This is a genomic window from Sphingobacterium spiritivorum ATCC 33861 (assembly GCF_000143765.1).
In the GTDB taxonomy this organism is placed as follows: Bacteria; Bacteroidota; Bacteroidia; order Sphingobacteriales; family Sphingobacteriaceae; genus Sphingobacterium; species Sphingobacterium spiritivorum.
This window is the reverse complement of sequence record NZ_GL379777.1, coordinates 8,709-66,379: the sequence shown is the minus strand read 5'-3', so window position 1 is coordinate 66,379 and position 57,671 is coordinate 8,709. Positions and strand designations below refer to the sequence as shown.

At 39.1% G+C, this 57,671-nt stretch carries 44 protein-coding genes and 1 tRNA gene (1 of these 45 only partly in view); 32 read left to right on the top strand and 13 right to left on the bottom strand.

Going from position 1 to position 57,671, the window contains the following annotated elements:
* The 3 genes in view from HMPREF0766_RS20580 to HMPREF0766_RS20570 are tightly spaced (at most 56 nt apart) and all read left to right on the top strand, a layout consistent with a single transcriptional unit that may run on beyond the window.
* Nucleotides 1-3,525, top strand: the 3' portion of a protein-coding gene (locus HMPREF0766_RS20580) for a BamA/TamA family outer membrane protein (protein WP_003001756.1). The gene continues 96 nt to the left of window position 1, outside the view; only the last 3,525 of its 3,621 coding nucleotides appear in the window; its start codon lies off the left edge, out of view; it ends in the stop codon at nucleotides 3,523-3,525.
* A 16-nt stretch (nucleotides 3,526-3,541) separates the two neighbouring features.
* A complete protein-coding gene (locus HMPREF0766_RS20575; protein WP_003001753.1) occupies nucleotides 3,542-5,899 on the top strand; it encodes a GAF domain-containing protein in 2,358 nt (785 codons plus the stop codon).
* A 56-nt stretch (nucleotides 5,900-5,955) separates the two neighbouring features.
* Nucleotides 5,956-6,579: a trimeric intracellular cation channel family protein gene (locus HMPREF0766_RS20570; RefSeq protein WP_003001750.1), complete on the top strand. Its 624-nt coding sequence runs from the start codon at nucleotides 5,956-5,958 to the stop codon at nucleotides 6,577-6,579.
* Between the two features lie 11 nt (nucleotides 6,580-6,590).
* On the opposite strand, the gene def is transcribed toward HMPREF0766_RS20570, so the two are convergent.
* A complete protein-coding gene (gene def / locus HMPREF0766_RS20565) occupies nucleotides 6,591-7,169 on the bottom strand; it encodes a peptide deformylase (protein WP_003001746.1) in 579 nt (192 codons plus the stop codon).
* A gap of 114 nt (nucleotides 7,170-7,283) precedes the next feature.
* Between def and HMPREF0766_RS20560 the strand changes: the two genes are divergently transcribed.
* From HMPREF0766_RS20560 to miaA, 3 genes are all read left to right on the top strand, one after another.
* The gene (locus tag HMPREF0766_RS20560) at nucleotides 7,284-8,063 is read left to right on the top strand and encodes a hypothetical protein (protein ID WP_003001743.1); all 780 of its coding nucleotides are present in this window, start codon (nucleotides 7,284-7,286) and stop codon (nucleotides 8,061-8,063) included.
* A gap of 61 nt (nucleotides 8,064-8,124) precedes the next feature.
* Nucleotides 8,125-9,297, top strand: a complete 1,173-nt coding sequence (locus HMPREF0766_RS20555) for a Gfo/Idh/MocA family protein (protein ID WP_003001739.1) — start codon at nucleotides 8,125-8,127, stop codon at nucleotides 9,295-9,297.
* Between the two features lie 50 nt (nucleotides 9,298-9,347).
* Complete coding sequence (miaA, locus tag HMPREF0766_RS20550) at nucleotides 9,348-10,250, top strand: tRNA (adenosine(37)-N6)-dimethylallyltransferase MiaA (protein ID WP_236590612.1); 903 nt, start codon at nucleotides 9,348-9,350, stop codon at nucleotides 10,248-10,250.
* 26 nt (nucleotides 10,251-10,276) lie between these two features.
* On the opposite strand, the gene HMPREF0766_RS20545 is transcribed toward miaA, so the two are convergent.
* From HMPREF0766_RS20545 to HMPREF0766_RS20535, 3 genes are all read right to left on the bottom strand, one after another.
* On the bottom strand, nucleotides 10,277-11,830 hold the full coding sequence (locus HMPREF0766_RS20545; RefSeq protein ID WP_003001733.1) for an Rne/Rng family ribonuclease: 1,554 nt from the start codon (nucleotides 11,828-11,830) through the stop codon (nucleotides 10,277-10,279).
* Nucleotides 11,831-12,132: 302 nt separating this feature from the next.
* Nucleotides 12,133-12,969: a tetratricopeptide repeat protein gene (locus tag HMPREF0766_RS20540; RefSeq protein ID WP_003001730.1), complete on the bottom strand. Its 837-nt coding sequence runs from the start codon at nucleotides 12,967-12,969 to the stop codon at nucleotides 12,133-12,135.
* Nucleotides 12,970-12,989: 20 nt separating this feature from the next.
* The gene (locus HMPREF0766_RS20535) at nucleotides 12,990-13,274 is read right to left on the bottom strand and encodes an HU family DNA-binding protein (protein WP_037461054.1); all 285 of its coding nucleotides are present in this window, start codon (nucleotides 13,272-13,274) and stop codon (nucleotides 12,990-12,992) included.
* 366 nt (nucleotides 13,275-13,640) lie between these two features.
* On the opposite strand from HMPREF0766_RS20535, the gene HMPREF0766_RS20530 reads away from it, so the two are divergent.
* The gene (locus tag HMPREF0766_RS20530; RefSeq protein ID WP_003001720.1) at nucleotides 13,641-16,097 is read left to right on the top strand and encodes a glycoside hydrolase family 2 TIM barrel-domain containing protein; all 2,457 of its coding nucleotides are present in this window, start codon (nucleotides 13,641-13,643) and stop codon (nucleotides 16,095-16,097) included.
* Between the two features lie 51 nt (nucleotides 16,098-16,148).
* On the opposite strand, the gene HMPREF0766_RS20525 is transcribed toward HMPREF0766_RS20530, so the two are convergent.
* A complete protein-coding gene (locus HMPREF0766_RS20525) occupies nucleotides 16,149-17,207 on the bottom strand; it encodes an aminotransferase class I/II-fold pyridoxal phosphate-dependent enzyme (RefSeq protein WP_003001717.1) in 1,059 nt (352 codons plus the stop codon).
* A 187-nt stretch (nucleotides 17,208-17,394) separates the two neighbouring features.
* Between HMPREF0766_RS20525 and HMPREF0766_RS20520 the strand changes: the two genes are divergently transcribed.
* The 3 genes from HMPREF0766_RS20520 (at nucleotide 17,395) to HMPREF0766_RS20510 (ending at nucleotide 19,573) form a co-directional block, all read left to right on the top strand.
* On the top strand, nucleotides 17,395-18,090 hold the full coding sequence (locus HMPREF0766_RS20520; RefSeq protein ID WP_003001714.1) for an outer membrane beta-barrel protein: 696 nt from the start codon (nucleotides 17,395-17,397) through the stop codon (nucleotides 18,088-18,090).
* A 345-nt stretch (nucleotides 18,091-18,435) separates the two neighbouring features.
* Nucleotides 18,436-18,885 (top strand): hypothetical protein, encoded by a 450-nt coding sequence (locus HMPREF0766_RS20515; RefSeq protein ID WP_003001709.1) that lies wholly within the window; start codon nucleotides 18,436-18,438, stop codon nucleotides 18,883-18,885.
* Between the two features lie 106 nt (nucleotides 18,886-18,991).
* A complete protein-coding gene (locus HMPREF0766_RS20510; RefSeq protein ID WP_003001706.1) occupies nucleotides 18,992-19,573 on the top strand; it encodes a hypothetical protein in 582 nt (193 codons plus the stop codon).
* A 122-nt stretch (nucleotides 19,574-19,695) separates the two neighbouring features.
* On the opposite strand, the gene HMPREF0766_RS20505 is transcribed toward HMPREF0766_RS20510, so the two are convergent.
* Nucleotides 19,696-19,768: transfer RNA gene (locus HMPREF0766_RS20505), tRNA-Lys, on the bottom strand.
* A 677-nt stretch (nucleotides 19,769-20,445) separates the two neighbouring features.
* On the opposite strand from HMPREF0766_RS20505, the gene HMPREF0766_RS20500 reads away from it, so the two are divergent.
* The 6 genes from HMPREF0766_RS20500 (at nucleotide 20,446) to HMPREF0766_RS20475 (ending at nucleotide 26,119) form a co-directional block, all read left to right on the top strand.
* Nucleotides 20,446-20,766: a hypothetical protein gene (locus tag HMPREF0766_RS20500; RefSeq protein ID WP_003001703.1), complete on the top strand. Its 321-nt coding sequence runs from the start codon at nucleotides 20,446-20,448 to the stop codon at nucleotides 20,764-20,766.
* Nucleotides 20,763-21,953 (top strand): PfkB family carbohydrate kinase, encoded by a 1,191-nt coding sequence (locus HMPREF0766_RS20495; RefSeq protein ID WP_003001701.1) that lies wholly within the window; start codon nucleotides 20,763-20,765, stop codon nucleotides 21,951-21,953. Before HMPREF0766_RS20500 ends, HMPREF0766_RS20495 begins: the two co-directional genes overlap by 4 nt.
* Nucleotides 21,941-22,537: a 7-cyano-7-deazaguanine synthase gene (locus HMPREF0766_RS20490; RefSeq protein WP_003001698.1), complete on the top strand. Its 597-nt coding sequence runs from the start codon at nucleotides 21,941-21,943 to the stop codon at nucleotides 22,535-22,537. Before HMPREF0766_RS20495 ends, HMPREF0766_RS20490 begins: the two co-directional genes overlap by 13 nt.
* 32 nt (nucleotides 22,538-22,569) lie before the next feature.
* Nucleotides 22,570-23,949, top strand: coding sequence for a dGTP triphosphohydrolase (gene dgt / locus HMPREF0766_RS20485; RefSeq protein ID WP_003001696.1), 1,380 nt, complete (start codon nucleotides 22,570-22,572; stop codon nucleotides 23,947-23,949).
* Nucleotides 23,950-23,958: 9 nt separating this feature from the next.
* Nucleotides 23,959-25,350, top strand: coding sequence for a reverse transcriptase domain-containing protein (locus HMPREF0766_RS20480; RefSeq protein ID WP_003001694.1), 1,392 nt, complete (start codon nucleotides 23,959-23,961; stop codon nucleotides 25,348-25,350).
* A 310-nt stretch (nucleotides 25,351-25,660) separates the two neighbouring features.
* Nucleotides 25,661-26,119 carry a hypothetical protein gene (locus tag HMPREF0766_RS20475; RefSeq protein ID WP_003001691.1) on the top strand — a complete coding sequence of 153 codons (459 nt, stop codon included), beginning with the start codon at nucleotides 25,661-25,663 and terminating at the stop codon, nucleotides 26,117-26,119.
* Between the two features lie 55 nt (nucleotides 26,120-26,174).
* Here the strand turns inward: HMPREF0766_RS20475 and HMPREF0766_RS20470 are convergent, their stop codons facing one another.
* Nucleotides 26,175-28,586: a TonB-dependent receptor gene (locus HMPREF0766_RS20470; RefSeq protein WP_236590613.1), complete on the bottom strand. Its 2,412-nt coding sequence runs from the start codon at nucleotides 28,584-28,586 to the stop codon at nucleotides 26,175-26,177.
* Nucleotides 28,587-29,064: 478 nt separating this feature from the next.
* On the opposite strand from HMPREF0766_RS20470, the gene HMPREF0766_RS20465 reads away from it, so the two are divergent.
* The 4 genes from HMPREF0766_RS20465 to HMPREF0766_RS20450 all read left to right on the top strand — a co-directional run bounded on the left by HMPREF0766_RS20465 (nucleotide 29,065) and on the right by HMPREF0766_RS20450 (nucleotide 33,738).
* On the top strand, nucleotides 29,065-31,209 hold the full coding sequence (locus tag HMPREF0766_RS20465; RefSeq protein WP_003001685.1) for a TonB-dependent receptor: 2,145 nt from the start codon (nucleotides 29,065-29,067) through the stop codon (nucleotides 31,207-31,209).
* A gap of 105 nt (nucleotides 31,210-31,314) precedes the next feature.
* Entirely contained in the window at nucleotides 31,315-31,938 is a 624-nt protein-coding gene (locus tag HMPREF0766_RS20460) for a hypothetical protein (protein ID WP_003001681.1), read from the top strand.
* A 7-nt stretch (nucleotides 31,939-31,945) separates the two neighbouring features.
* Nucleotides 31,946-32,989, top strand: a complete 1,044-nt coding sequence (locus HMPREF0766_RS20455) for a sensor histidine kinase (protein WP_037461033.1) — start codon at nucleotides 31,946-31,948, stop codon at nucleotides 32,987-32,989.
* Nucleotides 32,986-33,738 (top strand): LytR/AlgR family response regulator transcription factor, encoded by a 753-nt coding sequence (locus tag HMPREF0766_RS20450; RefSeq protein WP_003001675.1) that lies wholly within the window; start codon nucleotides 32,986-32,988, stop codon nucleotides 33,736-33,738. Before HMPREF0766_RS20455 ends, HMPREF0766_RS20450 begins: the two co-directional genes overlap by 4 nt.
* 1 nt (nucleotide 33,739) lies before the next feature.
* Here HMPREF0766_RS20450 and HMPREF0766_RS20445 read toward each other — a convergent pair whose 3' ends face one another.
* Nucleotides 33,740-34,204 (bottom strand): hypothetical protein, encoded by a 465-nt coding sequence (locus HMPREF0766_RS20445; protein ID WP_003001673.1) that lies wholly within the window; start codon nucleotides 34,202-34,204, stop codon nucleotides 33,740-33,742.
* A gap of 209 nt (nucleotides 34,205-34,413) precedes the next feature.
* Nucleotides 34,414-34,893 carry a hypothetical protein gene (locus HMPREF0766_RS20440; RefSeq protein ID WP_003001670.1) on the bottom strand — a complete coding sequence of 160 codons (480 nt, stop codon included), beginning with the start codon at nucleotides 34,891-34,893 and terminating at the stop codon, nucleotides 34,414-34,416.
* A 205-nt stretch (nucleotides 34,894-35,098) separates the two neighbouring features.
* On the opposite strand from HMPREF0766_RS20440, the gene HMPREF0766_RS20435 reads away from it, so the two are divergent.
* The gene (locus HMPREF0766_RS20435; RefSeq protein ID WP_236590614.1) at nucleotides 35,099-36,073 is read left to right on the top strand and encodes a hypothetical protein; all 975 of its coding nucleotides are present in this window, start codon (nucleotides 35,099-35,101) and stop codon (nucleotides 36,071-36,073) included.
* A 128-nt stretch (nucleotides 36,074-36,201) separates the two neighbouring features.
* On the opposite strand, the gene HMPREF0766_RS20430 is transcribed toward HMPREF0766_RS20435, so the two are convergent.
* Nucleotides 36,202-39,372, bottom strand: coding sequence for a S41 family peptidase (locus HMPREF0766_RS20430; RefSeq protein ID WP_003001663.1), 3,171 nt, complete (start codon nucleotides 39,370-39,372; stop codon nucleotides 36,202-36,204).
* 277 nt (nucleotides 39,373-39,649) lie between these two features.
* Here HMPREF0766_RS20430 and HMPREF0766_RS20425 point away from each other — a divergent pair, with 277 nt between their 5' ends.
* The 6 genes from HMPREF0766_RS20425 to HMPREF0766_RS20400 all read left to right on the top strand — a co-directional run bounded on the left by HMPREF0766_RS20425 (nucleotide 39,650) and on the right by HMPREF0766_RS20400 (nucleotide 49,815).
* Entirely contained in the window at nucleotides 39,650-40,039 is a 390-nt protein-coding gene (locus HMPREF0766_RS20425) for a hypothetical protein (protein WP_003001660.1), read from the top strand.
* A 177-nt stretch (nucleotides 40,040-40,216) separates the two neighbouring features.
* Nucleotides 40,217-41,299, top strand: a complete 1,083-nt coding sequence (locus HMPREF0766_RS20420; RefSeq protein WP_003001657.1) for an efflux RND transporter periplasmic adaptor subunit — start codon at nucleotides 40,217-40,219, stop codon at nucleotides 41,297-41,299.
* 22 nt (nucleotides 41,300-41,321) lie between these two features.
* Entirely contained in the window at nucleotides 41,322-44,513 is a 3,192-nt protein-coding gene (locus HMPREF0766_RS20415) for an efflux RND transporter permease subunit (protein ID WP_003001654.1), read from the top strand.
* Nucleotides 44,485-45,942, top strand: coding sequence for a TolC family protein (locus tag HMPREF0766_RS20410; RefSeq protein WP_003001649.1), 1,458 nt, complete (start codon nucleotides 44,485-44,487; stop codon nucleotides 45,940-45,942). Before HMPREF0766_RS20415 ends, HMPREF0766_RS20410 begins: the two co-directional genes overlap by 29 nt.
* Before the next feature lie 852 nt (nucleotides 45,943-46,794).
* Nucleotides 46,795-48,027, top strand: coding sequence for a transglutaminase-like domain-containing protein (locus HMPREF0766_RS20405; RefSeq protein WP_003001646.1), 1,233 nt, complete (start codon nucleotides 46,795-46,797; stop codon nucleotides 48,025-48,027).
* A 273-nt stretch (nucleotides 48,028-48,300) separates the two neighbouring features.
* Nucleotides 48,301-49,815 carry an alpha-L-fucosidase gene (locus HMPREF0766_RS20400; RefSeq protein ID WP_003001643.1) on the top strand — a complete coding sequence of 505 codons (1,515 nt, stop codon included), beginning with the start codon at nucleotides 48,301-48,303 and terminating at the stop codon, nucleotides 49,813-49,815.
* 65 nt (nucleotides 49,816-49,880) lie between these two features.
* Here the strand turns inward: HMPREF0766_RS20400 and HMPREF0766_RS20395 are convergent, their stop codons facing one another.
* Nucleotides 49,881-50,129, bottom strand: coding sequence for a hypothetical protein (locus tag HMPREF0766_RS20395; protein WP_003001641.1), 249 nt, complete (start codon nucleotides 50,127-50,129; stop codon nucleotides 49,881-49,883).
* A gap of 196 nt (nucleotides 50,130-50,325) precedes the next feature.
* Between HMPREF0766_RS20395 and HMPREF0766_RS20390 the strand changes: the two genes are divergently transcribed.
* From HMPREF0766_RS20390 to arsB, 5 genes are all read left to right on the top strand, one after another.
* Nucleotides 50,326-52,449, top strand: a complete 2,124-nt coding sequence (locus HMPREF0766_RS20390) for a catalase (protein WP_037461043.1) — start codon at nucleotides 50,326-50,328, stop codon at nucleotides 52,447-52,449.
* A 522-nt stretch (nucleotides 52,450-52,971) separates the two neighbouring features.
* Nucleotides 52,972-53,301, top strand: a complete 330-nt coding sequence (locus tag HMPREF0766_RS20385) for an ArsR/SmtB family transcription factor (RefSeq protein WP_003001635.1) — start codon at nucleotides 52,972-52,974, stop codon at nucleotides 53,299-53,301.
* Nucleotides 53,302-53,389: 88 nt separating this feature from the next.
* The gene (locus HMPREF0766_RS20380) at nucleotides 53,390-53,863 is read left to right on the top strand and encodes a DUF6428 family protein (RefSeq protein ID WP_003001633.1); all 474 of its coding nucleotides are present in this window, start codon (nucleotides 53,390-53,392) and stop codon (nucleotides 53,861-53,863) included.
* A 14-nt stretch (nucleotides 53,864-53,877) separates the two neighbouring features.
* Complete coding sequence (locus HMPREF0766_RS20375; RefSeq protein WP_003001630.1) at nucleotides 53,878-54,492, top strand: arsenate-mycothiol transferase ArsC; 615 nt, start codon at nucleotides 53,878-53,880, stop codon at nucleotides 54,490-54,492.
* Nucleotides 54,493-54,494: 2 nt separating this feature from the next.
* A complete protein-coding gene (gene arsB, locus HMPREF0766_RS20370; protein WP_003001628.1) occupies nucleotides 54,495-55,526 on the top strand; it encodes an ACR3 family arsenite efflux transporter in 1,032 nt (343 codons plus the stop codon).
* Between the two features lie 497 nt (nucleotides 55,527-56,023).
* Here arsB and HMPREF0766_RS20360 read toward each other — a convergent pair whose 3' ends face one another.
* A complete protein-coding gene (locus HMPREF0766_RS20360; RefSeq protein WP_003001623.1) occupies nucleotides 56,024-56,215 on the bottom strand; it encodes a hypothetical protein in 192 nt (63 codons plus the stop codon).
* A 738-nt stretch (nucleotides 56,216-56,953) separates the two neighbouring features.
* Nucleotides 56,954-57,562, bottom strand: a complete 609-nt coding sequence (locus HMPREF0766_RS20355; protein ID WP_003001621.1) for a master DNA invertase Mpi family serine-type recombinase — start codon at nucleotides 57,560-57,562, stop codon at nucleotides 56,954-56,956.
* Nucleotides 57,563-57,671: the final 109 nt, after the last annotated feature.

Genomic DNA, 57,671 nt, shown 5'->3' with positions numbered 1-57,671 from the left:
GCCGGAGAAATCAATCCGCAGCAGACGACATTGATTACTAAAGCGACGGAGCTCATTATTCCGGGCAAAACCACAACGCTCTATCTCGGAGATAATATTTATCCTACCGGTATGGCTTTACCCGGACATCCAAAAGAAAAGGTGACCCGGGAAATTTTATCCGCCCAATTTTCTCCCTTAAGGCGGGCGGGAAGTCCGGTTTATTTTATTCCCGGAAATCACGATTGGGATAATATGGGTAAAGACGGACTTGCAAAAATAAGGGCACAATGGAGCTTTATAGCGGATCAGCAAGATTCATTATTAAAGGTGCTGCCTGCCAATGGATGTCCCGGTCCGGTAGAGATTCCGGTCTCTGAAAATCTGGTTATTATCGCGTATGACAGTGAATACTGGTTATTTCCGCACAAGAAGTCATCTGCAGACATCGATTGTGAGTGTGATTCCAAAACTGTTTTTCTGCAACAGCTTGACGAACTGTTATATGAAAACCGTTATAAAACCATCATAGTTGCCTCTCATCACCCCATGCGGACCTACGGACCACATGGCGGATACTTTTCGGTAAAACAACACCTCTTCCCGCTTACGGAAGGCTGGAAAAATCTCTACATTCCGCTGCCTGTTGTCGGCTCACTCTATCCGCTTCTTCGTTCTACAGTATTTCAAAGCCCGGAGGATAAGCCGCATCCTGAATATACAGACCTTATTACAGAGGTGACTTCTGTATTTAAACGGTTTCCAAATACAATTTATGTCTCCGGACACGACCACGGGCTTCAACTCATTCAGGATAAAAACATTACACAGGTTGTCAGCGGAGCCGGATCACGTGCATCACACATTCATAAAGGAAAGCACCTTTTGTACAAGGGAGAAAAAGGAGGCTTTGTAATTCTGGACCAGCTTGAAGACAGAAATATAAAGATGACGTATTACGTCTATGATAAAAATGAAATAAAAGAGGCATATACATATACTAAGCCTTACAAGGATATAAATATTATAGTAGACTCTTTACACAATATGACTGCCGGACGGGATAGCGTCACCGTACGGGTCAATCCGAAATATGATGAGGCGAATACCCTGCAGCGTTTCTTTTTGGGTGAAAATTACAGAAAAGAATGGGCAGCTGAAACTAAACTGCCTGTATTACGCATGTCCGAACTACATGGTGGATTAAAACCTACGAAAAGGGGCGGAGGAATGCAATCTATATCCCTTCGTCTGGAAGATGCACAGGGCAAAGAGTGGGCTCTTCGTTCGGTTAATAAACGCACAGAATCTTTGATTCCGGAAGAACTGCATCACACTTTTGTACAGAATGTTCTGGATGATGCAAACAGTGCACAGCATCCCTATTCCGCATTAATGATACCTCCTCTGGCAAAAGCAATAGATGTCCCTGTCGCCAATCCTGTTATCGGTGTAGTTGCTCCGGATACCGCTTTGGGAGCTTATAACCTTTTATTTGCAAATGAAGTCGCCTTGCTGGAAGAGCGGGAGCCTTTGGGCGACTCTGACAACAGCATTAAGATGATGCAAAAGCTGCAAAATGACAATGACAATAAATTTAAAGCCAAAACATTTCTAAGAGCAAGAATGCTGGATGTCCTGATTAATGACTGGGACAGACATGAAGATCAATGGAGGTGGTATGATGTAAACAAAGGCAAAAAAGATAAAGATAGGGACTATGTTTCCGTTCCCCGGGATCGGGATCAGGCCTTGCGTGTTACACAGGGATTTATTACATCCAACATCTATCAGCCTTTTATTATGCCGACTATGCAAGGATTCGGGCCCAAAATTCCCAGAATTCAATATTCAATGATCAAGTCCCGTTTTCTCAATGCGCATCCGCAGGCACAACTGTCTTACGAAGAATGGATGAAGGAAGCGCATAAATTTTCTGAACAACTTACAGATGAGGTATTAGCGGAGAGTGTCAGCAGGTTGCCCCAGTCTTCTATCGATATCCGAGGGAAAGCGATATTGCATGATCTGAAGTCCCGCAGAGATGCTATGCCTGCAGCTATGGATAAATATTACCGCTTTGTAAATAATATCGTTGATGTACATCTGAGCGATAAAAATGAGAAAGTAAGGATTGAAGATGCTCCGGATAATGCATTAAGCATTAAGATAACCAAAATCAATAAAGAAGGCGAAGAGACTAAATTGCTAATGGACAAAATATTCTCACCGGAGATGACCAGAGAAGTACGGGTATATTTAGGTAAAGGTACGGATTCCGTTTTTGTCAATACTTCCAATACGGACATCAAACTCCGGATTATAGGCAGCTATGATCCCAAAGCGTACGTGATACAACATTCCAACAAAACGATCAGACTATACGATAACAGTGCTTCTTCACATTTCTCCGGTAATATTGACCGTCTGCATGTAAAAAGCACTAAAGATTCTGCGAATGTGGATTTTGTTCCCGTAAATTTATATAATACCTGGCTTCCTTTACTGACTGCAGGATATAATGCTGATGACGGGATATTTCTGGGAGCAGGATTTAAATACACACAGCAGCGAGGCTTTCGCAAAACTCCGTTTGCCAACACTCAGGAATTCGGAATAGGAGGAGCGATCCGCACCGGAGCTTACCGTATCAAATATCGTGGTCAATGGAAAGAAGTATTTGGCAAAGCAGACCTGGTGGTTGAAGCAAATGCCAAAGCTCCGGACAACAGCCAGAATTTTTTCGGGATGGGTAATAATTCCGAATTTCATGAAGACACCTATGGCAGCAGATATTACAGAGCACGTTTTAATCTGTTTGAAGTAAATTCGCATTTACTGTGGAATCCCAGTCCTACTGTAACCTACAGCATTGGCCCTTCTTTTCAGGCCTATCATATGAATCCGGAAGAAAACAAAGACCGGTTTATTCTTACTTCCAATGCTCTTCATTCCTATGACAGCCTTACGGTCTCCAATGACAAGACTTTTATAGGCCTTGCAGCGCATTTTATGAAGGACAATCGCAACAATCATTTAAACCCTACAGAAGGAGGATATTTTTCTGCCTCTCTCTCCGGATATACAGGCCTGAATAAATATTCCAGATCCTATGCACAACTGACTGCCGAGATGGGTGTATACAAAAGTTTTTTACAGAAAGCTATAGTACTTGCCAACAGAACAGGTGCTGGTTCCAATGTTGGAAAACCGGCCTTTTATCAGTCACTGTTCCTTGGAGGGCAGGGTAATCTGCGAGGATATCGCCAATACCGGTTTGCCGGAGACCAGTATTTTTATAATAATCTTGAAGCACGGATTCGTGTACATCATATTAACAGTTATATTGCTCCCGGTGAAATTGGAGTACTGGGTCTTTATGATATTGGTAAGGTCTGGTCTGAAAATACCACAGATTCTTCTATGCATCAGGGCGTTGGTGGTGGTGCTTATTACATTTTGGCTAAGATGCTGGCTTTGCAGTTTGTCATGGCCCACTCCACAGAAGGCTGGTATCCCTATTTTTCAATGGGTTTCCGTTTCTAAATATTAAGGAAAGATTATGCAATCGTATTTAAAAGATATACACAGGGAAGAAGCCGGTTACTGGCCGGTTCTTAAAGAAGAACTCTCCTGCGAACCTTTTTTCAATTATCTGGATAATATCGTCCAGACTTCTGATCCGCACAAACGCCTTCTTCCTGAATTTGCGTTAAAAAGAATCAGAGAAGTAGAGCACAAACACGGGAAGCTGGCGCTGGATAATATGACCGCATATGATGAGGTTTTTCATCTGATTTACAACCTGACCGTATCCCTGATGGCTAACAATCAGGATACTCTTTGGGGAATCGGACTTCCGGTCAGCAAAACGGTCACTTATGGTACGGATGCACTTTATTCCTTTCTGGACAGAAATCTGAAAGAGGAAGATATATCCGAAACGGCTTTTATTGTCCCCGAGATAGATCCCCAGATCCGCCATCTGTATGCATTGGTCTTACAGCGATTCTACGGATTCCCGAATACCGAAAAAGATAAGATCCTGTACACATTAAAGAATCAGGACGGAACGGTAAACAGCTATTATGATCTGATTACAGATTACACTTTTGTAGATATTCAGGTGCAAGGCGACCTGCCTCCCATAGACTACACACAGTTAAAAGAACAGCGAAATCCAGCAAACACGGACTGGTCTCAGCTCAGCAAGGTGCTTGATATTACTAAATTTGAGTTTTCGGGATTCACGCTTTTGACTTTTCAGGATGTCACTGCAGAACGCGTCACACAGCATATCAAGTCTATGATGACCAACTTGTCTCTTTACGAGACAAATCATTATTTTCAAAAGCTGGATCAGTTTATTAAAATACTTCTTGGCGTTTCTGAAGTACAATTCAGTCTGTTCCCTCTTTTCCATCTTAATGGTTCGCCTGTGGTCAATTCTGACTTCACGCATAAAAGTGTATTGTTCGGGCAGCTACAGAATACCTTCAGGGAGGAGAGTCCTAATTTTATCTACGAATATCTGCATTCCCCCTTTTCCATTGTATATAATCTGGTGGATGGCATGATAGATTCCGAATCTATGCTCACCAATGCACTTCAACAGATAGGGATAAATTCGTATTTAGGTCTGCCACTATATTACAACAATACGCTCTCTGGTGTACTGGAAATCTATTCTACCAATGGAAAAATGCTGGATAAAAGTATCCTGCCCAGACTTCGTCATATAGCGACACTGCTTTCTCAGTTGTCTTTTGATCTCTCTCTGGAATTCAAGAACAGGCTTGACAAAGTGATCACAGAACAATTTACAGCCTTGCAACCCGCAGTACAGTGGAAATTTAATCAGGTTGCTGCTAAATATCTTGGAGATCTTGCGGCAAATGTCCCGAATTCAAAAATACAAGACATATATTTCAGGGATGTGTATCCTTTATACGGTGCTATAGATGTCAGAGATTCTTCTGTTCTGAGAAGCAAGGCGGTACAGCGTGATTTTAATCTGCAGCATCAGCAACTGGAAGAACTCCTTCTAAAGATTCAGAATATTGATGATTCGCCTGTCGTCAGCGCATTTATGGATAAGATGCGACAATCCGGTAAGTTATTTTCCATTATGCCCTTTGATGAGGCACTCCTTAAGATTGTAGAGTTTTTCAGAAAAGATCTTAATCAGTTTTTTGAGGAGGTCAGGCATCATAATGCCGAAACAGATGCGCTTATCTCATCTTACGAAAATCAGATAAGTTGCAATGAGATACACAACGATTGCTTTCAGAATGAATTTGAGATTTCCTTGCAGCAGCTTAATGCTGTTATTAGTCAGGAACTCGATGTTCTTAATGCGTTTGTACAGGGGAACTATCCTTCTTACTTTGAGAAGTTCAGAACAGACGGCATCGAGTATGATATCTTTGTCGGCGAATCCATTACCCCGTTACAACCTTTTGATCCGCAGATCATCCGGATATTTCGTCTTCAGCAACTTATCACTATGGCCAGGGTCGGGATTTTAGTGCATCATATGCAACCCCAATTAAAAATACCGCTGCAGACGACACAGCTTATTTTTGTTAACCCCACCAATATTGACATCAGCTTCCGTAGTGATGAGCGAAGATTTGATGTGGAGGGATCATACAATATCCGGTACCAGATTATTAAAAAACGGATAGACAAAATACGGATCAGGCATACACTCGAACGTCTTACACAACCGGATAAAATTGCAATTGTATATTTTTCTCAGGAAATGGCCTCAGAATTGCGTGAAAGCATACAATCTTTGCAGGCGACCCATCTACTGTTGCCGGGTATTGAGGAATTGGATTTGGAGGAAGTGCAGGGAGTGGAAGGGCTGAGAGCAATGCGAGTAGGTATAAATCTTGATAGTGCTGTTAAAAAATAAACTTCTTCCTTACATAGCTACGCAAATTTGTTTATTATTGAATTCAAATTTTTCAGATGACAGACGCCAACTACATATATTACAGTGACCTGGTCGGAACGATGTTTTTTGCTATATCCGGAGCAATGGCAGCCAACAGAAAGAACATCGATATGTTTGGTGCCACTTTTCTGGGGTTTGTTACCGCTATAGGTGGCGGATCACTCCGGGATATTTTTCTCAATCTGCGCCCTGTATGGGTCAATGACGGAAACTACCTTGTGGCCATTTTGATTGGGGTTAGCATCGCTCTCCTTGCAAATGAGCGACTGGACAAATATGCACGTACCCTTTCATTATTTGATGCCATAGGTATCGGTTTTTTCACCATTGTCGGTGTGCAAAAATCCCTGATCTATGACAGCAGTACCATAGCAGCAGTTGTATTTGGTATGTTTACTGCCGTTCTGGGAGGAGTGATACGTGATACGCTGATGAACGAGACTCCGCTCATATTCCGAAAAGAAATCTATGCTACAGCCTGTCTGGCGGGGGCTATTACTTTTATCCTGCTGCGCAATACGGGACTCAATAATTCGTGGTGTGCATTTATTGGCGCAGCAGTTGTATTTGTTGTCCGTATAGTATCTATCAAATACCGGCTTTTTCTGCCTGCAGTAGGCGAATACAAAAAACGTTAAGGATCTGCTCCTTAACGTTTTTTCTTTTCAAACGGAAATTTCATTTTATATCCGACTCTGATCAGTCCTTTAGATATTGCATCCAGTTTTCCTTTAAGCATCGCCTTTTTCAAAGGACCCAGTTTATCCGTAAAAAGTTTTCCTTCCAAATGGTCGTATTCGTGCTGAACAATACGCGCAGCCAGACCAGAAAGTTCGATTTCATGCTCTTCAAAATTCTCATCCAGATAATTAATGACAACATTAGCAGGGCGGAACACCTCTTCATTGATATCCGGAATACTCAGACAACCTTCATTAAATCCCCATTTCTCTCCTGTTTCTTCTACGATGATCGGGTTAATAAATACCTTTTTGAAATCTTTCAGTGACTTATCTTCATCATCATCCTCTGCAAATGGAGATGCATCTATCACAAATACCCTGATCGGCAGACCGATCTGAGGCGCTGCCAGACCGACTCCATGTGCCGCATACATGGTATCATACATATTGGCGATCAGCTCTTTGATCTCCGGGTAATCTTCATCTATCTCTATTGTCTTTTTTCTCAAGACCGGATCTCCGTACGCAACGATTGGCAGTTTCATCTCATTAAATTTTGTGGGTACAAAGTTACCAATATTTTTTATGACCCAAATATCATGAAGCTTTTATTTAATCCGATTGTATCCTTTACTTTTGTACTTTGATCCAAAGTACATATGTCCGACACAGAGCAGATCCGCCATTTCATGCAACAACTTGCCACCTCCATAGGAAAGGAACTCTGTTTAGAGGTTTACGATGCGGATATATGCCTTATCACCGGGACGGATTTCACTTATCAGATTTACATCTACCTGGCCGGAGCAACAGAACGAATTAAAGAGCCGGCGCATCTCAAGCATAATATTCATCTGGATATAGACCAGCTTGAGAGAGATGAACGAAAAATTGTAGATCGTATCCGTACACTTGACGGACAGGGCAAGCGCATATATGCCCGTAATACCGTGGCCGCCCGTATAGATAAGCGGATTTCAATGGCCTTTCAGGAGGAATATCACCTGCAGGATGCGATGCCCGGTAAATACCGATATGGCTTGTTCGCTGACGGAGAACTGATTTCTATCGCTGTTTTTTCGGGTGGCCGTCGTATGCACGACAAACCTGAAGATTATCGCTCCTTTGAACTGATACGGTTCTGCCACAAGCAACCCTATATTGTGATCGGAGGCATCAGCAAACTGATCCGTGCTTTTCAGCAGGATTTTAATCCCGGCGATATTATGACATATACAGATCTGGATTGGGCACAGGAATCCGGTCTGGAACGTATCGGCTTTGAAAAGAGTTATACCATTCCGGCACAGAAATACTGGATTGCAGATCAGAAAAGGTATTTTCTCTCCGAAAAAACGGAAGATCTAATTATGAGTACTTATCCCACAGGCTACCTCAAGTATAACAGCGGAAGCGCCAAATTGGTACTAACATTATGAAAGAAGTCCTGTATTGTGTATATTTAACACTATAAACTTAAGTTTTAAAACGCTAAAAGAGATGAAACGTAAACTACGCATGGGCATGGTGGGCGGAGGCAAAGATGCCTTTATTGGTGCTGTTCACCGCATTGCCGCATTTATGGACGGAAAGATAGAATTGGTTTGTGGAGCCTTTAGTATTGACCCGCAGATTTCAAGAGAATCCGGAGAGCAACTATTTGTTTCTCCAGACCGTATCTATGAAAATTATGAAGAAATGATTGCCAAAGAAGCCGCTTTACCTGAAGGTGAGCGTATGGACTTTGTCACCATTGTTACCCCTAATTTTTTACACTTCGGTCCGGCCAAGCTTGCTTTGGAAAATGGTTTTGATGTGGTAGTGGAAAAACCGATGACTGTTTCTCTGGAAGAAGCACAGGAACTCAAATCTATTGTAGAAAACACAGGCAGAACATTATGCCTTACGCATACGTATTCCGGTTATCCTATGGTTAAACAAGCCAAAGCGATGGTCAGAGAAGGACATTTCGGCAAAATCCGCAAGATTGTGGTAGAATATCCTCAGGGATGGCTGAGCCGTCTTTCTGAACGGGAAGGCAATGCAGGTGCTGCCTGGCGTGCAGACCCGAAACGTTCCGGCAAATCATTAGTCATGGGCGATATCGGGACACATGCTGCACACCTGGCAGAATACGTTTCGGGATTGAAGATTACCGAACTGTGTGCTGACCTGACCACTTTCGTAGAAGGCCGCTTACTGGATGATGATGGTTCGGTATTACTGCGATTTGAAGACGGTGCCAAAGGTGTTCTGATGGCTTCTCAAATATCGGCAGGAGAGGAGAATGCGGTACGTATCCGTATTTACGGAGAAAAGGGAGGGCTTGAGTGGGCAAATGAAGATCCGAACAACCTTATTATAAAAATGCTGGATCAGCCTCGTCAGCTTTACCGTACAGGTAATGCATATGCTGCTCCGTATACATTAAGTTCATTTGCTACGCATAATACCCGTATTCCGGCAGGTCACCCGGAAGGATTACTGGAATCCTTTGCAAACATATACCGCAATTTTGCGCTGACAGTATCCGCGAAGCGTGAAGGCCTCACTCCGTCTGCTGAATCTTTGGATTTTCCAAATGTACAGGATGGTGTAAGAGGTATGGCTTTTATTGAGACAGTCGTTCAGAATAATGAAGGTAACGAAAAATGGACTAAATTTGTCGTGTGATAAACAGACAAGATTCCTTACATTTTTCATCGGAGCAATCTGATGTTCCGATGAAAAATGTAATTATTATACTCGGCCCTACCGCCTCCGGCAAAACGGCTTTGGCTGTTGCATTGGCCAAAAAAATCAATGGTGCTATTATCAGCGCAGATTCCCGTCAGGTATACAGACATATGGATATCGGTACGGGCAAGGACCTTAAAGAATACGAAGATATTCCCTATTATTTAATCGATATCTGCGAGCCCGGGGAGAAATATAACCTCTCCCATTTTCAGCATGATTTTCAAAAAGCCTATCTCGATATTGTCAAAAGCGGCAGGCAACCTATACTCTGTGGAGGAACAGGTCTGTATATTCAATCTGTCATTCAGGAGAAACCTTACAGCCATGTTCCCGTTAATGCGGAATTGAGGGAGGAATTGGAGACCTTGTCCAGGGAAGAGTTACTGACCCGACTAGATCAGCAATCGATTCCCGCAGATCTGAGGATAGATACCAGCACCCGAAAACGCATGATCCGCGGATTAGAAATCTTAGCCGGCTTAGCTAAATACGAGAGACCGGCAAAGCTTGTTTCCACCTCTTTTACCTACCAGGTATTTGGCATCGATCCGCCGGTGGAGATCCGGAGAGCAAAAATATCTCAGAGACTGAAGCAACGTATTGATCAGGGATTGACAGAAGAGGTACAGCATCTCTTGTCCCGCGGTGTTACCCATGATGACCTGCAATATTATGGACTGGAGTATAAGTATATATCCTACTATCTCGCCGGATATCTGGATTGGGAATCCTGTTTTACTAAATTAGAAACAGAGATACATCGCTATGCCAAAAGACAAATGACGTATTTTCGCAAAATGGAAAAAGACAATATACAGATTCAGTGGCTGGAGTACGGCAGTACGGAGCAGATGTGTGAAGAAATATTAAACACAAAAAAGGGATAGTGAATACTATCCCTTTTTAGAATATCTTATAACTTGATTTCCTCATCCTTCGCATTGAAGAAATGGAATTCAGTTAAGCTATATGAAGAGACGGCTTTTACTTTGATCCACCTTCCAAACTTCATAAACCATTTTATTCTTTTCGATACAAAACCAGACTTAATGTAGGCTTCTATATAAGGATGTACACATAGTGTTATTCCCTTATCGTTTTGTTCCTGCAGAATAAAACTCAAATTACTTTCAATATCGTCCATCAGTACGATACTGGATCGGATTTCGCCCGTACCGTTACAGGTCGGACATTTTTCATTAGTCACTACGCTCATTTCCGGGCGTACACGTTGCCGTGTGATCTGTACCAATCCAAATTTACTTGGCGGTAATATCGTATGACGGGCACGATCGGCCTGCATACATTCGCGTAGATAAGTAAATAATTCCTTACGATTAGTTGGTTTGTGCATATCGATAAAATCGATCACCACTATACCTCCCATATCCCGCAAACGCAATTGCCTTGCTATTTCGCGCGCCGCTTCTTTATTGACCAGCAACGCATTGTCTTCTTGATTTTCTTTATTGGCCGTCCGGTTACCGCTGTTTACATCAACAACGTGCAAGGCTTCAGTATGCTCAATTACCAGATAAGCACCACCCTGCAAATTGACCGTCTTGCCAAAAGAGGCCTTAATTTGTTTTTCTACTCCGAAGTGATCGAAGATAGGTTCTTTATGTTTATAAAGTTTCACTATCTTTTCCAGATCCGGAGAAATCTCCTGTACATACGACTTTGTTTCCTCGTAGATAACAGGGTCATTAACATATATATGCGTAAACTCGTCCGTCAGGATATCGCGCAAAATGGTAGAAGCTCTATCCATCTCACCCAACACTTTCTGGGGTGGTTCTGCAGTTCTAAGGCGTTTGGTAAATAATTCCCATTTTGAAATCAGGTCTAACAAGTCTTTTTGTAACTCTTCAACCCCTTTACCTTCAGAAACAGTCCGAATAATCACTCCAAAGTTGGCAGGTTTGATACCTTCCACTACTTTTTTGAGGCGTGTACGTTCGGCGCTTCCTTTGATTCGTTTCGAAATAGAAACTGTACTCGAGAAAGGGACTAATACTACAAATCTTCCGGCGATGGATAAATCCGAACTCAACCGCGGTCCTTTTGTAGAGATAGGCTCTTTGGCTATCTGAACAGGTAGTAACAGATTCCGGCTCAAGATATCCGAAATTTTACCTGCCTTATCGATGTCCTTTTCTAATTTTAAACTATTGAGCAGTTTCTCTTGATAACTGCCATTCTTTACTATACGGGTTAGCTTGAGTAACGACTGCACCTGCGGACCGAGGTCCAGATAGTGCAAAAATGCATCCTTTTCGTAACCTACATCTACGAAAGCTGCATTGAGACCAGGCATGATCTTCTTTATTCTTCCCAGGTAAATATCACCGACGGAAAAATTGTTGTTTGCCTGCTCCTTGTTTAGTTCAACAAGCTGTTTATCCTGTAGTAAAGCAATAGTTACCCCTTTGTCAGGGGTAGAATCGATAATTAATTCCTTTACCAACAGCTACATATTTGGGATGCCTTCCTGTCCGGACTCCGCCCGGACGGGCACCGATGAAACATAATTCCCGTTTAATGAAAAAATACAATCGATGGATCCAAGATTGCAGATCCATCGATTGTACTCTGTTATTTCAGTTAGCAATATGAATTAATAACTGTCATAACCCCACAAGCTTATTTTTTCTTGTGTCTATTTTTTCTTAAACGTTTTTTACGTTTGTGAGTAGCCATTTTGTGTCTTTTTCTTTTTTTTCCGCTTGGCATAGCTTTAATGTTTTTAAATGATTATAAAATAATATGTTACTTGCTTAATTCTTCGATACGTTTATCGATGAATTGAGAGAGTGAAGGATCAGATGCCAGTTCTTTGCTTTTTTGAAAAGCAGCGATAGCATCACTCTTCATCCCAATGTTTTCATAGCCTGTGGCTAAATAAAAGTAGGACTCCGCATCGGGTTTCTGTTCGATAACCGTTTTGAAACGATCGATTGCTTTGTCAAATTGACGGGACTGCAGTGAAAACAATCCCAGTGTTTTGTTTGCTTCTACGTTTTTTGGTTCTTTCGCTACGACTTCACGCAATATCGCGATACCGGCCATAGGGTTATTCGTACCCGTCACCATAGCAGCACCCAAACCTGTCTTGGCATCCAGATTGGATGCATCCAGTTTGGTTGCTTCTTCAAATGCATGAATTGCATTTTGATTCAGTGCCGAAGCTAATACGGTATCCTGTAAATTTGTATAGGCAGCGCGATAAGCCTGTCCGGCTTTCAACCAATACTCAAATTTAGGAGAAATTTTTGCCATTTCCTCATAAATTAATGCCTGAGGAGCTGGTTTTGCAACATCATCCCATTTCTGAGCCAACTGCTGATAAAGCGCAATTTTATCTTCACCAGAAGCTTTACTTACTTTAGATTCCAGATCTGCGATATCCTGAATCAGATTAGCATCTAATCCTTGTTTGGATGCCTGCGAGATCGCATCTAAATTAACGACAGAAGAAGCCTCAGTACCTTTGGTACTTGTAGCTTCTTCCTTACCATCTACCAGACCTTTTATTGGCTGCGCCAACAGGGCTCCTACAAGGAGAACTATTAAGGCAATAACAACAATTTGCTTGGTCTTTTGCATGATGAAATTATTTCGTTGAATTATTTATTCCCGTTTTTTACCTTCTCAACAAACACTTTTGCAGGTTTGAAACTTGGAACGAAGTGCTCAGGAATAATGATTGCTGTGTTTTTCGAAATGTTTCTTGCAGTTTTTTCAGCTCTTTTTTTCACTACGAAGCTACCGAAACCTCTTACATAAACATTTTCTCCGCCGATCATGGAGTTCTTCACTACTTTGAAGAATGCCTCTACTGTTTCTTGTACATCTACCTTCTCTAAACCCGTTTTGTTAGAGATCTCTGCGATAATTTCTGCTTTAGTCATATCTGTTTTTACTGTATTATTTTGTATTTCAACCCTTAGGCACACAGCACTTTGGGGACGCAAAGGTATTGCTTTAAAACGAGCTTTGGAAATTATTTCTGCGTTTTTTAATGAAAATGACAACAAAAATGCATCATTAACAAGTATTTATCCCCAACCGACTCCTGTTTTCAATCGTAAACGAACGACAAAAGTACAACTTTTTACCTTGAATATCAAAGAGTTATTTTGTAAAATTATCTTTCCACGTGAAACCCAAAAGTTGCAAATTTTATGCGTAAAACTTAAACGTTTTCGCAAATTCACATCTCCCAAACCTCCCTTTGCCCGCTTTCATTTCTTATTTTTAGACTTTATATCCTATTTATGAGACAATACCTGCTGTTAGTTTACATGATCTTTGCGTCAATGCAATTCAATACTGCACAAGAGAGCATACGCCTGAATGAAAACTGGGATTTTGTGCGAAATGATCTGGGCAATATCTGGGAGGCGATCCGGCCATACAGCCAAGGGTCTTCCGAAAGTGTTCCCGTCTGGCACAAAGTTACGCTGCCCCATTGTTATAATGCCACAGATGCTGTCGCTCCGTTTGAAAACTATTACCAGGGACCGGCCTGGTACCGAAATACCCTGGCCATCCGGAATCCTTATCCCAACGGACGTACACTCTTACATTTTGAAGGCGCAGGGCAAAAAACAAAAGTCTACCTCTATGATCAGCTCGTTGGAGAACATGTGGGCGGATATGACGAATGGACCGTCGACATCACCGAAGCCGTCAAAGCTTTTGAAGCGAATCCCGCTTTCCAGAAACAATTTAAGGGTCGTTATCCGCTGGTCATTCGCACAGATAATTCCAGAGACACCGAAATGATACCATCCGATCTGTCGGATTTTAATATATATGGAGGTATATACCGCTATCTCAATCTGCTGTATCTTCCTGCTGTGTCAGTCGGGCAGGTATTTGCAACACCGACTTATGATCTCGTCAGCAAATCAGCTCATATTGCAGTTTCACTTCGTCTATATGCGCAGACAGAGGCGACAAAAGGGGATATTACAGTAGAACTTACAGCTCCTGATGGCAAGACCGTCTATAAAAACACTAGCAGCCAGTCGCTGAGCAAAGAAATTACACTTTCCGGAATCAGGCTGCAAAAGCCAAAACTCTGGTCACCTGATCAACCGAACCGCTACACTTTACATATACAGGGGAATTACAACGGGCAGACTTTCCGCCACAGCACAACTATCGGAATCCGCCATTTCGAATTTGCAGACAACGGCCCTTTCCGGCTCAATGGTGAGCGTCTTCTCCTGAGAGGAACGCACCGCCACGAAGATCATGCCGGAGTAGGAGCAGCGATGACTGAAGAGATGATGCTGCAGGAAATGAAAATGATGAAAGATATGGGAGTCAACTTTATCCGGCTCGGACATTATCAGCAGTCCCGTATTATTCTCAATGCCTGTGACAGTCTGGGCATATTGGTCTGGGAGGAGATTCCCTGGTGCAGAGGCGGACTGGGTGGCCCTGTCTATCAGGAACAAGCAAAACGTATGCTTCGCAATATGATCGAACAGCATTATAACCATCCCAGCATTATTCTGTGGGGGATGGGTAATGAAAACGACTGGCCGAATGACTTTCCCACATTTGACAAACAACAGATCAGAGCTTTTATGAAAGAGCTGCACAATCTTTCCCATAGTCTGGATAATACCCGCAAGACGGCTATCCGCCGCTGTGATTTCTGTAAGGACATTGTAGATGTCTATTCTCCGTCCATTTGGGCAGGCTGGTACAGAGGTCAGTATACCGATTATAAATCTGTATCCGAGGCGGAATTTAAACAGGTGCCACATTTTATTCATGCAGAGTGGGGAGGTGACAGCCACGCCCGCAGGCACGATGAAAATCCGGACAACGGACTCACCAAACTCACGTCAAGCACTTCCGCAGATGAACGGGCTGGCGATGCTTCTCTTTACGGAGGTGCAACCAGGGCATCCAAAGACGGCAACTGGAGTGAAAGCTACATCTGCAATCTGATAGACTGGCATCTCAAGGAACAAGAGCATATGCCCTGGCTCACCGGATCGGCTTACTGGCCGTTTAAAGACTTCTCCACTCCTGTGCGACCAGATAATCCGGTGCCGTATGTGAATCAGAAGGGTGTTGTAGAGCGGGATTTTACAAAAAAAGAGTCGTATTATGTTTTTCAGTCCTACTGGACAAAAGAACCTATGGCTCATATATACGGACATTCCTGGCCCATTCGCTGGGGAGCAGCAGATGAACAGAAAATGATCAAGGTTTATTCTAATGCTGATGAGGCCGAATTATTTCTCAACGGGAAAAGTCTGGGTACGAAAAAACGGAACTCAGCAGATTTTCCCGCAGCAGGACTACGATGGAATACTGTTTTCCGCGAAGGGGAAAATCACATCAGAGTGATTGCTAAAAAAGGCAAGCAGACCGTTACTGATGAGATCAATCAACTTTACCAAACAAAAAAATGGAGTAAACCCGCAGATATTATAACCAAAACCAGTAAGCTCTCCGATGACGAAGTCTTAGCAGAAGTACAATTGACGGATGCGGAGGGCACAGCCTGTCTGGATGCGAAAGACTATGTACTTTTTGAACTGGCCGGAGACGGCGTATTGGTGCAGGATCAGGGAACTTCTTCAGGTTCACGCTATTTACAGGCTTTTAATGGACGTGCTATGATTAAGATCCGCAAAAATAAAGGTTCCAGTGTTCTCGCAGTCAAAGTCAAAGGACTGGAAACTGCTTTTGTAACGATTAAATAGTATTATATACCGCAGCTGTTAACAGCTGCGGAGAATAAAAGCTGTGTTTTATTACTGCTGATCTGTAAACTCATTTATATGACCGGCCAGTTGTTGCAGATCCGCTGCTGTATGGTGACTACAGATCACTATTCTGTTCAGCAAAGGATCGGTTGCCAGCGGATAAGGAAAGCTTGACACCACAAAGCCTCTCTGCAACAGAAAGTGATATAACTCAACCCTGGCAGAGGTAAATACGGAAAAGCCTGGAATATGCGAAAGCCTGCTACCCGTCAGACGGCCAAACAAAGCAATATTCTGCTGTAGCTGTTCAAACTGCTTGTGATAGATTTCTTCGCCATGCAATAAGGCATACATCGATGCCGGAGAACTGGGTGAAGCTCCGGTATAGAACGTAGAGGATCGCAATGCTGCGATACGTTGGGGGGAAGCAAAGATCACACCCGCATCTGTTCCCATTCCTTTGGCCAGGGAAGCTAACAGAATGACTTCCAGATTGTCCTGTACAAGCTCTTCTACTGCGACAGATGTACGGTTGCGGTTTATCACTCCTATACCATGCGAATCATCCAGTATAAGAATAACCTTTTTATCGGGATCAATTTGACTGAAGGCTTTAAAATCATATCGCTCCGGCTTCATATTATCCAACGTATTGCTGATCAGAACGAAAGTTTTTTGGGCTGAGCTGTTGATATAGGCTGCGGTATGTGCTACCCAGTCGGCAAATTCACCCCGGATACCGGGATTGTCGGACAGCCACAGTGCCGGGTGACTATTCGGTGCATAGATAAACTCTCCTTCACCGGCCAGATTTTTGACAACCATCTGTGCTGCCAGGTATCCGCCGGAGACCAGAATAGCATCTTCAAATCCAAATCTTCGGGATATAGCTTTCTCTGCTTCATCAAAGATGCCTAGCTGCACATTATTATTGCGGGAAGTCCCGTTATTCAATCCCAGCTTCCTTACACCAGTTATAAACAATTCCATGTAAGCCGGATCATTGAGCAGACTCAGATACGCAGTACCTCCAAAAAAGAGGTATTCCTTATCATGAAGCTGTATTTGCCGTCCTGTAGTTTGATTCAAATGTCTAAATGTATCCATTTTGCGGAATAGGGTTTATGAGGATAATGCTATGCAGATAATGTATCAAATATACATCATTATTTAAATTTCAATCGCTCCGGAGACACTGTAATCCCATATTTACAGAGATATGCTGTAGCATTTCCAAAAAAATAACCGTTATATTCGCAAACCTTTAATTAACAGATAAAAAACCACTGAATCTATGAACATCTTCAAACTTTATGCAGCTGCATTGTCATTAATGATTATCTCTTTTACAAATAGTTTACAGGCACAGATCAAATGGGGAGCCAGAGTAGGAGTTAATTTTACAGCACTCAATGCCATAAATGAACAGGAAATTGAACTTGAAACGGAGTACGTCACACGCTTCTCCATCGGCATCAGTGCAGATATTCCTGTCATAAGTGACTTTTATGTACAGCCTTCTCTCCTCTATTCCGGGAAAGGGTATAAAGCCGATGCCGGATCTATAGGTTTCAGCAAAGGATTTAATGCAAATGTATCTTATATCGAACTTCCTCTGCATATTCTTTACAAACCAAAGGTTGGACCGGGAAGTCTTATTCTGGGGGTAGGTCCTTATCTTGCCTATGGCACAGGAGGGAAATGGAAAACTGACGAAACGGTATTGATAGGGGACATTATGATTGACAATAAAGGCGATATAAAATTTAAAAATGATGCTTCCACTAACGATTACGGCACTTATATCTACGGAAAACCCTGGGATTACGGCACAAGCGCGGTTATAGGATATGATCTTTTCAATACCTATACATTCCAGCTGAATGCGGAATGGGGCATGGCCAATCTGGAACCCAAATGGGGCTCATACAAGCCTAAAGGAGAACGCACAAACAAAGGCTTTGGCATATCTGTCGGATATAAGTTTTAAATATTGAAAGCCTTCCACCGATATAGGTTGAAGGCTTTTAGTTTATTTGCAATTGCAGTAGCTTCGATCTACGTACATCTTATTGCCATTGGAGTTTTTATAATAACATCCGCCCTTGGGGCCATCGTACAATCTGTTTCCGTTGTAGGTACAACCTCCGGCACCAGTTGAAAGGTTTTCTACCTCAGATTTTTTACATGCCAATAATGAACTTAAAACAACCAAAATTAATACTATCTTTTTCATAGGCACGAAAATACGGCCTGCCCAGAACCTGAAAAAAGGGTTTCCCGTAAAGAGGTTAACCTTTGATTTTTTTATATATTTACTCCTTAACTATAAATTATGAAAAACTACTACATCATCCTTATTCTGGCATTAGTAACGACTTTTTCCTCTTGCTCCAAAAATGAAGCTTCACCTCCGCATGGTATGATCGACATTGCGACAACTTTAACTAACGGAGATAAAGTCATAACCGGAGATGGGTATATATTTTGTGATATAGCTGTTATTCCTATTAAGGATTTTCCAAAAGAGATAAACAAGAATACAGTGTATCATATTTTTTCTGACATGCCTAAGTATGTAAAATACGCAACAAAAGACTTTACAAAGGCTGTCCCTTCAGGAGATTATACAATTCTGGTACAGGTCATTGGTGCATCTGATAATTATAAATCATTAATCGGGACATATTCTTACAAAAGAACTTTAATATCTGAAGGCAATCCTGTCAAAGATTCTGCAAAATTTGATTTAAATAACAGGGAGGATTTTCACCCCTGGAAGTAGGGCATTTTTATCCGGAGAAACAGATCCAAACCGGAGGTTTGTGTGCCGGACTATTTCAATCATTATCAATTTTTATATCTTTGCGACCTCAAATTATTAACCCTCAATGAAAAAATTATTTATTACAACACTTATGGCGATAGCTTTCGCCGGCACCTCTTTTGCGCAAACAAATACAGATGTTGAAGCTCAGGTAGAGAACCACCAATTTGCTTATAATTTACTGACCAATCTTTCGTACGAAAAGGGGATTGGAAAAAAAACTACATTACGTTTATCAGGCCCTATAGCAGGAGGCGTTTTATACAGAAGTTCGTCCATAACAATTAACGACTACCATTATGAAGATTCGGAATGGGGTTATGTCATCCGTCCTGCGCTTGATGTGCAAGTGAGACATTATTACGATTTAAACAAAAGACTTAGAAAAGGAAAAAAAGTAGCACATAACTCCGGAAATTATATTGCCGGAGTAGTTGCAGCGGGCGGTCCGTCCATACTAAAAAGTGACAATGTGTATGTGCCTGATTTCTCTTTGGTATTGGGCGCAATGTGGGGTATACAGCGCAACTATGGAAAGCGTTTCATGATGAATGTAGGCATCGGTCCCGGAGTAAGTTTTTATGATGGTATAAGTGAATTTACTTTTGTCGGAGGTGTAACACTTGGCTTTAGATTAGGGAAATAAAAGATTTCATCCGAATAAAGGGTTTACCATCCTTTGTCATATAATGAGCGAGGTAGAAACTTACTCTTCAAACAAACTAAAAAGGCCGTTTTACGAAAATGTAAAACGGCCTTTTTAGAAAGTGACCCCGCTGAGGCTCGAACTCAGGACCCACAGATTAAGAGTCTGTTGCTCTACCAACTGAGCTACGAAGTCAGATTTGCCCGAGGGCTATAAACAAAGTTACAGTTGTACGCCAATAAAACAAATGCTTTAAAGAATTTTTCTCTATTTGCTTTCCGGCCTTAGAAAATACACATCTTTGGATTGAATACGTTTGTTTCTTGCAAATAAAGAGTATTTTACAACTTTGAAATATTCAAGCTGGGTTGGCATTTTTTAAATTCAGGCCTAGCAATTAAACCATTATTAAAAGTATAATTATACCCAAAAATACCGTAGCATCATTCAGAAATTGAATATATAGTGCCCTGTATGAGCCATTTCTTATTTTATTAATCTGGTCAAAATATTTTTTAGTATACTCATTTTTTTATTCGCAGACTCAGGAGGTATAGCATCTTTATACATGCAAAAACACCTCGCTTCCTTAAAGTTTTTAATGTTTTCCTAGCGTTAAAATATTAAAATACGGTTTCCCGTATTTTATACTCTATTTATCAACTACCTTTATTTTGTAAACATATTGTTTTACAAGATAATATGTAGTATTTTAGAAGGAGCAATTATTAACAACATAAGAACTTATAATAAATCCTAAAAAACAAATTTTTAGACATGAGTTACTTTTTCCAAGTAAAAATGCAATGTTTAGATAGTTAGTTTCCTTAGAAAAATAATTAGAATAATATTTAACAAACTAAACATACATTATGAGTGGATCTGGAGGTTTTGGAGGATATGAACTCCCTGCACGAGAAAAATTTGACTGCCTATTCAGTTCAGTTGCCGTTAAAGTATCATCAATTGACCTAAACGTTCTAGCTGAGCTTATTGTAGGTAATATCTTAGAACTTGAAATTTCAAATTCAGGCTCACTAATCTTAATTGATGGAAATGGCCAAACCTTAGGTTCTATTATGCATCATAACACATCAGATATAATAAATTGTATCAAGCAAGGGAATAATTATCATGGAGTGGTTATAAATATTACCTCGCCTACTTGCACAGTAGAAATAACACGAGTATGATAAATGTTATTGGCGGCACTTATAGAGAGATTGACTATGATAATCTTTCATATGAAATATTTGGTTCTGGATTCAGAGCTTGCAAATTTCTATTAGAAAACAACTGTAATGTAAACTTCATAACCATTGGCAACGCTGATGTAGAATTATATCTAGAAACAAATAGAAATGGGTATCCTAAGTTTAATTTTGATTGTATTAATAATTATCAACCAATCACTTTTAAATATAGCTTCTCCTTAGATAACCCTCTTATTTTTCCAAGCACAACAAATATTGATAAGATAAATATTCCATTTCTTAATGGAGATAACATAGTTTGCTTTGGAATGCTTGAAGGCGAATATACAATAAAAGGAAAAAAAGTGGTTTACGATCCACAAACAACTATTAAACCTAAAAAATTCACAGAATTCGGAGAAACAGAAGAGCTCATCTATATTATTAACAAAGCAGAATCGGAATCTATAAGTGGATATACGGAGGATAATGATATTAAAAGATTCTTCTTCGAAAAAGAAAAAGCAAAAGCTGTTATCATAAAAAACGGTCCATATGGAGCAACAGTTTTTTTGAACAGCACGCAACATAAAATTTCATCATATGTAACGCCCCTTGTTAATAAAATTGGATCCGGGGACATCTTTACTGCGAGTTTCTCTTATTACTGGATTGAGAAAGGATTACCTATTGAAAAAAGTGCAGAGTTTGCCTCTCTATCAACGGCATACTATTGTGACTTACAAGCCTACATAGATACAACCTCAATAGTAAACATCAAATACACAAAATACACGTATAAGGATTTATCAACCAAACAAGTTTATATCGCAGCTCCCTTTTTCAGTTTAGCTGAACTAATTTTAGTTGATAAAATTAGAAGTGCTTTTTTGTCTTTCGGAGTCAAAGTTTTCTCTCCTTTTCATGACATTGGCATTGGAAATGAGCGAATTATAGCCGAAAAAGATATTGAGGGACTTACAAAATCAGACATAATATTTAGTGTATATGATAATTTAGACGCAGGTACATTGATAGAATCAGGATATGCTTTTGCGAAAGACAAACTCATAATTGGCTATCATAGAACCTGTGCACCAAAAGATTTACTTATGCTTACTCCTTCCAACACAACAATATTCACAAATCTGACAACAGCAATATATCAAACCATATGGAATCTTTAAAACAAGGTTTACTACTATCTGGTGGTGTAGATTCAATTTGTTTAGCATACGGGTTAAAGCCAGATATAGCCTATACTATAAACTATGGTCAAATTCCTGCGAGCAGAGAAATATACGTATCTCGATACATATGTAATCTACTGAGGATCCAACATAAAGTTATAGAAGTAAACTGTAAAAGTTTAGGGTCCGGAATTTTAATCAATGAGGAACGTTTAGATATATCTCCATCTCAAGAATGGTGGCCTTATCGTAACCAACTATTAATTACACTAGCGGCTATGCAAGCAATCAAAGACAAAATAGGTGTTTTACATCTTGCATCAGTAAAATCTGATAGTTTTCACAAAGACGGAACACCTCAATTTTACGACCTTATAAACGAATTAGTCAAATATCAAGAAGGAAATATTTCTATAGTATGTGAGTCTACAGGTTATTACAGTCATGAACTTGTTAAGAAATATAATGTTCCTTTAGAAATAATTGCTTTTGCACACTCCTGTCATATTTCAAATACAGCATGTGGCCAATGCCCTGGTTGTAAAAAACAAATTAAAGTTAGACATGAACTTAGTATATAAACTTATATTTTAAAACCGTTATTTTTCTAAGGATGCAAAATAAAATGACATGGATGAATTGCTTTTCATCTCGAAGATATGGGTTAGATACAGAACCTACAGCTCAAAGAACTGAATACGAAAGAGATTGGGATCGAATTATCTTTTCCAGCCCATTTAGAAGGTTACAAAATAAAACTCAAGTTTTCCCACTTCCCGAAGAAGTCTTTGTCCATAATAGACTTACACACTCTCTTGAGGTTGCTAGCGTAGGGCGTTCTCTTGGTAAAATAATAGGAAAAATCTTAAGTGACCTTCCAGATATAAAAAAAGATGATGAATCTAGAAATTTTTACAAGAATAACCTAAAGAATGTAATTGCAACAGCTTGTTTAGCCCATGATTTAGGTAATCCCGCCTTTGGCCATTCAGGAGAAGAAGCTATCTCTAAATATTTTAAATTAAAATCTAATGATAAAGACTTTAGAAAGCGTTTTTCAGATTCTGAATGGCAGGACTTAACAAATTTCGAAGGCAATGCCAATGCACTTAGGATATTGACTATGCAACAGAATGGTAAAGCCAAAGGAGGATTCAGACTTACTTATTCAACGATAGGATCAATAATAAAATACCCTTGTGAATCCTTAGGATCAGAGGGGGGAAAAGGCAAAAAACATTTAAAAAAATATGGATACTTCAAGGTTGATGAAAATGTGTTTCTTGATATCGTCAAAGAACTTAATATGTTGTGCGACAGCGAAGAGGGAAAAATACGATACAAAAGACATCCATTTGTTTATTTAGTTGAGGCTGCAGATGATATCTGCTATAACATAATTGATATGGAGGATGCTCATCGTTTGGGAATAGTATCCTATGGAATTGTTAAACGACTTTTCCTAGATTTAATTGAAAAGTATGAAAGCGAAGATATACAATGGATCAAAAAGCAAGTCAAAAGCTTAGAAAATGACAAAAACGAGGCTATTTCTTACCTACGGGCAAAGTCAATTAATACGCTGACATTAATGTGTTCTGAAGTTTACAAAAATAACCTAAATAATATACTAGAAGGTTCCTATAATAATACATTGATCGAAGATATCCCCGAAATTCAAGGAACATTAAAAAAAATCAACGATATTTCAGTTAAGCTAATCTATAATTATAAAGAGGTTGTAAAACTGGAATTAGCGGGATTTCGAATTATGTCCGGTTTGGTAGAAGATTTTGTAACTGCTGCACTAACCCCAAAAAAATACAGAGAAAAGGAACACAAAAAAATTTTGGAACTCCTTCCATCACAGTTTACTTTCAAAGAAAGTGAAACTGACTATAAAAAAGTCATGCATATGATTGACTTTATTTCGGGTATGACAGATTTATTTGCGCTTAAGCTATACAGAAACTTGAGAGGTATTGAAATGTAAAGTTAAAATATGGTATTAAGTAGAATCTTTCCAAAATTGCTTTTTAGGGCTTCATTTTTAGAAAAAATCTTTTTAGAAAAAATTTTAGACTCTAGGTCAAAAGGTCTAGATAAGATGAGTGCTCAACATTTCGAAAAAATTAAAAGTTCCCAGTTTGACATCATTATAAAAAAATGTTTAAACGAAACTTTTGAGTTTACTCCATATCTAGAGCTTTTAAAGATCAAAAGCGCAAAAACACCTCCTCGAACAATATCCATTGCAACTATTCGAGATAGAAATGTATTATACTGCATAAAAAAAGTCCTTACTACTGAATTTCCCGAATGTGTCAACAAAAAACGACCTAACAGATATATTCATGAAATTAAAAAATTCATTGAAAAAAATGAGCAACCTATTCACTTTATAAAAGTAGATATAGAGCGCTTTTACGATACGATAAACCGTGACAGACTTTATTCTATCTTAAAAGATAAAGGGATAAACAGAACGTTTTTAACATTGATTAAGAAAGCTATAGAAAATCCAACAATCCCTCCAAATACGAAAAGAGACGATAGAAAGAATTTTATCAAAGACGTTGGAATTCCTCAAGGATTAGCCATCTCGAATATTTTAGCGCAAATATATCTCTCATCTTTAGATGAAGATATTAGCAAACGCAAATTTTTATACCTCCGTTATGTAGATGATATAATGATCCTTAATAATGGACCAATCACTTCATTTAGAAAGAAAAACATAATTTCATCATTGCAGAAGCTTAAACTAAGTATTAATCAAGGCAAAACTTCTGAAGGAGCTATTACCATGGGTGTGACTTTCTTATCTTATTATATAAACAATAAAACAATTAGTGTATCTGAAAAAAATATTCAAATATATTTAAGAAAAATAGCTGCTAAATTTACTTGGTTTAAAAATGGAATAGATCGTCGAGAAAAAAGAGAAAGTTGGTTGGAAGATGATGATCGATTTAAAGAAGTCTTTTTAGAAGATCTTAACGAAATAATTACTGGAAGTAGATCAGAAAATAAAAACTACGGATGGCTGTTTTACTTTTCAGAGATGAATGATCTATCTTTACTTTTCAAACTTGATAAGATTATAGAAACATTTTTTTTATCATTAGATTCGTTTACAAGAACTCCACCTGTTAAACTAAAAAGGCTTGTAAGAGCGTATTACTCAATCAAACATGGGACTAACATGGATTATATAAATAACTATAATGATTATAATACAATTCGCAAAAAACGAAATTATTTGATATTTAGAGGTGCTATTGATCCAGATACAGCTAAATCAGATATAGAAATAGAATATTCGTTTGAAAGATTCAAAAACAAAAAGATAAAAAGTTTAGAAAAAGACTTAGGATATCATTACAGTGAATAACTTTATACAAAACATTTGCTTTCATAATTGAACCAGTCTTTGAAATAAAAAATTTAAATCATTTATTTACAATAAGATAATAGGGGCTACTTCTGGTTTTACAGGACTTTATAAATCATAAAGTATATTTAAAATAATCTTTTACAGTTTAGATTCGTACTATCGAATACCATCATCATTTATATCAAGTAGCCCCTTTTTCCAGTGTTTGGAAAAGTAGAAAAACCAATTATGAAATCGAGGAATATTGATAATAAGGTTATACAACAATATTTCAGAGCCTAACTTACATAAGAAATAATCCTGAATTATGTTTCTGAGAATAGTTATCAATACACTGACAGCATTGCTTATTTTTCCTGTAACCATATCTTACAGAGAATGGAGCAATATCCTTAGCGGCAATTACCAGTATTATGACACGACATACGAATCTGCAGGTGAATATATAAGCAAAACCATATTACACCCGATGGCTTATCCCTTAGTGCCGGTTCTTTTCCTGCTCTTCATTCTTATGCCGTTTCAGTTTATAAAGAATTATTACAAGCATAAAGGTATGGAGCTGCCCTTTTTAAAAAAATGGCTGATATTTTCCCTTTTGCTGGCCATCTGTGGAATACTATGGGGCATGGTTAGTAATCTCTGGCAGACGGTATGGTATCACAATTTAGTCTACCTGCTATATATTGCCGGATTTTCTCTGTTTTTCACTGCATTATTACATTTTACAGCCGACAAAGTAAAAGAAAAGCCGGTTGCAAGGTAAGATTGCAACCGGCTTAATATATTTCATGTATGAAAAGAATACTCCTTTCTATGTTTTAAAACTTCAGCGTCAGCTCCGCTGTAAAATTGCGTGGCATCTGTGCGACCACCACACCCTGTCCGGCGAAATACTGCGCATTCCCCAGGTTATTCATTTTGAATCCGAATCTGTACTTCTCTTTTTCCAGAGAAACAGAAGCATTGATCAGCGTATAAGCCGGGAACGTAAATCTTCCTGTAACCACTTTATCCTCGCTGATCTGTTCGCCCACCCGGTTGACACCAAATCCAAATCCAAGCCCATGCAACACACGCGTCTGCAAGACATAGCTCGCCCATGAATTAAAGACATGCGCCGGACCTGCGGATCCCGGACGGCGACCTTCTACCGAAGCATCAGCCTTCTGAAATTTACTGTCATTATAGGTATAACCAGTCATAATATTCAGCCCGGCAATCGGATTTGTAATCAGTTCAAACTCCACACCCTTACTCCGTTGTTCACCATCCTGAATAGTGATCAGATATTCTTTACCGCCCTGTTCTACAGCTATATCACGGGACATATTGTTGACCGTGATGTCATAGTAAGATGCTGTAAGGTTAAATCTGTTCTCCCATAGATTTGTTTTCACTCCCGCTTCCCACTGGTTAGCCATCTGCGGTTTCAGATTACCGTTATATTCCGGCAATTGTTGTGTTACAGGAGCCACATAGCTGAATCCGTTCATATAGTTTGCATATGCCGACAGGCGATCTTTCAGTACCTGATAGATCATGCCCACTTTTGGCGACCAGGCCGTCTGCTTAAACTCTCCTGTACGCACATTGTTATTCAGATTCAACTGTCCACGACTGTTGTAATGATCGACACGCAAACTCAATAAAGTCGTCCAGCGATCTGTCAGATATACCACATCCGACAGATAAGCTCCGTATATGTTACTTGAGGTATAATTACGCACCATTGGGGATTTCGATTTCTGGATGCTGGCAGTAGCCAGTTCTCTGGATATAAAACCATAATCATTTTCCAGATCCCGCCCGTTGATCGTATCATATTTGACGATAGGAGAGTGGTTGTTTCGGGTAGACTGATTCAGGTAATCCAGACCGATCAGCACCTTATTCTTAATACTTCCGATATGAAATGTTCCGTTGAAATTTTGTTGTACACTCGTAGAACTACCTTCCGAATTGTTCCATTGTACATTTCGCTCCAACAGCGCATCGCTGTCATTACCACGGATAAACTGGTACTGGTATAATCCTTCTGTTTTTCTGAAGTTGCGGGAAAGTAATGTCTGAGAAGTCCAGTTATCAGAAATTTTATAGTTCACTTCTCCTTTGATATTAATGGATGGCGCTTTCAGCGTCATATCATTATTGGAATAAGACCGCTTCCAGTCAAAGCCGAGTTCATCCGGTGTATGCGCATAGAACGGACGTGTTCTTGCAAAAAAGATAATCGGCGTATTAGTTCCTTCATAATTATACAGCTGTGCACCCAGATTAAAAGTCAGTTTATCGTTGACCTCATAGCTGAATGTCGGTGCAGCAAAGAAAGATTTTCGGAACTCCGAATCCCTGAATCCGTTCTGATACTGATAAGCTGAGTTGAAGCGGAAAAGTGTTTTTCTGGATTTGGTCACCGGCCCATATACATCGGCTGTCAGGCGGTTGAGATTATAACTCCCCAGAAAGTAAGAAACCTGTCCGCCAAAATAATCCTTTGGTTTTTTGGTCATAATATTGACCAATCCTCCAAACGAGGTCACCGCGCCACCGTATAGTGTTCCGGATGGTCCTTTCAATACCGTTACACGTTCTATATCTGCCGGATCGATTTCACCGTTAGTTGTCGCCGGTACTCCATCCACCATCGATACTTTGGTCGGGAATCCGCGCAGACTGTAATAGAATGAACCGTCCCCGCTGCCACGTCCCGGACTTCCCTGCATCTTGACCATGCCCGGCACATTGCGCAGGGCATCCGAAAGATCAGTAATCAACTGTTCTTTCATGATCTGCTGGTTGACACTCGTCAGTGCCTGCGGATTTTCCAGATAACGCAAGGGCATCTTGGCGGCCGTGGTACTATCCTTATCCAAAAACTTATTCCGGCGGTAGCCATAGACAGTCACCCCGTCCAGATCATGGTACTTTTTAGTTGCATAGATCGTCGGCAGTTCAGCCATCCCGGTCGTGATCTGTATATTTTCCCGCAGCACTTCAATATCATTCAGGGTCACCTGTATAACATAATCTCCCGGAGGCACATTATCCAGGTAAAATTCGCCTGTTTTATCAGTTCTAGACTGATAAGAGGTATTTAATAATCGCAGCAAGGCATCCTTAACGGGAACCTGATCCGTGAGCATAATTTTTCCGCGCACCCGTTCCTGCTTCTGTGCCACACCCATCAGGGGCAATATGCAGCACAATAAAATAATAAAGACTGATCTCATGATGTTAATTAGAATGGTAATGTTCTGTAATAATATGATTTGGTTTTAGTGTAATCCGGAAAGAAGAGTCTCCAGTTCTGTACACCTCCATTATGCATTCCCATCTTTATAAAATCAACTGACATATGTAAGAAAGGCACTTGTGCATAAGTTAAAGACGGGATATAGAAAAGAGGAAGGACATGCGAACAGTAAACCTATCGATTGGTATGTATTACTTTTTCTGTTTTAAAGAAAACATATCTTATCACCGAAAGGTGCGTATTCAGAAGGTTTGGCATACTTTATTCTTATTTAGATTAATTCTACACAAAAGTACTGAAATAGTTCAGATTCCAAAGAATAACATGAAATACCTTTACAAAAACGACCTCTTAATGCACGCCATACAACTCATCCCGGTTTTTTGACAATTCAGACACTCTCTTTTGCCAAAATCTCTCTTTAGGGGCAATTTTAGATCAAATTTATTAACCACATGAAAGTATTGATCTTTTTATTATTTATGCAGACCGCAGTTTTTGCACAAACCCAGATTACTGGCCGTATTACAGATAAAAGCAACAGACCTGTCCCGCGTGCAAGTATATATCTCGTCGGCACATATGACGGCACCACCTCAGACTCCAGCGGAAACTTTAGCTTCCGTACAACTGAAACCGGTACAAAAGAATTGAAAGTTACTGCGATAGGTTATCAAAGTGCGCTTTTGCCGATACAGACCGTGCAAACATCGTTTCTACAGATACAACTTGCAGAAGCAGCACTTCAACTCGATGAGATTGCTATTTCCGCCGGAATGTTACAGGCAGGAGATAAAGCTAAAGGCAGTGTGATGACTCCTTTAGAAATTGTTACTACTGCGGGGAGTATGGGCAACATTATTGCCGGACTGGCCACACTTCCCGGTGCACAGGTGGCCGGAGAAAGCGGAAGATTAATGGTAAGGGGCGGATCTTCATCCGAAACAAGTACGTATGTAAATGGCATACAGGCCAGTCAGCCGTATACATCTGCCCCGAATGATTCTCCTGTGCGTGGGCGGTTTTCACCCTTTTTATTCAAAGGCATCAACCTATCCACCGGAGGATACTCTGCCGAATACGGGAATGCACTGTCAGGAGTATTGCTGCTCAATACTGCCGATAAAATAGAAGATCCGAAGACCGAATTGTCACTTTCCTCGGTTGGTGTAGGACTCGGAACCACACAAGCCTGGAAGAAGAACTCCCTCAGCTTCAACGGGAGCTACTCTAACCTCAGACCTTACGTAAAACTGATCAACCAACAACTGGACTGGATAGATCCCTATCAAAGCGGATCCGGCGAGATGATCTACCGCCATCAGTCATCAAACAGCTTTTTAAATATATACGGTTCATTCAATATAGAACGATTTTCATTACGTCAGCAGTATATAGACTATACGGAGCCGGTATATGTAAAACGAAAAACAGATAATATCTATCTGAACATCAATTATAAACAAAAACTATCCCGTGAATGGCGAATGGAATCCGGAATCGGGGCAGACCGGAAGATCGACAATACTTACTTTAATGAAAGCTATATTCCGGATCAGGATTTCAGTCTGCATATTAAGGAAAAGCTATCTAAAACCTGGAACCAACGCCTGCGTACATCTTTCGGAGGGGACTTTTTTTATACCCGTTACAAAGAGCGCTATACAGATCCTGAAAGATCATTTGCCTATGGTTATACTTATCAAATCGGGGCATTGTATGCCGAGACGGACTATGCATTCAGCACAAAATGGATCACAAAACTTGGCCTTCGAGCGAGTCAGACAAACATGCAGGACGGAGTGATTCTGGAACCCCGAGTATCATTAGGCTATCTCATAAACAGATCCAGTCAGCTTTCTCTTGCATACGGCGATTTTCATCAACAGGCCGACCAGAATATACTCAAATACGCCAATCGGTTAGACTGGATGTCATCCAGACATTTTATCCTTAATTATATGTACGAAAATAAAGGGAGAACAGTCCGCATTGAAGCATACAGAAAAACGTATGACCAGCTGGTACAGTATAATACAGCCCGCCCGACCTATCAAAGTGTGTACAGCAACGGAGGTAAAGGTTTTGCTGAAGGTATAGATATCCTGTACCGGGATAATACAAGTATACGCAATCTGCAGTACTGGATTTCATATAGTTATACACATACCCGCCGTCAGGAAGCCAACTATCCTATGGAAGTGACTCCGTCTTATGTTGCGGATCATGCCTTATCAGTAGTCAGCAAATACTGGATCAGTGACCTGAAATCTCAATTAAGTCTTACAGGAAGCTACGTATCCGGCAGACCATATAACGATCCGAATTCTGCAGATTTTATGCAGCAGAAGACAAAAGGTTATTCGCAGGTGGCAATGAGCTGGTCTTATTTACTAAGCCAGCAGAAGATCCTGTTCTTTTCGGTGACCAATCTGCTGGGGAATAAACCTGTCTATGGCTACAACTATGCGAGCCAGGCCAGTCCGCAGGGTGTATTTGCCCGTCAGGCCATTACTCCCGTGGCCAAAAGATTTGTATTTGTAGGATTCTTTATGACAATAAGCCGTAATAAAAAAGATAATCAACTGGACAACCTGTAGAAATCTGACAATTCATCCCGGTTTTCCGACAGTTGGGTTACTATTAATTGTACAACAACAGCATACTTTACACTTTTGACTTATAAACTTTTAACACAGAATACAATGAAAACAACATTATTACTCCTTGCGCTCCTGATTACAAACAGTATGTTTGCGCAGAGCGCTTATGAAAAAGGTATGGCTAACGGAATGCAACTTTGGCAATCCGGTAAAAACACAGAGGCCGCAGCCCAGTTCGAACGCATCGCACAGGTAGAGAAAGACAACTGGATACCGGCATATTACCAATCCTTTATCACCATTCTATCTGCATTTAATGCGAGAGATGCGGACAGCAAGATGAGTCTGATCAAAACAGCAAAAACTATTCTGGATGCTTATCCCGCACAGCATAATAACCCCGAATGGCTGGTGCTGAAAGCGATGAACTATACTGCTGAACTCACGACAGACCCTATGACTAAAGCACAGGAATTGTCTCCGCTGATTATCGCCACCTACGAAAAGGCAAAAGCTATTGCGCCTGAAAATCCAAGGGTTATTCTGAGTCTGGCTCAATTTCAGATGCAATCCAAGAAATATTTTCATCAGGATACCAGCGCAGAGTGCGAAAGTATAAAGAAAGCTCTACATTTGTTCGATACACAAAAATCAGAGACCGCATTTGCTCCTTCCTGGGGAAAAGAACAAGCTGAGCAGATCGTTTCTTCATGTGCAAGTAAATAATACCGATATGAAAGCCTTTCTTAAATCATTACTTCTGGGAATAGTAATAAGTGCAGGCATTTCCTTATTATTTTCGGCCTATTATCTCATCACCTACGGCAATCTGGATATTCAGTTTTACAAATCCAGAGGGGCACAGATCGGAATGATCTACGGGGTGATGGGATATATGCTCAACAGCAATCTGGCCGCTTATATTCACAGCAAGGTGCCTGATGATAATCATTGGCGTAAACGGTTATCTTACTTTATACCCGGCAGCATTCTGGTAACGGTGTTGATGGTCTTCGTGGTCAATTGCTTTTTTCAGGTTATTTTCGGAAAGCTTTCATTCTCCGAATTTCTGCTGAGGCAACACTTGGGTACTTATATCATGACAACTCTTATTGCCTTAGTTGTTGGTCTCGGCTTCTATGCCTTTTACTTCTATAAAGCGTATAAAAATGCGCAAATCCAGAAGCAGAAGCAGATTGCCGGAAACGCCACAGCTCAATTTGAATCCCTTAAGAATCAGATTGATCCCCATTTCCTGTTCAACAGCCTCAATGTGCTCACCGGCCTGATAGAAGAGAGCCCGGAAAAGGCGGTAGACTTTACCACCTCTCTTTCGCGCATCTATCGCTATGTGCTGGAACAAAAAGACAAGGAACTGGTTCCCGCACAGCAGGAACTAAAGTTTGCCCAAATCTTCCTCAATCTGCTCAGACTTCGTTTTGAGGAAGCCCTTGTCGTAGAGATCGATGACAGTTATATTGAAGAAGAAGAAAATATTATCCCTTTGTCTCTGCAGTTGCTAATCGAAAATGCAATCAAACATAATGTGGTGAGCACTGTTCGCAAACTGCATATCAGGATTGTCAAAAAAGACAAATACCTGTATGTAAGCAACAATCTGCAACCTAAAGAGACACTGGGTGAGTCTACAGGGATAGGGCTAAGCAATATTATCAATCGCTACCACCTGTTGACAACTGAAGAAGTCATTATTAAGGATCAAAACGGAAATTTTGAGGTAGGCTTACCTCTGTTAGCTATCAAATCGAAATTATGAATATAATAATCATTGAAGATGAAATGCCTTCTGCGCGTCTGCTGAAGCGAAAGGTAGAAAATATGGGATATACAGTGACAGCACTTTTGCACTCGGTAGAAGATGCCAAAGCATGGCTGTTGTCTAATCCTGAGCCTGAACTCATATTTCTCGATATACAATTGTCCGACGGACTTTCTTTTGAGATCTTTGAAGAGGTGAACGTACAGTCAGCAATCATATTTACGACAGCCTATGATGAGTTTGTGTTACGTGCTTTCAAGATGAACAGCATTGATTATCTGCTCAAACCCATTATTGAGGAAGAGCTGAAATTTGCATTTGACAAATTTCTCAAACTGCAGCACAGCAAAGAGGCGGTAGACATGAATGAGATCCGTTCGCTATTGAAACTAACAAAAAAAGAATCTTATAAAGAGCGGTTTACGATAAAAATAGGGCAAACGATCAAGGTAATTGATATACAGGACATTGCCTGCATTTATAGTGAACACAAAGGTACTTACTTGTGGACGCGTCAGGGAAACAATTATCTGCTTGACATCACTCTGGATAAAGTTGAAAAGATGATTGACCCAAATCGGTTTTTCAGGATCAGTCGCAGTCACATTATCCAGATCGACAGCATCAAAGAAATTGCGGTACATTCCAACTCCCGTCTGCGCATATATCTGCAGCCTGACCCGGATCAGGAAATGATCGTCAGCCGGGAGCGGGTAAGTGATTTCAAATCCTGGCTCGAAAAGTAGTTTAAAGAACGGTGAGATTAAAAGGTATATTAAAATTAACAGAGGTCGTAAATCCGCGGACAGGTTTGAACTGAGACTTTGTTCTCAGATCAAATCCATAGCCAACAGCTATATCTACTAAACAGATCAGTCCAATCCCTATTTTAGGGGTGAAGGTATAAGGAGTAACTTCGGCCTTCAAAGCTGACCAAACAACATCTTTACCCCTATAGTAAGTAAATCCTAATTCCGGAATAACAGTTGTCTTATCCATCATCCAGGTGAAGTCGGCACCGGCATCAGCTTTTATATATTCCTTGGAATTCAGCGCAAACAGATTCCAGCCCGAAACTTTCAAAAAGTTACCTCTTTGATACTGATACCCTACAGACGGCCCCCATATCCATTTATTCTTTTGTGCCTGGAGAGCATCAGGAGCTAACAGGAGCAATAGAAACAGAAAAAAGAAAGGACGTGTGTTTCTCATATCGAAAAATTAATTCCATTCAATTTACCCAATTAACTTTATGAATCAAAATATAAAAAACATAACACCCTTTACTGGCTGATAAAACCGGCCACAGATGTTAACAATAAATGCACGTAGTTAATATCCCGAAAAGGAACAAAATTCAGGGTAGATTATTTGCCCTGGGTGCCAAATGTTGTTGTGAATTTGTCACAGATGCTCTATGACTAACGGATAAAGAAGTTAAACGGTACATTGACACTGATGGAAGTTGTAAAGCCTTTCAGGGGTTTAAAATTATCCTTAGTCTGCATATCAAAGCCGTAGCCTACTCCTATATCAATAAGAGAAAGCAAACTTACTCCCGCCTTTGGTGTCACAGTATAGGGTGTAATTTCTCCTTTGATAAAAGGCCATACGCCTTTATCACTCAGGTAATAAGTAAACCCCAGTTCGGGAATAACAGTTGTCTTATCCATCATCCAGGTAAAGTTGGCGCCTGCGTCAATTTTCATATACTGATTATCATTTGGCGCAAAAAGCCCCCAGCCTGAGACTTTTAAAAAATTACCTTTTTGGTATTGATACCCCACAGACGGGCCCCAGATCCAGGAACTACCGCCTTTACTGGCAGACAATTCCTGCTGTCCTTTTGCCGGTAAAAGAATTACCGCAAATACAGCGAAAAGAAGAAATATCTTTTTCATATGGAGGGATTTTAAAGACATACTAAATTTACAACATTAAATTAACATACTACAATAGTTGAACCTACGCAAGAGCTATGAATGGGTCATATCTTAATATTATGACACTGTGATAACGAGATGGCTAAGATTTTGTTTACAAAAAATTCATCTTGTTCTTACCGATATTTATATTAACTTTGAGTTTAATCTATCTAAATCAGAGATGTACAATACAGATTCATTAAAAAATTTCACCATTAGATTGGTCATACTTTTTATCGCATTGCAGAGTTTACAGGCTCAGGCTCAATTTGGGAAACTGGGAGATTTAGTCAATAAAGGGGTGGGTAAAGCGCTCAACAGCTCCCAACTGAAGTTATTAAAATCTGACCCTATCACAACCAATTTTGATGATTGTAATCAGGAGAAAACGCTTGTTGCTGATTTCGGAAAAGATTCTGTCAAAACAGATCTTTGCACATTAGGCGCTCAATATACCAAAACTACAGGGTTCAGGCTGAAACCGGGCTTTTATAAAGGAACATTCAAAAGTTTCTGTCTGCAGGCAGGTACTTACGGACCATCGAGAGGAGATGCCTACCTCTTTGCTCCACTGGCTGGTCCTAAAGAAAAGATAGCACGTACGCTCATTGCAAACTGGGAAAATCATCCTGAAATCGAACAATCTCAGGTACAGGTGCTGCTGTGGGCTATTATAGCAAAGACAAACTTTACAAAACTATCTCCGGAGCTGCAGGCTACCGCAGCGATACTCCTGAGTCAAAAAGACCTGTCAGCTTTGGGTAGCTCTGTCATTGATTATCTTAGCGGAGAAGCGATGCAGTCCCTGACACAAAACCTGCCTGAACCGGCAAAAACAATTGTAGAAATCGAAAACAAGATCAGAGGACTGATGTATAAAGCGAATGCCTCTTATCAGGAAATTGAAAGCCTGGCCATGCTTACGGGAGTAGCTCCTGTTAATGAAAAATTTCCGAGAGGTATCTGGAGCTTTCACCCGGATGGGTATTATATCAAATATCTTCCTCAAGGCTATTCTGTGACTTCGGTAGAAATATATGTGCCACAACAAGCCGGTACAATAGACTTTTTGCCAACTGGTGATGTTGCAGTTCCGGCATCAAGAGGCTCCCAGAGATTGGGGCAGTCAAATATCCTGATCTGCGATCAGCAATAACCAGCCCGCAAAAAAGACCATATTACGCAACATAAATGTTCGTGTTCTTAAATGGCCAGGCACAGCAACATGTTAACAACAGACCATTAAAAAGCCGGTATTCATTTCTGAGATACCGGCTTTTTGATTTATTTCAAATCTTTCAGGATTTCCTGTATTGCTTTTTCCAACTGCGGATCCTTTCCCTCTAAGCGGTCTACAAAGGTGTTCTTGACATAGATATCCGGGGATACTCCTGTCAGCTCCAGATCCTGACCATCCAAGGTATAACATCCCCAGGCCGGTACTCTGTACATAGATCCATCGACTAGTCCCTTCGCTGAAGTGAAGATAATCCAGCGATAAGTTTCGGTTCCGATAATCTTACCCAGCTTCAGCGCCTTGAATCCTGCAGCAGTCATCTCGGCATCACTGAGCGACTGCTCATTGATCAGCAGTACAATCGGCTTGGCGGCAGGAGCAAAATTACTTTGAGGAGCCCGCTTACCATCACGGTATTGCCATTGCAGATATGGACGCTGTGACAGAAAACGCAGAACTTCATCGTGCACATTACCTCCGGTATTGTATCGTAGATCCAGTATGATCGCATCTTTATTGTTTTCCTGTTCGGCCATATCCAGTAAAAAGCGGTTCAACTCATCACCCCCCATATTTTTCATATGAGAATAGGCGATCCGGTTGTTGCTCATTCCATCTACTTTGGCTCTGTTTGCTTTGATCCACTCATCATAGAGTTGCTCCCGCTGTGCATTTGCCGGCTGCGGGCGTATATTGACGTTGATTTCTTTACCCTGACGGCTGAAAGTCAGCGCCATTTCTTCTGCTAAGGAAGGTAAGGTAAAATAGGAATCCCGGTCTCTGGTTTTATCAATGCTTTGTCCGTTGACTGCCAACAGGATATCACCTTCTTTAATATCTATGCCTTTGCGTGAAGCCGGGCTGTTGACAATGATCTGTGACACCTTCCAGGGATCTTTTGTTTCATATACCACACCAATCTCATTTGTGACAGCAGTAAAGCTTTTGCGTTCTTCAGGACCGGAAGAATTAAAACCTAAATGTGAGGCATTCAGCTCGCCCAACATATCGTTGAGTAATATGCGCAGGTCCGCTCTGTTATTAATATTGGGCAGATATGCTTCATACTGTTTTTTCACGGCAGACCAGTCTATTCCATGAAAAGTCCCGTCATAGAAGTTTTCTTCTATCCCGGCCCAGGTTTCATAAAACATCTGCGAAAATTCTTTTTCCAGATTACGTTGAAATTTCATTGAAACATCTACTTTATCAAATTTATTTGCATCTATATTATATTTCTGAATAGCTCCTCTGCTCAATGCATAATATTTGCCACCAGTTTCAAATAAAGCTCCGATGCCTCCATCAGCTACCTTTTCAGTTTTATTCGGTGTGAAGGGCTCAATCACAGTACGATATAACGCTCCGCGTCCCTCTCCGTGATTGGATGAATAGAAAACATAGGTCTTATCGCCCTTTTGAAACACAACAGGATCCAGCTGCGTACCGAAAGCCGGACTGACCAGTGTTATACGGTCCAGCAAACCCTGTGTATCTATAGTCACCACCGGTTTGTCAGCAGATGTCGTTTTCACCGGTTCTTTTTTATCTTTATCTGCAGGTGTTTTCTTTTGTGCTGTAGTATCTTTTTTTACTTTCTCTGTCTCTTTGAATAGTTCGTCAAACTTACTGATGCGGTAGTCTTCATCAAAGTTTTCCAATGCCATACGGTATATGCTGGCGTTCTGTACTCCGGTAGGGTAGGAAGGCTTTGTCCGGTTGCTCGCAAAATAAATATACTTCCCATCCGGAGACCAGGTAGGAGTAAGCTCGGATACCCCTGTATTGGTAAGATTGATAGTGCTGTTCGTCTTCAGGTTATGCAGCATAATATCTTGCTCAAAATTGCGGTATGCCGTGAACAGGATATAGTTGCCATCCGGAGAAAAGGATGGAGAGGAATTTTGAAATGCCCATATTTCATCCTTTACCACTGTATTGCTTTTCAGCGTATTGAGGTCTAAAATACGCACCTCATCGCGACCACTGAGGTAGACTCCCAGAGTACGATCCTTATTAAATTCGATAATCCTGTTGTTACGAAGATCTTTTGTCAATTGTTTTGCCTGTTCCTTGCCGTCTGCAGCGATCGTAAACCAATTGAGATAACCCTGGTAGGTCTGATTAAAGAGCAAGGTTTTATTGTCTTTGAGCCATTTGACCTCTACAATACGTTCGCCCTGACCCGGCATCTGCCGTACAAATTTTCCTTCTATATCACTCACAAACAGTTCCCCCCGGGATACAAAAGCCATTTTCTTACCGTCCGGAGAAACATCCACATTGCTGATAATATCCTTGACATCAAACTCCTGCTGCTTGTTCAATACCAGATTGCGGCTGATTGCTATTTTAGGCTGGATGGTTTTCTTTGTAGCTACATCATATAAAAACAACTGATAATCCTTCTCAAACACCACCTTTGATCCGTTTGCCGAGACAGCGGGTCGTTTAATAGAGGTTGGAAATTTTGTAAGTCCGGTTTTCTTTCCATCGACAAAGCTGTACAGATTGTATTCCCCGTTTGCCTCATCCGAAGCAAAGTAAATAGCTCCTTTCTGGTCCACACTTGGCCAGAAATCTTTTCCTGCATAATCCGTATATTGTTTGAATTGCTTTTGCTTCGGAGAGTAAGAAAGAATGTCCGGGTTGAAAGCTCCTTTATAGCGCTTGCGGTTAGATGCAAAATTACTTTCCCAGGAATCGTTGAATAACAGTTCTCCGGAAGGCGTCTCTACAACATTATGAATGGTATTGAAATAATGCGGAAACATCCGTTCTGCAGTTCCTCCGTTGACAGCAACCTTATAACTGCTGAACCGGTTGTATCTTGACGAAGTAAAATATATACTCTTACTATCCCAGCTCCAGCTGTCTACTTCATCTCCGGCATCGTGGTAGGTCAACTGACGGATATCCCCCCCTTCCAGCGGCATAATGTATACATCCATATTTCCATTCTGATTGGAAGAGAAAGCAAGCCATTTGCCATCAGGAGAAATCCGGGGAGCGATCTCAGTTCCGGACATTGCGGTAAGCCGTAAGGCCAGACCACCATCTGCGGCGACTTTCCACAGATCGCCATCGTAACTGAATACGATTGTTTGCCCGTCCGGACTCAATGTCGGATAAGAGAAAAAGGATGCCTGGGACTGTGCATGTACTGTGAGCAGACTGCCCAGAGAAATTCCCAGTGAACAGAGAAAATGTTTGATCATAAAAAATAATAGGTTACGATTTGCGGCATACAGGGAGATAATCTGATTACTTTTTGACTATAGACAGAATAAAAAATTATCCATATCCGTATTTGTGTGCTGCTATATTTGAGTTGAAAGTAGCTAATAGTCTACATTCTGACAACATAAAATGTAAAAACCATGTAATTTATCGTTAAAAAATGCCACTAAAAGAAAATTTAACGATTATTTCACATATCACGGCACCGGTTTCGCTTTGAGGAGATTAAACTTTTACTATTTTTGGCCTTTGAAAATGAGAGCTGTAATTTTCATATTGAATATTTGTTTTCTCCTGATATGGGGACAGCACCATGCATATGCACATACTGCACAGCATGTGTACGGTATTCCTGGAAATCAAATGCAGCAAACCAAACAGACCTGTCATATACACCATGACGCTCTCGTCGTGAAAAACAGTCTGTTGGATGAAGAAGAAAAAAGTATTTTCAGTGTAGAAAATGAAGATACTGATTTTGTTTTCGGACGAAAAGACGTGCAGCTATCCAAACAGATCGTTGATCTGTCATACGGATTGCTTTTACCTTTTATACAATACAGACATAAGGACCGTCTTCCTTTTTATTTTCATCTGTATACCCCTTCTTACAAATATATCCTCCAGCGGGTATTAAGAATCTGATAACCTTTCCATACATCATATTTACAGTCGCCGATACGCTTATCGATGGCTAATGGCATATTATTGAATTTTTACTGCTGTTAGACTGCTTGTACCCGGCTACTCCGTGATGTCACAATAGTCCCTGAAGAAATCATCGGTTTCCCAATTTCCATTTGTCCTATATTAATTCATATCATGAAGAGAATTATCATGTTCATGAGCTTGTTTGCATTATTATACCAAACAAGCTGTACTGCTAAAAAAGAAAAAAAAGAAGAAGTAGCAGAGTACACCGTTACCAGTCCGTTAAGAGTAGACACCTCTTTCACGAAGGAATATGTTTCACAGATCCGCTCTGTACAAAACATCGAAATCCGCGCTCAGGAGAAGGGGTTTTTAGAAAAAATCTTTGTAGATGAAGGTCAGTATGTCAGTGCCGGCCAGACACTATTCCGTATCATGCCGCAGCTGTATCAGGCAGAATTGCTGAAAGCAAAAGCGGAAGTAGAACAGGCAACAATAGAGCTGGAAAATGCCAGTACACTGGCTTCCAATAACATTGTTTCTAAAAATGAAAAAGCTATGGCTAAGGCTAAGCTGGATGCAGCCAATGCCGAAATGAAGCTGGCCCAGATCCACTTATCATTTACAGATATCAAAGCTCCGTTTTCGGGTATAATCAATCGCATTCCACTGAAACAGGGAAGTCTGGTTGATGAAGGTGATCTGATGACATCCCTCTCCAATAACACGGAAATGTACAGTTATTTCAATGTGTCAGAGCCTGAATATCTAAACTACCAGACACATATCAATGACAGAGGCAGTAAGGAAGTGACACTGATTATGGCTAATGGAGAACCATTTCCTAAAAAAGGACAAATACAGACTATAGAGGGTGAGTTTGATAATGAAACGGGAAATATTGCTTTCCGTGCGAAATTTGCAAACCCCGATAAACTGTTACGAAACGGAGAAACCGGAAAAATACAAATGGTATTGCCATTGAAAAATGCAATGATCATCCCGCAAAAAGCAACCTACGAAATTCAGGATCAAAAATATGTCTTTGTAATAGATAAAAATGGAGTCGCCAAATCCAGAAACATCAAGATCGCTTATGAAATTCCGGATCTCTATGTGATCAGTTCGGGTCTTGCAGACGGTGACCGGTTCTTACTGGAAGGTGTACAGAAAGTAAAAGATGATCAAAAAGTACAAACCAAGTTTCAGGAACCGGAAAAAGTGATGCAATCGTTGAAATTAAAAGCAGAGTAAGACAGGCTTAAAATAAAATATTATGTTTAAGAAATTTATTCGCAGACCCGTTCTGTCTATTGTAATCTCACTGATTATATTATTTTTAGGAGTACTGTCCCTGGCCAAACTTCCGGTGACACAGTTTCCGTCCATCTCTCCGCCCAAAGTAAACATTACGGCATCGTATCCCGGAGCGAACAACGAACTCCTGATCAAATCTGTGGTCATTCCGTTAGAAAGAGGTCTGAACGGTGTACCGGGCATGAAATATATGACTTCGGATGCCGGTAATGACGGTGAAGCTTCTATACAGGTTGTATTTGATTTGGGTACAGATCCGAATGTAGCAGCCGTGAATGTACAGAACCGTGTATCTTCCGTAGTCAACAAGCTGCCACCCCTGGTGGTCCGTGAAGGAGTAAAAATCACACGTGAAGAACCCAACATGCTGATGTACATCAACTTGTACAGTGACGACCCTAAAGCCGACCAGAAGTTCCTGTTCAACTATGCGGATATCAACGTAATGTCCGAACTGAGACGGGTAAGTGGTGTAGGCTTTGCAGATATACTGGGTACACGTGAATACGCTATGCGTATCTGGCTGAAGCCGGACAGGCTGACGGCCTATAACCTCTCTTCCGACGAAGTGATGGAAGCCCTAAACCAACAGAGTCTGGAAGCTTCTCCCGGAAAAACAGGAGAGAGTTCAGGCAAGCGTTCCCAATCCTTTGAGTACATTCTGAAATATCCGGGCCGCTTCAATAATGAAACGGACTATGGAAACATTATCCTAAAGGCTAAATCCGGAGGTGAATTTGTACGACTGAAAGATGTGGCTGATGTAGAATTTGGTTCGTCCATGTATGATATTTATTCTACACTGAACGGCAAGCCTTCAGCTGCGATCACCGTAAAACAATCCTACGGATCCAATGCCAGTGACGTTATCAAAAATGTAAAAGAACTGATGACAGATCTTCAAAAGAACAACTTCCCCAAAGGTATGCACTATGATATCAGTTATGATGTATCCCGGTTTTTGGATGCCTCTATTGAGAAAGTGGTTCACACCCTGTTTGAGGCATTCATACTGGTCGCGATTGTGGTGTTTCTGTTTCTTGGGGACTGGCGTTCTACGTTGATTCCGGCACTTGCTGTACCGGTTTCACTGGTAGGTACATTTGCCATCATGTCGGCATTCGGCATTACCTTAAATATGATTTCACTTTTTGCACTGGTGATGGCTATAGGGGTGGTAGTCGATGATGCTATCGTAGTCATCGAGGCCGTCCATGCCAAGATGGAGGAGAAGAACCTGTCTCCGCTCAAAGCGACAGAAGAAGCTATGCACGAGATCAGTGGTGCCATTATAGCCATTACACTGGTCATGGCCTCTGTATTTATTCCGGTAGCCTTTATGTCCGGTCCTGTCGGCGTATTCTACCGGCAGTTTTCCATCACAATGGTATCTTCCATTATGCTCTCAGGAGTTGCGGCACTAACATTAACTCCGGCTTTATGTGCGCTCATCCTGAAAAATAATCATGGAAAAGCGAAAAAGAAAACATGGATCAGCAAATTTCTGGACAGCTTCAACAATATGTTTACCAAAGGTGCCGGAAGGTATGAGAAGCTGTTGAATAAAACGGTTACTAAGAAAGCTTTTACCCTTCCTTTGTTACTGGCATTCTGTATATGTACCTTCTTTTTAAGCAATTCTCTCCCTTCCGGATTTATTCCGGGAGAAGATCAGGGAATGATCTATGCCATTATTCAGACACCTCCGGGATCAACATTGGAAAGAACCAACCAGATTGCAAAAGAACTCTTAAGAGAATCAGAAGATATCGATGGGGTACAATCCGTATCATCACTCGCCGGATATGAGATCCTGACAGAGGGTACGGGCTCCAACTCCGGAACCTGTCTGATCAATCTCAAAAGTTGGGAAGAGCGTAAGGAATCTGCCGCAGAAATCATTGAAAAACTGGAAGAAAAAGCAAAAAATATTCCGGGTGCTAACATAGAATTCTTTCAGCCTCCTTCTATTCCGGGCTACGGAGCTGCCGGAGGTTTTGAACTTCGCCTGCTGGATAAAGCCGGAAGCGGGGATTATCAGAAAATGGAACAGGTAAGTAATGATTTTGTCAAGGAACTGAAAAAACGTCCTGAACTTGGTTCTGCATTTACATTCTATTCTGCAAGTTTTCCGCAGTATATGCTGAAAATAGATAACGATCTCGCAGAGCAAAAAGGTGTAACCATAGAAAAAGCAATGGACAACCTGTCTACACTGATCGGATCCAACTATGAAACCAGTTTCATCCGGTTTGACAGACCTTATAAAGTGATTGTACAGGCAGGTCCGCAATACCGGGCTTTACCGACAGACTTATTGAAACTGTATGTAAAAAATGATAAGGACCAGATGGTTCCCTATTCTGATTTTATGCATCTGGAAAAAGTATATGGTCTGTCTGAGATCACAAGACATAATATGTATAACTCTGCAGAGGTGAGCGGATCTCCGGCTCCGGGCTACAGTAGCGGGCAGGCCATTAAAGCCATTCAGGAGGTTGCAAACAGCAAGCTTCCAAGAGGATTTGGAATCGATTGGGCCGGTATCTCCAAAGATGAGGTAAGCCGTGGAAATGAAGCCATTTATATTTTCCTTATCTGTCTGGGATTTGTGTACCTGATCCTGTCGGCTCAATATGAAAGCTTTATCCTTCCGCTTCCGGTCATCCTCTCTTTACCGACTGGTATATTCGGAGCCTTTTTATGCTTAAAATTATTAGGTCTCGAAAATAATATCTATGCACAGGTAGCCATGGTCATGCTGATCGGTCTGCTGGGCAAGAATGCGGTACTGATTGTTGAATTTGCCGTACAGAAAAAGGCAGAAGAAGGAATATCGGTCGTAAAAGCGGCTATCGAAGGAGCTACGATCCGATTCCGTCCGATCCTGATGACCTCATTTGCATTTATTGCAGGTCTGATTCCTTTAGTGATGGCCACAGGCCCGGGAGCTTTAGGAAACCGTACTATCGGTACTGCAGCTGCAGGAGGGATGTTTATCGGTACGATCTTCGGGCTGCTGATTATTCCGGGATTATACTACATCTTCGGAACAATAGCGGAAAGATCACGACTGGCAAGATATGAAGAAGAAAATCCATTAACAGAAAAAACTGAACCTTATGAACATGATGGAAAATTCGAAGACTAAGAGCATTATCACAGCGATTGCTTTCGCACTGATGCTGGCAGGATGTAAAGCCCCAAAGGCAACCATTGTAAAAGATGAGGTAAAAGAAAATATCCCTCTGAATTTTCAAAGTGACGGGCAGCAGGATACTGTGCAGAACAGTGGCACAACTCCATGGAGACAATTTTTCACGGACCCGAACCTGGTCGCACTTATTGAGACTGCTTTAAAAAATAATCAGGAGCTGCTGATTACTCTTCAGGAAATCGAGATCGCAAAAAACGGTGTACTTTACAAAAACGGCAAATTAAGCCCGACTGTTGCCGCTAAACTAGGCGCAGGAGTAAGTAAAGCCGGCCGTTATACCAGTGAAGGAGCCGGAGATGCTACGACAGAGATTGAACCCGGAAAAGAAATGCCGGATCCGCTCGGAAATTTTGAAGGTGCCTTAGTCGCCAACTGGGAGGTGGATATATGGAAAAAGCTACGCACAGAAAAACAGGCGGCTATTGCTCACTATCTGGCTACGGTAGAAGGTAAAAACTTTGTACTCTCCAACCTGATTGAAGAAGTGGCGGACAATTACTATGAATTGCTGGCCCTGGACAATCAGCTGGATATTGTACAACAATATATCAAACTGCAGGAAAGAGCTCTGGAGATCTCCAAAATTCAGAAAGAAGCTGCGGCAACCACAGAGCTGGCGGTTAAAAAATTTGAAGCAGAACTCTCCAAGTCCAAAGCTACAGCCTATACGATCCATCAGGAAATAACCGAAAAGGAGAATCAGATCAACGCTTTACTGGGACGTTATCCGCAGCCTGTTGTCCGGACAAAAGAAAGCTTTATGTCGACAATTGCACAACCGGTGTATACGGGTATCCCTTCACAGTTGCTGGCCAACCGTCCGGATATTAAAGAGGCAGAATTGGAACTAAAAGCGGCAAAACTGGATGTAGAAGCGGCCCGCAAAGAATTCTATCCATCATTGGAAATTTCCGCTGCACTGGGACTGGAAGCATTTAAACCTTCTTATCTGGTGAAAATGCCGGAGTCAATAGCCTTTGGTCTGGCAGGTGAACTGGCAGGTCCGCTGATCAACAAAAGTGCCATCAAGGCTAATTTCCAGACTGCAGATGCAAGGCAGCTGCAGGCACTATACGAATACGACAAAACGATACTGAATGCCTATCTGGATATTGCAAACCTGATGTCTAAAGTGAAAAACATAGATCAGTACTATAAAATGAAGTCTCAGGAAACGCAGGCTTTGGATGAATCTATTGAGATCGCCAATCAGTTGTTCAAAAATTCAAGAGCAGACTATCTGGAGGTTCTCCTGAATCAACGGGATGCTCTGGATGCTAAACTTGAACTTATAGAAGCGAAGCAAAAACAACTAAGTACAGTTGTCGACATATATAAAGGCCTGGGCGGAGGCTGGAAATAAGAATCTTCAAAGCAAAACACCGGTCTCGTTGAGACCGGTGTTTTTATGCTTCGAGGACAAGAAATTATAATCATTTGTGCTCTTACGTAGTCTTCACCGAATTAATTACTAACCAAGTTTACAATAATTTCAATAAAATATATGATTTAAGACCTCTTTTAGAACAAGCTTTTTTATACCCGTTCACCAACTTTTCATACCAAGCTATCTAATATGAGAGATTACACTACCATCCCGGCACTTTTATGTTAACACGCTATTATACTCCAAAAGATCAATGAATTAAAGCTATATATCTTAAATTGACTCCGATGGTTTTGAATACTTTGAATAGCTTTTTGTTAAAATGATTATCAAACAACCAGTTTTGCCACATTATAACATAATCAATAAAAAAGAAAAAGAAGGTAAAAAACGTTTTGATTGAGTAAACTTAATGAGTCTGTAGTAATACAAGGATTTTATGTTTAAGGTTAGGCATAAATAGTCCTCCGCTGATTAAATGGTTTAAACCATATAAAGAATCTGCAATTGATGGTCTAAGTGAACTTAGCAGAAGACCGTATAGATCCACAGCAAAATAACGAAAGAGGACAAACACAGAATTTAGTACATTTTAATGTAGTAGACTAAAAGAAACCCTTATTTGAGTCTTCGATATCAACTACAACCATTCATAAAATCCTTAAAAGAATAATAAACAAGTTTAAAGCTTAACTGTTACAATCTTCAAATAAACCCGTTATAACCATCCAATACCAGATTATAGTGTCAATACACACTAGAAATATTTTAAAAAAATTATACTTTTATATCTATAAATCTTATCAATTATTATAACCCTTAAGTCGAATGAAATTTTTAATTACATTTTTTCTGATAGCATTTCTTACATTTAGCTCGTTTGCGCAAACTAGTTCTCCAAAATGGAATAAATTTCTTTCAGACTTTAAAAAGTTAGAGCAGGAATATAACATCTATTATCCAGCTAAAGATTATCAAAAAGCAGCAACTATTTTAGATAAAATAGCTGCTACATTAGATACTTTACAGTTATCTGAAAAAGAAAAGCAAGATTTTAAACCAACTATCACAGAAATATATGCAAATGTGTACTATAACCTTGCATGTTTACAATCATTACTTAATCAAAAAAAACAAGCAATCACAAGTTTCGAGAAATCAATTAAATGGGGATATACTGATTATCAGAATGCTTTGAACGATGCTGATTTAAATAATATCCGTAAGGAAACAAAGTTTGTTAAAGCGTTCAGCCAATTGAAGCAATATGATAAACTATTCTTATTACAACAGTCAGGAAATTATCTTTTGGAAAATTATGAATCTATGCCGGTATTTAAATATGAAGACTCAAATAATCGGAATTTAGTCGAGGTCAAAAATTTCTTCAATTTGGATTCTATAGCTGGAAGTGGAGATGAAATTTCTAAAATCCGAAATATTATGCTATTTGTTGCTAATAATATTAAGTATGATGGAAGCAATTGGGCTTTGTGTGAATTTGATGCCATTGATTTTTATAACTATCACAAGGCAACAGGAAAGGGAATTAATTGTAGACATAAAGCAATGACACTAAATGAACTTTATCTTGCAATGGGATTTAAATCACGATATGTCACATGCATGCCAAAAGACGACCAAGATACAGATTGTCATGTAATCAATAGTGTATATTCTGAAACATTAAAAAAATGGCTATGGATGGATCCTTCACATGGTGCTTTTGTAATGGATGACAATAATAATTTACTAAGCATTGAAGAAGTCAGAGAGGGATTAAAAAACAATCAATCAATGAAGTTAAATGCTGAGACTAAAGTAACTAAGCTTTGGTATTTGGATTACTATATGGCAAAGAATTTATATTGGATTCAATGCACAAACAAAAGCCAATTTAATACAGAGAGTAGATACCGCCCAGCAGATACCGATTTGCAATACATTTCTTTGATTCCAAGTGGATTTGAGATAGATAGTAATAAATATTTAAAGAATAATGTTATTACTCATAACCCGGCTTACTTCTGGAGATCTCCTGAAACAAAAACTATGCAATAGAAAAAATTGAAATAGAATTGACTTTGGAATATCAGTTTCAATTCTGAGGTAAAAGAGTAGGTTAAAATCTACTCTTAAATTTTTCTATATATAGATAGATCTTTTAATTCCCAACCTACGAATGTATTAAATCATGATAAATATTGAAATCCCTACTTCTCAATAATAAAATTTAATCTAAACACTAAAACGTTTTCGTCTTTTTCGCAATCGATTGATGAAATTTGTTTAAATAGTTTGATCTAAATTAGATATCGATTAAACCTCGATATTATGAAAATCTACAGTAGAAATAAATTTGTTTTGTTAGCAATAATGATAATTCATTTTGTTACTCCCAAAATGGTGAATGCACAGTGGACAGGACCAAAAGATAAGCCTAGAGAAAGAAAAGAGTTGAAATATGGTCCAATAACTCCTAAAAACCGAAAAGATAATGATATGAATGCTTTTAGGAACTATGGATTGGGACAATTTATACATTGGGGCGTATATGCTATTCCAGGAAATGAATGGCAAGGAGTAAGTGCAAGAAAAGGTGCTCCCGCTTCTGAATGGATCCGTTCTTGGGAAGGCCCAACCACGCCAAAAAATTGGTTAAATATATATGATAATCTATATAAACAATTCAATCCGAAAGATTTCGCTCCATCGAAATGGGCAAAGCAAGCAAAAGATATGGGAGCAAAGTACATGATATTTACAACTAAACATCATGACGGATTTGCTCTATGGCCTACTAAATACTCCACCTATAATATTTCAAAATCTCCTTACAAAAAAGATATTGTTAAAGAAGTTGTCGAAGCATATACGGCTGAAGGAATAGATGTATTCTTATATTTTTCTGTATTAGAATGGAACAATCCCAATTATATTGATAAAGCTATTGAAACTTCTGAGGAGAAGAAGAAATTCAAAATGTTTTTAGAATATACCAGAAATCAACTATTGGAGTTACTTGAAAATTATCCACAGATAAAAGGTTTTTGGTTTGATGGAACTTGGGATGATTCATGGATCAATTCATATGAATTTACCTATAATCTTGAAAAAGAACTTCGTGAAAAACATCCCGGCCTAATTATCGGTAGCCGTTTTCGAAATGATGAATTTGGCGAAAGACACTTTGACAGCAACGGAGATCTCCTTGGAGATTATGAACAAGGATGGGAAAGAAAACTTCCCGCAAAATATGAATGGCTAAATGGAAATGATTGGGATGCAGTAATGACAATCCCACCAAATGGTTGGGGCTATATGAAAGACTGGTCAGGAATTTATACCAAAACAACAAATGATCTCTTAGACATGTTAATGCGCTCAGTGTCCATGGATGGTAATTTAGTTTTGAACTTTGGACCAGATGGGAACGGAAATATGCACCCTGAAGAAGATAAAATCGCAAAGCAAATCGGGGAATGGATGAAAGTAAATAACGAAGCTGTGTATGGAGTGCGACATGTAGAACTACCAGAGCCTAAACTTGGTTATTATACACAGAAAGATTCAATACTTTACTTAACGGTCTTTAATCGGCCAGTTAACAACATCGCACGTATATCAATTCCAAATAAATTAACTAAAGTTCCTGTTGAAGCAGTGATTTTGGGGCAAAATCAACTATTGAAAATATCTCATTCTGACATTGGTATTGATCTTGATGAAAACAATTATTTTGATATCCAAATACCTACTGAATTTCAATCCTCAAATCCATTTGTTATCAAAATGAAACTTGGGAAGTCAAATTATAAATCCCAAAAACTTATGGATGCAAAAATGTAGATAAATGCAATAGAAAAACTCTACATGCATCAATGTAATTACGAAGGTAAGGAGTAAGCTAAGTCTTACTCCTTCTTATTTAAAAATTTTTTAAATTTTTCAGGTTGCAATTCCTCCATTTCGATTCTACTTTTAATCCACCATCCTGCAGATTCACCATCACCAGATAATGGTACTTCAAGTTGATTTTCGTATAAATATGAATTGTAAATCTCATCAGAAGATAATCCTTTCATCTTAGGATTTAACTTAATGAAATCCTCCTTCAATTCTTCTATTTTGCTTTTAATCTGATCTCTGGTAATTTCTTGCATAATTCATTGTTTATTTAAATTGTATCCTCAAATTCTTCAATTTCTGCAACATTTTAAGTATTTACACATAAATTCTAAACAATCAGAATCAATAGAAGTTTTACAAGACCTTCTATATAATATGCTAACTTCTAAACTTTATGCTTCATATATTGTTTATAAATGGTCTACTATCATAATGGCTAATTATAATACTATGAAAAACCAAAGAGAGAACAAAAAAGTACAGCAAATTGATGATCATGTCATCGATAATAATGGGCGCCTTCTCACCACAAATGATGGTGTTCCAATAGAGGACAACAACAATATGCTAAAAGCAGGCGAACGTGGGCCAGCTTTGATAGAAGATTTCATCTATCAAGACAAAATGGCTCATTTCGACAGAGAAAGAATCCCTGAAAGAGTAGTTCATGCAAGGGGGTCTGGAGCTCATGGAATATTCGAAGCTACAGCAGATATTTCTAAATATACTAAAGCTTCATTTCTTAAGAAAGGTACTGTAACACCACTATTTGTTAGGTTTTCAACAGTTGCAGGATTTAAAGGGTCTACTGATTTAGCTCGAGATGTTAGAGGTTTTTCTGTTAAGTTCTATACTGAAGATGGTAATTATGATTTGGTAGGAAATAATATTCCTGTATTTTTTATACAGGATGCTATGAATTTTCCAGATCTTGTTCATGCAGTTAAGCCGGAACCGAATAATGAAATGCCTCAAGCTGCTTCTGCTCATGATACTTTTTGGGATTTTATATCCTTGATGCCGGAAGCGGCTCACATGGTTATGTGGACCATGTCTGACAGAGCTATTCCAAGATCGTTTCGTATGATGGAAGGTTTTGGAGTTCACACATTTAAATTTGTGAATGCAGAAGGTAAAGGAACATTTGTAAAGTTTCATTGGAAACCAAAATTAGGAGTTCATTCAGTGGCATGGAATGAAGCACAAAAAATATCGGGATTTGACGCCGATTTCCATCGTCGTGATTTATGGGAGAATATTGAAAAAGGAAATTTTCCACAATGGGATTTGGGTGTACAGCTTGTCCCTGAAGAGGATGAACATAAATTTTCTTTTGATTTATTAGATGCTACGAAAATTATCCCCGAAGAATTAGTTCCGGTGGAAATAATCGGAACTATGACTTTAAACAGAAATCCGGAAAACTTCTTTGCAGAAACAGAACAGATTGCTTTCGATCCAGGTCGCATCGTTCCCGGAATAGATCTTACAAATGATCCACTTTTACAAGGAAGAGTATTTTCATATGCTGATACTCAAAACTACCGTCTTGGTGGACCTAATTTTCATGAGATTTCTATTAATCGTTCAGTGAATGGTAAATTTAACAATCAAAAGGATGGTTTTGGAAGACAGGATATTCTTAAAGGAAATGTTAGCTATTTTCCTAATAGTCTTGGTGGAGGTTGTCCTTATCACGCCATGTTAAAAGGAGAAGATGGATTTAAAAGTCATGAAGAAAAGGTTGATGGTAAAAAAGTAAGACGTAGATCCACTTCTTTTGCAGATCATTTTACTCAAGCCAGATTATTCTTTAATTCTCAATCCAAACCGGAGCAGGAACACATGATTAATGCTTATAGTTTTGAATTGTCCAAAGTTAATTCCGTTGATGTTCGCAAAAGAGAATTGGCAATACTTAATCAAATTGATAAAGAATTAGCTGCACGTGTAGGTGCTAATTTGAGAATTGAACCTGCTTCAGAATTGGATGAACTGACTCTGCAATTTGCAAGACAAAATCATCCGGAATATCCTATTAAAACTCCAAAACCGGAAGTTGAAAAATCAGCTGCATTAAGCATGAAAACCAAACCAGGTGAGGGAACCATTGAAACTAGAAAAGTAGCATTTCTAATTGCGGATGGGGTATCAAAAAAATCTATCGATAAGATGAAAACTGCACTTGAAGAAGAAGGAGCTGAAGCTATATTAATTTCCACAAATGTAGGAAAGGTCCAGTTTAAAGAAGGTGGAACTGCAGATATAGAATTTTCATATTTAACAGAGGCCTCTGTGTGTTATGATGCATTTTATACACCTGAAGGAGATTCTGTAAGTGTTTTACAAGACGAGCCAGATTATTTGCATTTTATTAACGAGGGCTTCCGCCACTGTAAAGCAATAGCTTTTGCCACTGATGCTGAAAAACTTATTGACGGAACTTATCTTAGTAAAAATAAAGATTCAGGAGTTATTTTTGAATCCGACGGAAACCTTATTGAAGATTTCATTAAAACAATGAAAGGCCATCGTGTATGGGAAAGGGAAAATACTAGAAAAGTACCTTCATAACCATTGTTTCTCTCTTATCTAGTTAGAAGGTCGTTAAAAAACGACCTTCTTTATTTGATATAATCGTCCAATTAGGATTTACCGATATTTTTAGAATGGTATAAAAATAACAGGCATTAGAGCATTCATCCTCGAATTTTCCACTTCCATTCTTTATGAAAAATTTCTTGATCTATTTCATCCAGCATTTGCTTAATGGTGTAAAATAAATCGGCTTTAAAAGGCTGTATGTAATGCTGTAACCATTCTCCATGATCCTTACGAAACACATACATTGAATTTTTTTTCCTTATTAAACTAAGTATAGGTATTAGTAGCCATATTGCCAGGCCTGATTTCAACTAATACAGTTCTTTCAGAACTGTATTAGTTGAGAATTGAATTAATCCGATATGGCATCAACTCTTTCATCACTTAGATTTGAATTTTAAGTATAAATTAATAGCACTTTTAAATAAAAAAAGATAATCCTTTGATTTTTAAATCTAACATCGTAATATTGCGATTCGAATAATTGTCAAAATGGGACTTACAAAAACTGATATATATAAAGATGACCAAAATAAACTGGCTTCACTTTTGAAGATCTTGGGACATCCGGCAAGGATTGCCATCCTTCAATATATAATCGATCAGAAATCATGTATTTGCAATGATTTGGTAGAAGAATTAGGTTTGGCGCAAGCAACTATTTCACAACATTTAAAAGAATTAAAAAGTATCGGAATTATTCAAGGTTCGATAGATGGTAAATCTGTTTGTTACTGTATTGATGAGAAAATATGGAAACAGTTCCAAGATGAATTTAACATCTTTTTCAATCAAGATGTAAAGGTTAACCACTGTTGTTAAAGCTTTTTTTAAGTTTAAATATCGTAATATTGCTATATAACAATATATTAATAAATACTCTTTTATAACTTTCAAAAATTTAGTTATCATGAAATTATCGGAAATCAAAGAAATCTTACCAACATTAGAAAATGTTGAATTTCAATTAGAAAACGGAACATTTGTTCCTGAGCACTTCCACGTTACAGAAGTAGGACAAATCATCAAAAACTTCATTGATTGCGGTGGAGTAATTCGCCAGGAAAAAGCAGTTAATTTTCAATTATGGAACGCAGATGACTACGAGCACAGACTAAAACCAAGAAAACTATTAAACATTATTAAACTTTCAGAAGAAAAACTAGGAATCGAGGATGCCGAAATCGAAGTAGAGTATCAAAGTGATACTATCGGCAAATATGATCTGACATTCAATGGAAATACATTTATTATGAAAAATAAAACCACTGCTTGTCTGGCTCAGGACGCATGCGGAATTCCGTCTGAAAAAGAAAAGAAAAATTTATCAGACCTTAATACGAGCCAATCATCTTGTTGTACTACTAATTCTGGCTGCTGTTAAATAAATCGAGTATTATGTATCCTATCTTATTAAATACAATCCAGACGTTAGAGTCGAAAGTATCCAATATTGGAGAACGCAAAACAATCCTGCAACCGTTGATTGATTTTATCCAACAAAAAGTAGATAACAAACAAGAGGTAAACATTAATTTCATATGTACCCACAATTCTCGTAGAAGCCACTTAACGCAAGTCTGGGCACAAACTGCTGCATATCATTTTGGAATAAAGAATGTGACTTGCTATTCAGGAGGTACTGAAGATACTGCATTATTTCCTAAAGTAGCAGAAACTTTATTCAATCAGGGCTTTAATATTATCAAAATTGCTGATAGTTATAACCCTGTTTATGCTATAAAGTATAGTGAAAATTCCCAACCCATAATAGGATTTTCTAAAAAGTATGACAGTCTCTTCAATCCCGTATCTTCTTTTGCAGCTATAATGACCTGTTCACAAGCAGATGGTGGGTGTCCGTTTATTGCTGGCGCAGAAAAGAGGATTCCAATTACATTTGAAGACCCAAAAGCTTCTGATAATACGCCTGATCAGATAAAGGTATATGCGGAAAGGAGCTTACAAATAGCAAGCGAAATGTTTTATGTATTCTCAAAAATAAAGCAATAACGATGCAACCAAAATTAAAATTCTTAGACAGATATCTGACATTATGGATATTCCTTGCCATGTTAATAGGCATAAGTCTGGGGTATCTATTTCCTGGCATCTCAAAGATCACAAATACCCTTTCGGTAGGGACAACAAATATTCCGTTAGCGATAGGTTTAATATTAATGATGTATCCACCTTTAGCTAAAGTTGATTATTCATTATTGCCAATGGTATTCAGGGACAAAAAAGTAATAAGTATCTCACTATTACTTAACTGGATTATCGGACCAATCTTGATGTTCATATTAGCCATTGTATTTTTGAGAAATGAACCAGACTATATGATAGGCTTAATATTGATCGGTTTAGCAAGATGTATAGCGATGGTAATTGTCTGGAATGATCTTGCAAAAGGTAACAGGGAATATGCTGCGCTATTGGTGGCATTAAACAGTATTTTTCAAGTTTTCACTTACAGTTTCATGGTTTGGTTATTCATAAATGTCTTACCTGCAAGATTAGGGCTGGCCAATTTTGATGTAAGTATATCCATAATAGATGTCACAGAAAGTGTATTAATATATTTAGGAATTCCTTTTCTAGGTGGTTTTTTAAGTCGCCATTTTCTAGTAAAATCAAAAGGTATAGAATGGTATAACCGAAAATTCATACCAAAAATATCCCCCTTAACATTATATGCATTACTATTTACTATAGTACTCATGTTCAGTCTGAAAAGCGATAAAATACTAGAGCTACCAATGGATGTAATAAAAGTTGCAATACCCTTAATCGTATATTTTGCATTAATGTTTTTTGTAAGTTTTTTCATTAACAAATCCTTTAACGTTCCTTACGACAAAAATACATCAATAGCATTTACAGCTACGGGAAACAATTTTGAATTAGCAATAGCAGTAGCAATAGCGGTTTTTGGTATTCATTCTCCACAAGCTTTTGTAGGTGTTATCGGACCACTTGTAGAAGTTCCTGTTCTGATATTATTAATAAAAGCGAGTTTGTGGCTCAAAAGTAAGTACTACAGATGAATAAAATGTATAAAGAGGTTAGTGGTTAGTGCTAAAATTATTTATGATACTTATCAAGATCTACCTAATTTAGTATTTTTTATTAATTATAGGAATAGCGAGGCACCCACCTCGCTATTATTTAAATTCTATATTGTTAGTTTTAATTGTGCTATATTGCATCTATATTCTAAATGTCCGATAATGGGACTATATAAACTTTTGATTATTATATAGTTTTTGCAAGAGCTTTTAGCCTAAAAAACTCAGATATGCGACATTTTATAATTGAATATAATAAGAAAGATGGATTATGGATCTGCACACATTTAGATTCAGGAGTTTATTGTCAATTTAAAGAACTGAACTTCAATAGAACAAATCAGTTTAACCTATTTGAGTACAGTACTACCCCTATTAATCAACTGAATCAAATAGTAGATCAAATGATTAATTGGCTTCATAAAAATCATTTTGATAAGTTATAGAGAATAGGTTTAAAGCCATATTTCCTATTATTATACTTTATTTTGAATATTTAAGTCATCTATTTTTTGATCAAATTGAGATTCTCCATAATCAATCCTCCATTGAGCAATGAGTACCAATGTTTGAATATAGTTTTTAATTTCCAAACTATGTTCTTCATCAATTGAAAGCATTAAAATATCTTTTCTCCTTGAAAATTTCGTTATAAAGCTATTAATCATAGGTTTAAAAAAAACAAATCATTGATTAAAAACAGATTACACTTTAGGATATGGAAAAAGGAGTTTTATTTTATTGATTTCTAAGCTACTCGAAAACAATATAGACATACTTGTCGGTGTGCAGACAATACCCTACTCAATTTTATCCCGAATACAATAATAACAGACTTGTTGATTTCTTGGGAAGATAGGAATACTATACATCCATTTAGAGGTACGAGGTCGAAAAACTAAAAACCAAGAGTTATACTTAGACGGAAAACTTTACTGACAATGTAAGTACCCCATAATTTCGTAAGTGCAATTCCTATATTAATGGTCAATATTCGAATATACATAATCTATACTTTTAGTAAAGGAATGTTTAGTAATTTGCTTAGAATTTTGACAACAACCATAAATTAAAAGTATCTTCAGTTACTCAAAAGAACTTTAATGAGGGTCATAAGAACTTTCCCTATTTATAGCCCTATCAAACAAAAAACGCATCAATCGTGTGTGAATGATGCGTCTTTAGTAGCCGAAACCGAACGAATCTCGAAACATTTTTTGGAAGATTTGGAGCGGTTGACCGCATTAAATATGGAATATGCTTAGTTGTTGGCAAACAGAAATCCCCCTCTATATTTGATGTAGTATAGAGAAGGTATTCTACTGAAGCCTACGAACAATCTGATTTGAGTTCTATTACGGCGATATTTTTTAATTTAATGCGGTTTACTTTTCAGGATTTATACGTTACCTTACAGACTGCATATCTTGTTCTTTAACAAAAGAAGATACAGTTAATCTATGTACTCCTAAAATTCTTCCAATGGCTGAATAGGAGACCTTTTTATCTAATAATTCTTGTATCTTTTTTTCTTGTCCAGTAAGTTTTGTTTTGGAAGATTTTCTTCCTTTTGGACGTCCTAATACAACTCCCTCCGCTCGTTTTCGAGCCAATGCTTCTTTAGTTCGTTGAGAAATAAGGTTGCGTTCTATTTCGGCTGATAACCCAAAAGCAAAGGCCAAAACTTTGGAATTGATGTCACTGCCAAGACGATAGTTATCTTTGATTGTCCAGACCTGTATATCGCGATTCATACATTCGTTGAGAATGCCCATAATCATCAAGAGATTTCTGCCGAGTCTTGAAAGTTCGGAGCATATCAGAATATCTCCTTTTTTCATTTTTTTGAGAAGCTTACCGAGTTTTCGATCGTGTAGATTTTTTGAACCTGAAATAGTTTCTTCAATCCATTTATTAACGACCAACACATTCTTCTCACAGAACTGATTAAGTTCATAACGTTGGTTCTCTACTGTTTGCTTGTCGGTGCTTACCCGAATGTAGCCGTAAATCATAAATCTTACTTGTTTAAATTAATACTATTTGAAGCTGTATAATATAAACCAAAATAGTATAGAGAAAACATAGGCATTTTTTATAGCAACAAAACCAGCGTTTTTGTTA

Coding starts and splice junctions, on each gene's coding strand:
- HMPREF0766_RS20575 (WP_003001753.1), top strand. CDS start 3,542: ATGCAATCGTATTTAAAAGATATACACAGGGAAGAAGCCGGTTACTGG.
- HMPREF0766_RS20570 (WP_003001750.1), top strand. CDS start 5,956: ATGACAGACGCCAACTACATATATTACAGTGACCTGGTCGGAACGATG.
- def (WP_003001746.1), bottom strand. CDS start 7,169: ATGAAACTGCCAATCGTTGCGTACGGAGATCCGGTCTTGAGAAAAAAG.
- HMPREF0766_RS20560 (WP_003001743.1), top strand. CDS start 7,284: ATGTCCGACACAGAGCAGATCCGCCATTTCATGCAACAACTTGCCACC.
- HMPREF0766_RS20555 (WP_003001739.1), top strand. CDS start 8,125: ATGAAACGTAAACTACGCATGGGCATGGTGGGCGGAGGCAAAGATGCC.
- miaA (WP_236590612.1), top strand. CDS start 9,348: ATGAAAAATGTAATTATTATACTCGGCCCTACCGCCTCCGGCAAAACG.
- HMPREF0766_RS20540 (WP_003001730.1), bottom strand. CDS start 12,969: ATGCAAAAGACCAAGCAAATTGTTGTTATTGCCTTAATAGTTCTCCTT.
- HMPREF0766_RS20535 (WP_037461054.1), bottom strand. CDS start 13,274: ATGACTAAAGCAGAAATTATCGCAGAGATCTCTAACAAAACGGGTTTA.
- HMPREF0766_RS20530 (WP_003001720.1), top strand. CDS start 13,641: ATGAGACAATACCTGCTGTTAGTTTACATGATCTTTGCGTCAATGCAA.
- HMPREF0766_RS20525 (WP_003001717.1), bottom strand. CDS start 17,207: ATGGATACATTTAGACATTTGAATCAAACTACAGGACGGCAAATACAG.
- HMPREF0766_RS20520 (WP_003001714.1), top strand. CDS start 17,395: ATGAACATCTTCAAACTTTATGCAGCTGCATTGTCATTAATGATTATC.
- HMPREF0766_RS20515 (WP_003001709.1), top strand. CDS start 18,436: ATGAAAAACTACTACATCATCCTTATTCTGGCATTAGTAACGACTTTT.
- HMPREF0766_RS20510 (WP_003001706.1), top strand. CDS start 18,992: ATGAAAAAATTATTTATTACAACACTTATGGCGATAGCTTTCGCCGGC.
- HMPREF0766_RS20500 (WP_003001703.1), top strand. CDS start 20,446: ATGAGTGGATCTGGAGGTTTTGGAGGATATGAACTCCCTGCACGAGAA.
- HMPREF0766_RS20495 (WP_003001701.1), top strand. CDS start 20,763: ATGATAAATGTTATTGGCGGCACTTATAGAGAGATTGACTATGATAAT.
- HMPREF0766_RS20490 (WP_003001698.1), top strand. CDS start 21,941: ATGGAATCTTTAAAACAAGGTTTACTACTATCTGGTGGTGTAGATTCA.
- dgt (WP_003001696.1), top strand. CDS start 22,570: ATGCAAAATAAAATGACATGGATGAATTGCTTTTCATCTCGAAGATAT.
- HMPREF0766_RS20480 (WP_003001694.1), top strand. CDS start 23,959: ATGGTATTAAGTAGAATCTTTCCAAAATTGCTTTTTAGGGCTTCATTT.
- HMPREF0766_RS20475 (WP_003001691.1), top strand. CDS start 25,661: ATGTTTCTGAGAATAGTTATCAATACACTGACAGCATTGCTTATTTTT.
- HMPREF0766_RS20470 (WP_236590613.1), bottom strand. CDS start 28,586: ATGAGATCAGTCTTTATTATTTTATTGTGCTGCATATTGCCCCTGATG.
- HMPREF0766_RS20465 (WP_003001685.1), top strand. CDS start 29,065: ATGAAAGTATTGATCTTTTTATTATTTATGCAGACCGCAGTTTTTGCA.
- HMPREF0766_RS20460 (WP_003001681.1), top strand. CDS start 31,315: ATGAAAACAACATTATTACTCCTTGCGCTCCTGATTACAAACAGTATG.
- HMPREF0766_RS20455 (WP_037461033.1), top strand. CDS start 31,946: ATGAAAGCCTTTCTTAAATCATTACTTCTGGGAATAGTAATAAGTGCA.
- HMPREF0766_RS20450 (WP_003001675.1), top strand. CDS start 32,986: ATGAATATAATAATCATTGAAGATGAAATGCCTTCTGCGCGTCTGCTG.
- HMPREF0766_RS20445 (WP_003001673.1), bottom strand. CDS start 34,204: ATGAGAAACACACGTCCTTTCTTTTTTCTGTTTCTATTGCTCCTGTTA.
- HMPREF0766_RS20440 (WP_003001670.1), bottom strand. CDS start 34,893: ATGAAAAAGATATTTCTTCTTTTCGCTGTATTTGCGGTAATTCTTTTA.
- HMPREF0766_RS20435 (WP_236590614.1), top strand. CDS start 35,099: ATGTACAATACAGATTCATTAAAAAATTTCACCATTAGATTGGTCATA.
- HMPREF0766_RS20430 (WP_003001663.1), bottom strand. CDS start 39,372: ATGATCAAACATTTTCTCTGTTCACTGGGAATTTCTCTGGGCAGTCTG.
- HMPREF0766_RS20425 (WP_003001660.1), top strand. CDS start 39,650: ATGAGAGCTGTAATTTTCATATTGAATATTTGTTTTCTCCTGATATGG.
- HMPREF0766_RS20420 (WP_003001657.1), top strand. CDS start 40,217: ATGAAGAGAATTATCATGTTCATGAGCTTGTTTGCATTATTATACCAA.
- HMPREF0766_RS20415 (WP_003001654.1), top strand. CDS start 41,322: ATGTTTAAGAAATTTATTCGCAGACCCGTTCTGTCTATTGTAATCTCA.
- HMPREF0766_RS20410 (WP_003001649.1), top strand. CDS start 44,485: ATGAACATGATGGAAAATTCGAAGACTAAGAGCATTATCACAGCGATT.
- HMPREF0766_RS20405 (WP_003001646.1), top strand. CDS start 46,795: ATGAAATTTTTAATTACATTTTTTCTGATAGCATTTCTTACATTTAGC.
- HMPREF0766_RS20400 (WP_003001643.1), top strand. CDS start 48,301: ATGAAAATCTACAGTAGAAATAAATTTGTTTTGTTAGCAATAATGATA.
- HMPREF0766_RS20395 (WP_003001641.1), bottom strand. CDS start 50,129: ATGCAAGAAATTACCAGAGATCAGATTAAAAGCAAAATAGAAGAATTG.
- HMPREF0766_RS20390 (WP_037461043.1), top strand. CDS start 50,326: ATGAAAAACCAAAGAGAGAACAAAAAAGTACAGCAAATTGATGATCAT.
- HMPREF0766_RS20385 (WP_003001635.1), top strand. CDS start 52,972: ATGGGACTTACAAAAACTGATATATATAAAGATGACCAAAATAAACTG.
- HMPREF0766_RS20380 (WP_003001633.1), top strand. CDS start 53,390: ATGAAATTATCGGAAATCAAAGAAATCTTACCAACATTAGAAAATGTT.
- HMPREF0766_RS20375 (WP_003001630.1), top strand. CDS start 53,878: ATGTATCCTATCTTATTAAATACAATCCAGACGTTAGAGTCGAAAGTA.
- arsB (WP_003001628.1), top strand. CDS start 54,495: ATGCAACCAAAATTAAAATTCTTAGACAGATATCTGACATTATGGATA.
- HMPREF0766_RS20360 (WP_003001623.1), bottom strand. CDS start 56,215: ATGATTAATAGCTTTATAACGAAATTTTCAAGGAGAAAAGATATTTTA.
- HMPREF0766_RS20355 (WP_003001621.1), bottom strand. CDS start 57,562: ATGATTTACGGCTACATTCGGGTAAGCACCGACAAGCAAACAGTAGAG.